Source organism: Acetanaerobacterium elongatum (assembly GCF_900103835.1).
Classification (GTDB): Bacteria; Bacillota; Clostridia; order Oscillospirales; family Ruminococcaceae; genus Acetanaerobacterium; species Acetanaerobacterium elongatum.
Map to the genome: position 1 here is coordinate 1 of NZ_FNID01000027.1, position 41335 is coordinate 41335.

41 protein-coding genes and 1 riboswitch are annotated in these 41335 nt (G+C 51.3%); of the genes, 26 read left to right on the plus strand and 15 right to left on the minus strand.

Annotated features, from left to right (window positions below; translation table 11 throughout):
* A partial coding sequence (locus BLR50_RS10035) for a transposase (RefSeq protein ID WP_205408687.1) occupies window positions 1–245 on the plus strand: 245 nt, incomplete at its 5' end.
* A gap of 144 nt (window positions 246–389) precedes the next feature.
* Here BLR50_RS10035 and BLR50_RS10040 read toward each other — a convergent pair.
* The gene (locus tag BLR50_RS10040; protein ID WP_092641500.1) at window positions 390–1100 is read right to left on the minus strand and encodes an ABC transporter ATP-binding protein; all 711 of its coding nucleotides are present in this window, start codon (window positions 1098–1100) and stop codon (window positions 390–392) included.
* Window positions 1101–1472: 372 nt separating this feature from the next.
* Here BLR50_RS10040 and BLR50_RS10045 point away from each other — a divergent pair, with 372 nt between their 5' ends.
* From BLR50_RS10045 to BLR50_RS10060, 4 genes are all read left to right on the plus strand, one after another.
* On the plus strand, window positions 1473–2201 hold the full coding sequence (locus BLR50_RS10045; protein WP_092641503.1) for an ABC transporter ATP-binding protein: 729 nt from the start codon (window positions 1473–1475) through the stop codon (window positions 2199–2201).
* Window positions 2198–3517, plus strand: a complete 1320-nt coding sequence (locus BLR50_RS10050; protein WP_092641506.1) for an ABC transporter permease — start codon at window positions 2198–2200, stop codon at window positions 3515–3517. Before BLR50_RS10045 ends, BLR50_RS10050 begins: the two co-directional genes overlap by 4 nt.
* Before the next feature lie 267 nt (window positions 3518–3784).
* A complete protein-coding gene (locus BLR50_RS10055; protein ID WP_092641509.1) occupies window positions 3785–4825 on the plus strand; it encodes an ABC transporter substrate-binding protein in 1041 nt (346 codons plus the stop codon).
* Window positions 4826–4857: 32 nt separating this feature from the next.
* On the plus strand, window positions 4858–5094 hold the full coding sequence (locus BLR50_RS10060) for a DUF2164 domain-containing protein (protein ID WP_092641512.1): 237 nt from the start codon (window positions 4858–4860) through the stop codon (window positions 5092–5094).
* A 61-nt stretch (window positions 5095–5155) separates the two neighbouring features.
* On the opposite strand, the gene BLR50_RS10065 is transcribed toward BLR50_RS10060, so the two are convergent.
* Entirely contained in the window at window positions 5156–5803 is a 648-nt protein-coding gene (locus tag BLR50_RS10065; protein WP_092641515.1) for an SdpI family protein, read from the minus strand.
* The gene (locus BLR50_RS10070; protein ID WP_092641517.1) at window positions 5787–6071 is read right to left on the minus strand and encodes an autorepressor SdpR family transcription factor; all 285 of its coding nucleotides are present in this window, start codon (window positions 6069–6071) and stop codon (window positions 5787–5789) included. The genes BLR50_RS10065 and BLR50_RS10070 overlap by 17 nt, the downstream gene beginning before the upstream one ends.
* A gap of 109 nt (window positions 6072–6180) precedes the next feature.
* On the opposite strand from BLR50_RS10070, the gene BLR50_RS10075 reads away from it, so the two are divergent.
* Window positions 6181–6372 carry a hypothetical protein gene (locus BLR50_RS10075; RefSeq protein WP_092641520.1) on the plus strand — a complete coding sequence of 64 codons (192 nt, stop codon included), beginning with the start codon at window positions 6181–6183 and terminating at the stop codon, window positions 6370–6372.
* 57 nt (window positions 6373–6429) lie between these two features.
* Here the strand turns inward: BLR50_RS10075 and BLR50_RS10080 are convergent, their stop codons facing one another.
* Window positions 6430–6861 (minus strand): C-GCAxxG-C-C family protein, encoded by a 432-nt coding sequence (locus tag BLR50_RS10080; RefSeq protein WP_162840399.1) that lies wholly within the window; start codon window positions 6859–6861, stop codon window positions 6430–6432.
* Window positions 6862–7011: 150 nt separating this feature from the next.
* Here BLR50_RS10080 and BLR50_RS10085 point away from each other — a divergent pair, with 150 nt between their 5' ends.
* The gene (locus BLR50_RS10085) at window positions 7012–7575 is read left to right on the plus strand and encodes a TetR/AcrR family transcriptional regulator (protein WP_143008093.1); all 564 of its coding nucleotides are present in this window, start codon (window positions 7012–7014) and stop codon (window positions 7573–7575) included.
* Between the two features lie 58 nt (window positions 7576–7633).
* Here BLR50_RS10085 and secA read toward each other — a convergent pair whose 3' ends face one another.
* Window positions 7634–10378: a preprotein translocase subunit SecA gene (secA, locus tag BLR50_RS10090; RefSeq protein WP_092641530.1), complete on the minus strand. Its 2745-nt coding sequence runs from the start codon at window positions 10376–10378 to the stop codon at window positions 7634–7636.
* A 421-nt stretch (window positions 10379–10799) separates the two neighbouring features.
* Between secA and BLR50_RS10095 the strand changes: the two genes are divergently transcribed.
* Complete coding sequence (locus BLR50_RS10095; protein WP_092641533.1) at window positions 10800–11492, plus strand: iron-sulfur cluster assembly scaffold protein; 693 nt, start codon at window positions 10800–10802, stop codon at window positions 11490–11492.
* A gap of 37 nt (window positions 11493–11529) precedes the next feature.
* Window positions 11530–12531: a GGGtGRT protein gene (locus tag BLR50_RS10100; protein ID WP_092641536.1), complete on the plus strand. Its 1002-nt coding sequence runs from the start codon at window positions 11530–11532 to the stop codon at window positions 12529–12531.
* Between the two features lie 82 nt (window positions 12532–12613).
* On the opposite strand, the gene BLR50_RS10105 is transcribed toward BLR50_RS10100, so the two are convergent.
* Together BLR50_RS10105 and crcB are read right to left on the minus strand one after the other, a co-directional pair.
* Window positions 12614–13024, minus strand: a complete 411-nt coding sequence (locus BLR50_RS10105; protein ID WP_092641539.1) for a universal stress protein — start codon at window positions 13022–13024, stop codon at window positions 12614–12616.
* A 16-nt stretch (window positions 13025–13040) separates the two neighbouring features.
* Window positions 13041–13415, minus strand: a complete 375-nt coding sequence (gene crcB, locus BLR50_RS10110; protein WP_092641542.1) for a fluoride efflux transporter CrcB — start codon at window positions 13413–13415, stop codon at window positions 13041–13043.
* Window positions 13416–13545: 130 nt separating this feature from the next.
* Window positions 13546–13618, minus strand: a riboswitch (Fluoride riboswitch).
* 170 nt (window positions 13619–13788) lie between these two features.
* Between crcB and BLR50_RS10115 the strand changes: the two genes are divergently transcribed.
* From BLR50_RS10115 to BLR50_RS10155, 9 genes are all read left to right on the plus strand, one after another.
* On the plus strand, window positions 13789–14871 hold the full coding sequence (locus BLR50_RS10115) for a GGDEF domain-containing protein (RefSeq protein WP_162840400.1): 1083 nt from the start codon (window positions 13789–13791) through the stop codon (window positions 14869–14871).
* 26 nt (window positions 14872–14897) lie between these two features.
* Window positions 14898–15395: a DNA-deoxyinosine glycosylase gene (locus tag BLR50_RS10120; protein ID WP_092641548.1), complete on the plus strand. Its 498-nt coding sequence runs from the start codon at window positions 14898–14900 to the stop codon at window positions 15393–15395.
* A gap of 45 nt (window positions 15396–15440) precedes the next feature.
* The gene (locus BLR50_RS10125) at window positions 15441–16736 is read left to right on the plus strand and encodes a glycoside hydrolase family 1 protein (protein ID WP_092641551.1); all 1296 of its coding nucleotides are present in this window, start codon (window positions 15441–15443) and stop codon (window positions 16734–16736) included.
* 17 nt (window positions 16737–16753) lie between these two features.
* Window positions 16754–17092 (plus strand): DsrE family protein, encoded by a 339-nt coding sequence (locus tag BLR50_RS10130; RefSeq protein ID WP_092641556.1) that lies wholly within the window; start codon window positions 16754–16756, stop codon window positions 17090–17092.
* Between the two features lie 56 nt (window positions 17093–17148).
* Window positions 17149–18120, plus strand: a complete 972-nt coding sequence (locus BLR50_RS10135) for a Gfo/Idh/MocA family protein (RefSeq protein ID WP_092641559.1) — start codon at window positions 17149–17151, stop codon at window positions 18118–18120.
* 125 nt (window positions 18121–18245) lie between these two features.
* Window positions 18246–18785: a PadR family transcriptional regulator gene (locus BLR50_RS10140; RefSeq protein ID WP_092641562.1), complete on the plus strand. Its 540-nt coding sequence runs from the start codon at window positions 18246–18248 to the stop codon at window positions 18783–18785.
* 81 nt (window positions 18786–18866) lie between these two features.
* Window positions 18867–19568 (plus strand): ABC transporter ATP-binding protein, encoded by a 702-nt coding sequence (locus BLR50_RS10145; protein ID WP_092641565.1) that lies wholly within the window; start codon window positions 18867–18869, stop codon window positions 19566–19568.
* Window positions 19569–19614: 46 nt separating this feature from the next.
* Complete coding sequence (locus BLR50_RS10150) at window positions 19615–20331, plus strand: ABC transporter permease (protein ID WP_092641568.1); 717 nt, start codon at window positions 19615–19617, stop codon at window positions 20329–20331.
* A 156-nt stretch (window positions 20332–20487) separates the two neighbouring features.
* A complete protein-coding gene (locus BLR50_RS10155) occupies window positions 20488–21699 on the plus strand; it encodes an amidase domain-containing protein (protein WP_092641571.1) in 1212 nt (403 codons plus the stop codon).
* Window positions 21700–21748: 49 nt separating this feature from the next.
* Here BLR50_RS10155 and BLR50_RS10160 read toward each other — a convergent pair whose 3' ends face one another.
* The 8 genes from BLR50_RS10160 to rfbF all read right to left on the minus strand — a co-directional run bounded on the left by BLR50_RS10160 (window position 21749) and on the right by rfbF (window position 31020).
* Window positions 21749–22987, minus strand: a complete 1239-nt coding sequence (locus BLR50_RS10160) for a glycosyltransferase family 2 protein (RefSeq protein WP_162840401.1) — start codon at window positions 22985–22987, stop codon at window positions 21749–21751.
* A 25-nt stretch (window positions 22988–23012) separates the two neighbouring features.
* Window positions 23013–24341 (minus strand): lipopolysaccharide biosynthesis protein RfbH, encoded by a 1329-nt coding sequence (gene rfbH, locus BLR50_RS10165; protein WP_242871743.1) that lies wholly within the window; start codon window positions 24339–24341, stop codon window positions 23013–23015.
* Window positions 24342–24382: 41 nt separating this feature from the next.
* Window positions 24383–25483: a DegT/DnrJ/EryC1/StrS family aminotransferase gene (locus tag BLR50_RS10170; RefSeq protein WP_205408688.1), complete on the minus strand. Its 1101-nt coding sequence runs from the start codon at window positions 25481–25483 to the stop codon at window positions 24383–24385.
* A gap of 25 nt (window positions 25484–25508) precedes the next feature.
* A complete protein-coding gene (locus tag BLR50_RS10175; RefSeq protein WP_092641580.1) occupies window positions 25509–26663 on the minus strand; it encodes a pyridoxal phosphate-dependent aminotransferase in 1155 nt (384 codons plus the stop codon).
* Between the two features lie 23 nt (window positions 26664–26686).
* Window positions 26687–27283 carry a GNAT family N-acetyltransferase gene (locus tag BLR50_RS10180; protein WP_162840402.1) on the minus strand — a complete coding sequence of 199 codons (597 nt, stop codon included), beginning with the start codon at window positions 27281–27283 and terminating at the stop codon, window positions 26687–26689.
* Between the two features lie 104 nt (window positions 27284–27387).
* The gene (locus tag BLR50_RS10185; RefSeq protein WP_092641586.1) at window positions 27388–29118 is read right to left on the minus strand and encodes a thiamine pyrophosphate-binding protein; all 1731 of its coding nucleotides are present in this window, start codon (window positions 29116–29118) and stop codon (window positions 27388–27390) included.
* A gap of 46 nt (window positions 29119–29164) precedes the next feature.
* Complete coding sequence (rfbG, locus tag BLR50_RS10190; protein WP_092641589.1) at window positions 29165–30268, minus strand: CDP-glucose 4,6-dehydratase; 1104 nt, start codon at window positions 30266–30268, stop codon at window positions 29165–29167.
* Window positions 30250–31020, minus strand: a complete 771-nt coding sequence (gene rfbF / locus BLR50_RS10195) for a glucose-1-phosphate cytidylyltransferase (protein ID WP_092641592.1) — start codon at window positions 31018–31020, stop codon at window positions 30250–30252. Before rfbF ends, rfbG begins: the two co-directional genes overlap by 19 nt.
* Window positions 31021–31399: 379 nt before the next feature.
* On the opposite strand from rfbF, the gene BLR50_RS10200 reads away from it, so the two are divergent.
* The 8 genes from BLR50_RS10200 to BLR50_RS10235 all read left to right on the plus strand — a co-directional run.
* On the plus strand, window positions 31400–32590 hold the full coding sequence (locus tag BLR50_RS10200) for a family 8 glycosyl hydrolase (RefSeq protein ID WP_092641595.1): 1191 nt from the start codon (window positions 31400–31402) through the stop codon (window positions 32588–32590).
* Window positions 32587–34143 carry a glycoside hydrolase family 43 protein gene (locus tag BLR50_RS10205; protein WP_092641598.1) on the plus strand — a complete coding sequence of 519 codons (1557 nt, stop codon included), beginning with the start codon at window positions 32587–32589 and terminating at the stop codon, window positions 34141–34143. Before BLR50_RS10200 ends, BLR50_RS10205 begins: the two co-directional genes overlap by 4 nt.
* Before the next feature lie 115 nt (window positions 34144–34258).
* Window positions 34259–35350 (plus strand): GntR family transcriptional regulator, encoded by a 1092-nt coding sequence (locus BLR50_RS10210; protein ID WP_092641602.1) that lies wholly within the window; start codon window positions 34259–34261, stop codon window positions 35348–35350.
* A 458-nt stretch (window positions 35351–35808) separates the two neighbouring features.
* Complete coding sequence (locus BLR50_RS10215) at window positions 35809–37407, plus strand: xylulokinase (protein WP_092641605.1); 1599 nt, start codon at window positions 35809–35811, stop codon at window positions 37405–37407.
* Window positions 37408–37440: 33 nt separating this feature from the next.
* On the plus strand, window positions 37441–38916 hold the full coding sequence (gene araA / locus BLR50_RS10220; RefSeq protein ID WP_092641608.1) for an L-arabinose isomerase: 1476 nt from the start codon (window positions 37441–37443) through the stop codon (window positions 38914–38916).
* A 37-nt stretch (window positions 38917–38953) separates the two neighbouring features.
* Entirely contained in the window at window positions 38954–39646 is a 693-nt protein-coding gene (araD, locus tag BLR50_RS10225; protein WP_092641611.1) for an L-ribulose-5-phosphate 4-epimerase, read from the plus strand.
* A gap of 125 nt (window positions 39647–39771) precedes the next feature.
* A complete protein-coding gene (locus BLR50_RS10230) occupies window positions 39772–40947 on the plus strand; it encodes an iron-containing alcohol dehydrogenase (protein ID WP_092641614.1) in 1176 nt (391 codons plus the stop codon).
* Window positions 40948–41065: 118 nt separating this feature from the next.
* On the plus strand, window positions 41066–41335 hold a 270-nt coding region (locus BLR50_RS10235; RefSeq protein ID WP_162840403.1), incomplete at its 3' end, for a helix-turn-helix domain-containing protein.

A 41335-nucleotide genomic window follows, 5' to 3' on the forward strand; every position in this document is an offset into this window, starting at 1 on the left:
AATTTGTGGGGTACTTGAAGGGAAAGAGTTCTTTAATGATATTTGATAGGCATGCAAATTTGAAGTATAAGTATGGGAACAGGCATTTCTGGTGCAGAGGATATTATGTTGATACAGTAGGAAGAAATGCAAAAGTAATTGAAGAATATATCAAAAACCAATTACAAGAAGACATAGCTTCAGATCAAATATCATTCAAAGAATACATAGACCCGTTCACGGGTAGCAAGGAAACAAAGGCATGAAAAACGAACAGCCGCTTTAGCGGCTGCCCGTAATAGTAATGCGGTTGGCGGAACCATTCAGTGCGTCTTGAGACGCTGTGCCAGTAATATGCCCTTTTAGGGCTGGTGCATACCACCAGTTTAACTGGTGGTTTTGATTTGCATTTAATTTTCGGTATAGGGAACATAAGCGGGGTTTTTATAATCCTCGCAGATCTTGCCGTCAGAGATGCGCACAATGCGTTCTGCGGTTTCGGCAATGTGGTTGTCATGTGTAATCAGGATTACCGTGCGCCCCTCGCTGTGCAGCTGCCGCAGGATGCGCATTACATCCGTGCCCGATTTGGAATCGAGGTTTCCGGTGGGCTCATCAGCCAGAATAATAGGTGGGCGGGCCGCAATAGCACGTGCAATCGCCACGCGCTGCTGCTGGCCGCCGGACATCTGCGAGGGCTTATGATGGGCGCGGTTATTCAGCCCCACCCGGTCTAGGGAATCCTTCGAGATTTTGTGGCGTTCATCCTTGCTTAAGCCGCGGTAGATGAGCGGAAGCTCTACATTCTCCATCGCGTCAAGGCTAGGGATGAGGTTGAAGCCCTGAAAGATAAATCCGATCTGCTCGTTGCGGATATCTGAAAGCTCGTCGTCGGTAAGCTTTGAAACATCCTGGCCGGCCAGGTGATAGTCGCCCGAGGTGGGTACATCCAGGCAGCCAAGCATGTTCATCAGGGTAGACTTGCCTGAGCCCGACTGCCCGATAATGGCAACAAACTCGCCCGTACAGATATCAAGGCTTACACCGTCGAGCGCGCGCACCTCGTTTTCACCGGGGGAATAGATTTTATAAACATCTTTAATCTCAATAAGCTTTTCCATCGCAGAACAATCCTTTCCATGCTGTTAATACGCTTTATTTAAGACAACCACAAGTTGTGAAGAATAGCTCTCAGGGCATTTCTAAAACCCTTGCAATTTCTGCCGATTGCATTTTGTATTATAGTATATCCTGCCCGGCGGGTAGTCAAGCGGCAAGTTGTAAATTTTATAAGCTCGGGTTGTCGTGGTTTAAGATGAATACTTCCGAACCTGCAAAAAGCTATTGAATAATTAACGGGATAGTGCTACTATGTATTTTGAAATTTATCTAAATAGAGTTCCTGTTGCAAAGCGAGTTGCTTATTCGGAGCAAAGGTTAAACAAATTCCAGGCATACCTTACAGATATGCGTTGAAAGGAAAGGTTAAGAATATGCCGAACACCTTGGTAGTAGACAACCTATGTAAAAATTACGGAAAAAAACAGGCTGTAAAGAACGTGAGCTTTACGGTTGGTGAGGGCGAGATCTTTGCACTCATCGGCCCAAACGGCGCCGGAAAAACCTCCACCATCCGGGTGGTATCCACCCTGCTTACCCCAAGCTCGGGCGATGCACTGGTAGACGGGGTGAGTGTTGTAAAAAATCCCGCCGGAGTGCGCAAGCTGATTACCTACCTGCCCGATGAGGCGGGTGCCTACAAAAACATGACCGGTATCGGTTATTTAAACTTTATGGCATCACTGTTCGCAAAAAACAACGCCGAGAAGAATGAGATGGTTAAGCGGGCTAGCGATACCTGCGCTTTGGGTGACCGCCTGCAGGATAAGATATCTACCTACAGCCGCGGTATGATACGCAAGCTGCTGCTCTCTCGTGCGGTGATGTCGTCGCCAAAGCTTGCGATTCTGGACGAGCCCACCAGCGGATTGGATATTATCAACGCGCTGGAGATCAGGCGCATGATCAAGCAGTTGGCCGAGGGCGGCATGTCGTTTTTGGTTTCGTCGCACAATATGCTGGAGATTGAGTTTATCTCCAGCCGCGTAGGAATCATCAACAACGGTGTACTGCTTGAGTGCGGCATGCCGGAGGAGCTTAAGGCTAAGTATTCCGCTCAGAACCTTGAGGAAGTATTTGAAAGGGCGGTGAAGGGCGCATGAACCACTTTTTTGTTTTACTAAAAAAAGAGCTAAAGGATATGATTACTCCGCAGAATATACTGCCCATTATTATTATTGTAGTAATCTTTGCACTGCTCGGGCAGTTTATCGGCAGTGCCACCGAATCGGCTGCAAAGAACAGCCAGAAGGTTGCGGTGCAGGATAACGACCAGACCCCCGCCTCGCAGGAGATGCTCGCTAAGCTGAAGGCCGAGGGCTTTGAGCTCGTAACCATTCAGCCCGGCGCACAAAACACGGTGGAAGACGCCGCCAAAGAGGGCTTAAACAGCCTGCTTGCCATCGAAAAGGGCTTTGAGCAGGATATTAACAGCGGCAAGGCACCCAAGCTGTCGCTGCATTCCAGGCTCACCTCGTTTTCCGTGCTTGCGATGATGGGTGCATCCGCAACCCAAAATGCGGCGGAGGAGATCGGCAAAATCCTTACGGCGAAGCTGCTGGCAGAGAAGGGCATCACCGATACCAAGCAGATTGAAAACCCCATTACATTGGCCGAATATACCCATGTAAACGATAAAACCGCACAGGTAAGCTCGGGTGCCGTTCAGGCAATCGCCATGTCGCAAACCATCTTTGTGCCGATCATCATCTTTATGATTGTAATTCTGGCCTCCCAGATGACAGCCACCGCTATTGCCAACGAGAAGGGTGACAAAACGCTTGAGACCCTGCTTACCACACCGGTTTCACGGCTTTCGGTGCTGTTTGCCAAGATGACGGCAGCAGGCATTGGGTCGCTTGTGATGTCGCTGGTGTTTTTAATCGGGTTCTCATCCTATATGGGCAGCCTTACAGGCAGCACGGTATCTGGCATGCCGGCGAATACGCCGCAGGTTACGGGTGGGGATATTTCCGCAGCGTTTACCACCCTTGGGCTTTCGCTCAACCCGCTGCAGTTTGTAATTATCGGTATAGAGCTGTTCACCACAATCTTAATTGCGCTCGCGGTTTCCACCATGCTGGGTGCGATGGCGGAGGATATCAAGGGCGTGCAGACGGCGGTAACCCCCATCATGTTCTGTGTTATGATACCCTACCTCATCTCGCTGTTCACCGATATCTCAGCGTTGCCAATGCCCGCACGCGTTTTTCTGTACGTCATTCCGTTCACCCATACCTTTACGGCAACCGCCGAGATGGTCTTCAGGCAGTACGGGCTCATCACGTTTGGGGTAATCTACCAGCTGCTCTGCCTTGCGGTTTCGCTTTATCTTGCGGTTAGGCTGTTTTCTTCCGACAAGCTGTTTACCGTAAAGCTTAAAAAGCGTAAGAATGCCAAAGCAAATGCCGCCGAATAGCTTCTAAAAGTTTAACCCCATGCAATAAAACTGCATATTTTTAGCACAAAGGCTTTAGCGGGTATTCCGTTTGAAGCCTTTCTGTTTTACAATACGAAGCAGCCTGATTAAAATCTTCAACCGTTTTGCTTGATTGGAATACTGTAAAATTATCCAATATTAAGCAGCTATTTGACAACCCATAGTAAAAGAGAGTAGAATATCTGCAGCGGGTATTGTAAAACCTGCAAGAACCAGATTGCAAACGCTTATTTTCGGAGGACTGTTATGATTAAAAAGATTGCTGCAGCTGTATTAGGCTGTGTTGTGCTTGTTTCATTTGCTTCCTGTTCCATATTTGAAGGAAATGGCGGCAATGCCTCTAATCCGGGAGGCTCAGAGGTATCGTCCGCACCGATAGATGTGAACTACCCGTTGGATATGGACGGTATATATATTGAAAAGATGCCCCAGCGTGTGGTTTCGCTTTCGCCCGCGCTTACTGAAATGGTTAGCATACTGGGCTATGAGAATCGGCTGGTTGGCCGCACCGATTATTGCGATTACCCTTCCTCGGTATCTAATCTGCCCACGGTAGGAAGCCCGATCATGCTGGATACCGCGAAGATTAAGGAACTAAAGCCCGATCTTATCCTGATGCAGGTGCCTACAACTAACGAGGCGCTTACGCAGATGCAGCAAACAGGTGCCGCCATTGTCACCCTGCCGAAGGCGTTGGATATCAACTCCACCGCCGAGCTTTACTCTAAGATCTTTAAGATTATGGAGGGTGCTGAAGCGGGTGCCGCAAAGGGTGAGGAGTATAAGGCCCGGTTTTTAAACCGGGTGACTGCCCTTACGCAGGCAACTCAAAGTGCCGCAGCTGCGAATACCGAGGTGGAATATACCGCCGCTTATATCATCGATACGGTTTCAATCGCCGCAACGACAGATACCTATGAGGGTAAGCTGTTTTCAATACTGGGGCTTACGAATGTTGCGGGGGAGAGCGTAAACTGGAACTATCCGCTTGAGAACCTCGCAAAGGCCAAGCCCTATGTGCTGCTCTGCGGCAGCGGCATAGACATCGAAAGCCTTTCCTCCCTGAAGAAGTTCAAAGGCCTTTCCGCGGTGAAAAAGGGCAGAGCGTATAAGGTTGAAACCGCGGCAATCGAACGCCAGAGCCCGCGTATGCTTGACGAGCTGGAGCGACTTGCGAAAGAGATCTATCCCGATATTCAGCTAAGCGGTTCTTCCGCAGCCCCGGGCGCCTCGGATGCTGCTTCGGAGGCATCGTCGGGTAAGGCGTCCTCGGCTACTGCCGCTTAAGTTGTGGAGCAGCTTATTCCTGGAGGTGCAGTATGAAGAACAAACCGGATGAGATTAAGCTGCTGGAGGATGAACGGCGCGCGGCGGTGTTTCACCTGCAGGAGTACTTCGAAAGGGAGCTTGAATACGAGCTTGGCGGCCTACCCGCCGAGATGCTGCTGGATTTTATCCTGCTCAAGATTGGCCCGAGCATCTATAATCAGGGCATCATCGACGCGCAGCAGTATATCACCGACCGTGCGGAGGAGATGTACGGGTTATTAAAATAGCATCATAGTAAAAAGCCGGCAGAATCTTAATGATCCTGTCGGCTATTATTATGGATGAGATTTACTGTGGCTTCTCGCGGCTGCTTTTTCGGTATAAAGCATAGGAGTAAACCGAAGGTACCACAGCCAGCAGTATTAAAACAATGATGAATAGCGGCCAGAAGGAAATAAAGGCGCTTACAATCATCAGCAGCCCGCCCAGAATCCAAAGGTAGCCCGCCAGACGGTGCGTTTTGTTCCAGTTGGTTTCGTCATTGAGCGTCCACGGCAGCTTAATGCCCACGGTATAGTTCTGTCGGCTCTTCGGCAGGTAGTTGCCGCATATGATGATAATTACCCCTACAAAGGCGGGTATGATAACCTGAACGGGCACGGCAATCCCCATGGAGATAAAGGCGGTGACAGACATCACCACAACAGACATGGCAGGAACCAGCCACTTGGCAAACAGCTTGAAGGTTGCGGAGGCATTTGCCTTTTTGGGGTCAGTATTCATACTAATATGAACAATCAGGTTCATGAGGGCAAAAAATAGCGGCAGGCCAAAGGCTGCAACCGCCTTAGGAGCATAGTTATCTGCTGCGCCGCTTGCATTCCAGTGGATAGGAACCTGCTCCGGCAGCCGGTTATATAAAACAGCCATCAGCAGCATAGGCAAAAAGCAAACCAGTGTGCTGCTGATCAGTACAATATCAATCTTTTTTTTCATTGTGCATTCCTTCCTTAAACTCGGTAACCCAGAGCATGATTTCTTCAAAAACCGAGGCATTCAGCTCGTAGTAGATATAGTTTTTATATTTGGTTTCAAAAATCAGGTTAGCCTTTTTCAGCTGCGAGAGGTGATACGAGATGGTGGCACCGGTCATATCAAAATGCTGCCCTATTTCACCTGCAGAAAGCTTGCCGCTTTTGAGCAGCTGCAGGATATCCCTTCTCACCGGGTCGCTTAACGCCTTAAAGGTTTCGGTAAAGCCCATATGGTAACCTTCCTAAAAACTATTTAGATAATATTCTAAATACATTGTAGCACTTTACAATACAGGATGCAATATTTATTTAATAACAAAACAAGCAAGGTTTTTAGCCTTGCTTGAGCGTGTCGAGAAACTCGACACGCTCCATAAGGGGGACTTCGTTCGTCACCAAACCAAGTGGTTTGGTGACTCAGCCGTCCCCCTCATGAACACCCCCAAGCAAAAATGTCTGCTCACCGCAGACATTTTTAGCGGTATTGCTCCGGCGGCGCATGTCCGCCTGCGCAATGTTATTTCAATTTAACCTTTTTCAACAGCCTAAAGCAAGGTTTTTAGCCTTGCTTGTTTACTCTATACTATGCTAGATAATATCTTCAGCCGTCTCTATTGCATCCGTTATAGCCTTAGCGCAGACTGAAATATGCAGGCCTTTTTCCAGTACTTTAGCCATCTCTGCTGGATTACTGGTATCGTAACCAAGCAGGTCTTTACAAAGGATGCTGCCGTGCTGCTGCTTGAATTGTTTAATAAACTGAATCCCTTTTATGTAGGCCTGCTGATGTTTTTCATAGTCATCAGGGGTAACACTGCCATACTTCATACCGATTGCCATAAGCACACCCGTTACCGCCCCACAAACCTCACCGCACTTCATGCCCCCACCAAAGCAGGATGCTACCTTGAGTGCGGTGCCCTGATCAATTCCAACCTCCTCGGCAAAGGCTGAAAAGGTTGATTGGGCACAATTGAATTTTTGTTTAACACAGCCCAGTGCAATTTGTTTTTTGTCCAAGATGATGATCCTTTCTGATTATTAGTAGACACTGTCTACTATGCAGTATATCCTTTTTGGTTTACACTGTCAACCTATTATGCTATAATCCTGAAAGAATCAATGCACCGGGAGGAATGAATATTGAAGAGAGCGGAAAGCACGCCGCAAATGAGAAAAACACTTATTGATAACGGGCTCCAACTGTTAAACAAGGTGGGATATCACGACTTTTCAATGCGTCAGGTTGCTGCAATGAGCGGTGTTAGCCATGCAGCACCTTATAAGCATTTTAAAAACAAGGAAGATTTTCTGGTGGCCATTAAAACAACCGTTTTGCAGAGCTTTATGGCGTCATTAAAAGAAGCAGTGCTGCAGTGTGATGACAACCCGAGAACCCGTCTTGCGGAGATGGGGAAAAGCTATATCAAGTTTATGGTGGAAAACCCTGAGCATATGAAGTTTATGTCGCTTACCGCCCAGAAGAATAATATTAGGGTGGTTGATAATCACTTTGAGTATCAGAGTGATAGTCCGTTTGCGGCCTTCCTGAAAATAGCAAACGAATACCTTCAATCCGTAAGCGCAAACCCTGAAAGCTATGTAACCGATATACTCTCAATATTCAGCGTGGTTCATGGAATGTCGTTACTGATTGTTGAACAGAGTATCGTCTTTGAGGGGGATTATATGCCCTATGTATCTGAGATGATTTATAATAGGATGAGAGGCTAATAAAAGAAAGCCCCTCGTGAGAAAGCTCTCACGGGGGGCTATTGTATCGGTTACCAAATTATTGTTCGTTTAAGCCGCAGCACTTTTTGTACTTTTTACCGCTGCCGCAGGGGCAGGGGTCGTTGCGGCCAACCTTCTGCGCAGCCTTGCGCACGGGCTGCTTTTTTACAGAGTCGTCGCTGCCGTAGGAGGCCTTGGATACATCGGCTACCTGCTCGCGCTTGGGCTCCTCCTGCTTCTTGGGCCTTACCATGAACATGGTGCGCACGGTGTTCTCGCGGATGGAGTTAATCATCTGGTCGAACATCTCAAAGCCCTCGATACGGTATTCCACGGCGGGGTCGTGCTGACCGTACGCGCGCAAGTTAATACCCTTTTTAAGCTCTTCCATGGCGTCGATGTGGTCCATCCACAGGGTGTCTACATGCTTGAGCAGTACAATACGCTCAATTTCGCGCATCAGCTCGCTGCCGAACTCATTCTCGCGTAATCTGTAGATTTCATGCGCCTTCTCCTTCATAGCGGCCTTGATATCATCCTTCTGCGCCTCGGCAAGCTCATCGGTGGTAAACCGCAGGCTCTCCTTGGTGGTAAGCCAGCCCATGAAGTAATCACGCAGGCCCTCAAGGTTCCAGTCGTCGTGCACCTCACCGTCGGCCAGGTAGAGGTCGACAATCGCATCAATGTTATCGTCAATCATCTTGGAAACATATTCGCCAAGGTCTTCGCCGTTTAATACCTTATCGCGCTGCGCGTAGATAATCTCGCGCTGGCGGTTCATAACGTCGTCAAACTGCAGCACGTTTTTACGGATGGAGAAGTTGCGTCCTTCCACCTTGCGCTGTGCCGACTCTATGGAGTTGGAGAGGATGCGCGTTTCAATCGGCATATCCTCTTCCACGCCGAGGGTGTTCATCAGCGACTGTATACGCTCGCCGCCGAACAGGCGCATGAGGTCATCCTCCAGCGAGATGAAGAACTGGCTTTGGCCGGGGTCGCCCTGACGTCCCGAACGGCCGCGCAGCTGGTTATCGATACGGCGGGATTCATGGCGCTCGGTGCCAAGGATGAACAGGCCGCCGGCCTGCTTTACCTGCTCTGCCTCATCCTTGATGGCTTCCTTATACTTATCGGTGAGCTCGCGGAACACCTTGCGGGCTGCTAAGATTTCTTCGTCATCCGTTTCGGAGAAGCCTACGGCCTCGATAATCAGTTCTTCATAATAGCCTTTCTTGCGCATCTCGGCCTTGGCTAAAAACTCGGGGTTACCGCCCAGCATAATATCGGTACCACGGCCCGCCATGTTGGTGGCGATGGTAACCGCCCCAAGCTTACCGGCCTGTGCTACGATCTCGGCTTCCTTCTCGTGATACTTGGCGTTTAACACCTCGTGTTTAATGCCGCGGCGCTTGAGCATGCTGCTTAACAGCTCCGATTTTTCAATCGAGATGGTACCTACCAGAATCGGCTGGCCCTTTTCATGGCACTCGCAGATTTTATCAATAATCGCGTTGTATTTGGCGTTTTCGGTTTTATACACCACGTCGGGATGATCGATACGAATCATCGGGCGGTTGGTGGGAATCTCAATGGAATCCAGCCGGTAGATCTCGCGGAACTCTTCCTCTTCGGTAAGAGCGGTACCGGTCATACCAGCCAGCTTCTTGTACATTCTGAAGTAGTTCTGGAAGGTGATGGTGGCGTAGGTTTTCGATTCGCGAGCCACCGTTACGTGTTCCTTGGCTTCAATAGCCTGATGCAGCCCCTCGTTAAAGCGGCGGCCCAGCATCAAACGCCCGGTAAACTCGTCAACGATGATAACCTCGTCGTCCTTTACCACATAGTCGATATCGCGTGTCATAATGCCGTGCGCCTTTACAGCCTGGTTTATGTGGTGCAGCAGCGTGCTGTTGTCGGGGTCCATCAGGTTATCAACCTTAAAGTGCGCCTCGGCCTTCTTCGTGCCGCGGGGGGTGAGGGTGGCGGTGCGGGCCTTTTCATCCACGATATAGTCGGCGTCAATGTCGTCGTGCTCTTCCTTATCATCAAGCTCGGCAACCTTTATCATGCTTAAGGTGCTTACAAAGCGGTTTACGGTATCATATAAATCAGTGGACTTATCGCCCGGGCCGGAGATGATAAGCGGGGTTCTCGCCTCATCGATTAAGATGGAGTCCACCTCATCCACGATGGCGTAGCTGTGCCCGCGCTGAACCTTACGCTCTTTATAGATTACCATGTTATCGCGAAGGTAATCAAATCCGAACTCATTATTGGTTCCGTAGGTAATATCGGCATTGTAGGCTGCGCGGCGTTCATCATCATTTATCCCGTGCACGATCAGTCCAACAGTAAGGCCTAAGTAGTTATACACCTTACCAATCAGCTCGGCGGCGTATTTGGCAAGGTAATCATTCACCGTTACAATGTGTACACCGTTACCCTCCAGCGCATTCAGGTAAGCGGGCAGCGAGGCCACCAGCGTTTTACCTTCACCGGTTTTCATCTCGGCGATACGGCCCTGATGCAGGATAATACCGCCCAGCACCTGCACGGGGAAGGCACGAAGCCCGAGCACACGATCGCCCGCCTCACGGCATACGGCAAAGGCATCGGGCAGGATATCGTTTAAGGTTTCGCCGTTTGCAAGGCGTTCCTTGAGTATTGCGGTCTGCTTCTTTAAATCGGCTTCGCTCATCTCGCGGTATTTCTGTTCAAGAGCAAGAACAGCCAGCTTTTGCTGCTCTACCCGTTTTAACTCACGATCACTGTAGCTGCCAAAAATTGTTTTGAATATCCCCATCAGTATAACCATTCCTTTCATAGCGCCGCCCTAAGGCACCGCTTGGAATTCGTGCAGTTTCGGTCTTAAGACGAAAAACACAAACCATTAGCCGGCGAATGCCGGAACGCATCAATCATGCTTAATTGTACTATCGGCACAATTCTTTGTCAAACAAATAATGGTGGCAAATGTAAACGCCGTTTTAAGGTTTTGTAACATTTGCGGTAATGGATAAAAAAGCACAGAGATTGTGAAAGAAATAACCATGCTTCCCCTTGTAAAAACGCTTTTCAGACAGTATAATATCATTTAGGGCTATTTTGCCGAAATAAGTGCTTATTTCAGATTGTACTTGTTTTCGTTTAAAGAAATGTAAGGCAGAGCTTGTTTTCATTTCTAACGAAAATGAGTATTGCTGACCGAAAGGAGTTCCGACTATATGAACTATTCCCATGAAGTTGAGAGAATGTGCGTTGTTCAAAAAGGTCCAAAGCATGGACCGGCCCCCATCCCCGAGGAGGGAAGATGGGTTAAGGCTTACGAGATTAAAGACATCTCCGGCCTTTCGCACGGCGTGGGCTGGTGTGCTCCGCAGCAGGGCGCCTGCAAGCTGACGCTCAATGTTAAAAACGGCATCATCGAAGAAGCAATGGTAGAGACTTTAGGCTGCTCGGGTATGACCCATTCTGCGGCTATGGCCGGCGAGATTCTTACCGGTAAAACCATACTGGAAGCACTCAATACCGACCTTGTTTGCGACGCGATTAACGTAGCGATGCGCGAAATCTTCAAACAGCTGGTTTACGGCAGAACTCAGACCGCGTTTTCCGAGGGCGGCCTGCCCATCGGTGCAGCACTTGAAGACCTTGGAAAGGGTTTGCGTTCGCAGATCGGCACCATCTTTGCCACTAACGCAAAGGGCGTGCGCTACCTAGAGATGGCCGAGGGCTATATCCTTTCCCTTGCGCTGGATGATGAGGGTGAGGTTATCGGCTATAAATTTGTAAGAGTGGGTAAGATGCTTGAAGATATCCGTCATGGCATGAACCCCGACGAGGCCTTCAAAAAGAATGTAAGCACCTACGGGCGTTATGAAAACGCACCGAAATATATAGATCCCCGCGAGGAATAACCATTATAAGAATATAACGTTCAGGAGGTCAGCATAAATGGCAAAGTTTGAAGGTCAAGAAAGAAGAATGGCAAAAATCAACAAGTGCCTTGCCGAATACGGCTTTAAAACACTTGACGAAGCCAGAGATTTTTGCCTTGCAAAGGGTATAGATGTAGAAAAGATTGTTAAGGGCGTGCAGAACATCTGCTTTGAAAACGCCGTATGGGCTTATACACTCGGCGTGGCACTTGCACTCAAGAAAGGCACCAAGAAGGCAGCCGACGCAGCCGAGGATATCGGCATCGGCCTAGAGGCATTTTGCGTTCCCGGTTCGGTTGCCGAGCAGAGGAATGTGGGCCTTGGCCACGGCCGCTTAGGCGCCATGCTGCTGCGTGACGAAACCAAGTGCTTCTGCTTCCTCGCGGGCCATGAGTCGTTCGCTGCCGCCGAGGGTGCTATCGGTATTGCCAGAAGCGCCAACAAGGCCAGAAAAGAGCCGCTCCGCATTATCTTAAACGGCCTTGGCAAGGATGCGGCGTTCATTATCTCTAGAATCAACGGCTTCACCTATGTTCAGACCGATTATGATTTTGAAACCGGTGAGCTCAAGATTATCAAGAAAAAGGCTTACTCCGACGGCGATAAGGCCAAGGTGCTTTGCTACGGCGCCAACGACGTGCTTGAGGGTGTTGCCATCATGAAGCACGAGAAGGTAGACGTATCCATCACCGGTAACTCCACCAACCCCACCCGTTTCCAGCATCTTGTTGCGGGTACCTATAAGAAGTGGGCTTACGAGAACAACTTCAAATACTTCAGCGTAGCTTCGGGCGGCGGCACCGGGCGCACCCTGCATCCCGATAACATGGGCGCAGGCCCCGCTTCCTATGGCTTGACCGACTCGATGGGACGTATGCACGGCGACGCTCAGTTTGCCGGTTCTTCCTCTGTTCCCGCGCATGTAGAGATGATGGGCCTGATCGGTATGGGCAACAACCCTATGGTAGGCGCCACCGTTGCTTGTGCAGTTGCGGTTGAAGAGGCTCTGAAAGGCTAAAAAAGCGTTTTAAATGTAGGAATCCTCCGCTTTTGCGTAAAAGCGGAGGATTCTTTTTTCTTAAGGACATATTAAACGAGCGTTATAATTCATAATGGTTTTCTGGCAGAACAATCACAGGACAATGCCCGTATTTTACAAGATGAACCGCAACTGAACCTAAAAACACCGATAATGCGGAATGTGTTCGTTTTGTGATTATAATGATATCTATATTATGCTGCTTTGCGTATCGCAGTATGGTATTTCCCGCAATACCGAAATCCACAACTTTGTTTACGTTGTATTCCAAAAGCAAACTGGCAGCCTTGTCAAGCACAGGCATGGTGTCTTTGATCATCTGATTCAGAATAACGGTACTATTGCTGTCAACATCCTCGCGTACGGTTAACAGCGTGACATCCGCATGAGAAGGAGGAAAAATCTGTTTGATTGCCGTCACTGCCTGTATACTGCATTCGCTGCCGTCGATTGGAATCAACAGGTGTTTCATATGAAGACCCCCTTATTTATTTAATAAGCATTTGTGCCCCTACAACAGCAGAGATACATAGGATTATGCTGAGAAACATATATAGAATAGCGATAAAATAACTCCCGTTTTGCAGCAGCCCCACCGCTTCCAGCGAAAAGGTAGAGAAGGTAGTAAAACCACCGCAAAACCCCACCTTTAACAATAGCAATATATACGGATTTATATTCGGGTTCTTGCTGGCCAATGCCATTATTAAACCAATACAAAACGCTCCTACAACATTAATGCCTAATGTAATCAAAGGAAATCCGTTTTGCGGCTTGACTGGAAGCAAGCCAAGCAGATAGCGGCAGATTGAGCCAACTGCGCCGCCAAACCCCACAATCAAACAACTCCATAGTAGCTCCATAATCTTTTACCTCAATCAGTTTAATTAATCCAAATACGTTAACTAGTGCATAAGCAAGTGGCTTAATGCTTACTTAAATAAAAATGTCATCCACAAAAAAAGTATAAAAAAAGCCAATGCTCTCTGCAGCAAACTCGCAGAAGTCATTAGCCCGAATCAGCGGTTCCGGTTGCCCGTGGGAGAACTTCATTCCCTTTTGATACATTATATAATTTTATAGTAAGTTTTTCAACCAACAAAATATTTATACGCGTAATCTTATTAATTACTGACATTGGCATCATAAATTAACCTAAAAAGCTTGATAATTTTTACAAAAAATGATACGCTTATTGTAAGTGTAGCTATAAAATGGACAGGTGAGATGAAGCAGATGATAAAATCAGAACCGATGCGGGATCGGAAGAAGAAAAAAGCACACACTTCTCTTAAAACAATCTATATGTTGACGATGTGCCTGTGCTCTTTGGTTCATGGCGTTTACCTTGCCATCTTCTGCCTCATGGGCATCTGGACACTGGTAGCGGCAAATGCCGTTAGTGTAATCATCTATCTTCTGCTGGCCGCTGCCATGCAAAACGAGCATTTTGCGCTGGCGCTTAGTGTAACGCACCTCGAGATTATGGCTCAGGCGATGCTTACAATCATATTTGTTGGCTGGGGCGTGGGTTTTGAGTATGTGGTTTTAAGCCTGCTGGCGATGGAGCCGCACTTTATATACCGGCACCGCAGAACTCCCTACCTGCTTTGCGTGGCGGGGCTTTTGCTGATAATGACCCTGAAGGTTCATTCGCTTATGATTCAACCGATTGTTCATACCGCCGATCGCGGAGTGCTTATCTATATTCTGTTTTTTATCAACATGGTCATCTTCTTTTTCGGTGTTATTTTTTCTGCTGTGCTGCTTGACCGCAGAAACAGGATCTCACGCCATGTATTGGAGGAAAACAACCGATATCTTCAAAAGCTTGCGGAAACCGACCCGCTTACCGGCCTTTTAAATCGCCGCAGTATGACAAAGCGGCTGGAAGGTGCCATTAAGCATCAGCACGAAACCGGTGAGGAGTTCTGTCTGGTGATGTGTGACATCGATGATTTTAAGCTCATCAACGATTCCTACGGTCATGCCTGCGGGGATTATGTGCTTAAGATGCTATGTGCCACCATTTGCGAATACCTTGACGAGCAGGATGTTGTCTGCCGCTGGGGCGGCGAGGAGATATTGCTGCTATTAAGTGATACCCGCCTTGAAACCGCGCTGCAGATTACCGAGGGGCTGCGCCGCGCAATTGAGACCACGCCGTTTATCTATGACGGAGCCATCGTCTCTATTACCGTTACGATGGGGGTAAGCGCCTGCGGTAACGAGCAAAATGTATTGGATTTGGTTGACGCCGCCGACCGTTCTATGTATAACGGCAAACGGCGCGGTAAGAACTGCGTAACCGTTTCTTGATTTGCCCTGAAGAAGGATGAGACTTTATGCCACAGGAGATAACCCACACGTTTGACCCGGTTTACGACCAAGCCTCGAAGATTTTAATACTAGGAACCATGCCGTCGCCGAAGTCTCGCAAGAACGGCTTTTACTACGGCAACCCGCAGAACCGTTTCTGGCCGGTGCTGGCAGAGGTGCTTAGCGACGAACTACCGGTGAACAACGAGGAAAAGCAGAAATTTCTTCATAAGCACCACATAGCGTTGTGGGATGTTGTGCATTCCTGCAGCATCGAGGGTGCCTCCGACGGCAGCATCCGCAACCCTGTACCGAATGATATCACGCGGGTTTTAAAGGCTGCCCCTATTGGGGCGGTTTTTACCACAGGCAAAAAGGCCGAAGAACTTTATAAGCGATACTGCCTGCCCCAAACCGGGGTACAGGCAATATACCTGCCCTCCACCAGCCCCGCCAATACCGGCCGGTTTCCTTTTGCCGAGCTGGTAAGTGCTTATCGATGTATATTGTTGTATCTGAATTGATTGTATAACAATTTAGCCAAATTACTATTAAAGGAGTGCAAGCTGATGGAACCCTTTAAACTGAAAACCGATTTTCTAATGGGCTGTGCCACTGCCGCAACACAGATTGAGGGCGGTGACCAAAACAACAGCTGGTACGATTGGAGCGTAAAGCGCCTGATAAAAGACGGCAGCTCTTGTGTGCGTGCCGACGATCACTACCGCCTTTACCGCGAGGATGCCGAGCTGATGCAGAGCATGGGCTTGGAAGTTTACCGCATGGGGCTGGAGTTTTCGCGCATTGAACCGCAGCGCGGCGTTTTCAATGAAGAAGCCATTGAGCACTATAAGGATGAGCTGCGCCTGCTGAAGGAAAAGGGCATCCGCGTGCTGGTTACGCTGCATCACTTTACAAACCCCATGTGGTTTGAAGAGATGGGTGCTTTTGAAAACATGGAAAGTGTTCAGATATTTACCGAGTATACCGAGTACGTGGTAAGGCAGTTTGGAGACCTGTGCTGTGAGTATGTTACCATTAACGAGCCGAACGTATACGCCGTAAACGGGTTTACCTTCGGGGAATGGCCGCCCGCGAAAAAGTCGGTTGCAGCCACCTTTAGGGTAATGAAGAACATGGCGAGGGCACATATTGCCGCCTATGAGCTCATCCACCGTATCCGCAGTCAGCAGGGCTATGCCGGCAAAACCATGGTGGGCTTTGCCAACCACTACCGTGTATTTGTGCCCTATCGCAGCAATAATATTATTGATAAGGCGGTAGCGGGCCTCTTTGACCGCGCGTTTCAGGGTGCGGTTACCGACGCGATGGCGTGGGGTAAATTTTCGTTCCCTCTGGGGCTTTTCAGCCGCAAAAAGGGCGATTACTGCGATTATTTCGGCGTAAACTACTATACCCGCAGCGCGATGCGCGGGTTTGAGAACACCTTTCTGCCGGGTAAGCCTGTTAACGACCTTGGCTGGGAGCTTTACCCCGAGGGGATAAGGCTGCTGAGCGAGCGGTTTTATAAGCGTTATAACAAGCCCATCTGGATTACCGAAAACGGCACCTGCGACCATAAAGATGCCTTCCGTGCACAGTATGTGTATGATCATCTCAAGGCCCTTTCACAGACCAACGCGCCCGTGGAGCGTTACTATCACTGGACGCTGATGGATAACTTCGAGTGGCTGGAGGGCGAGAGCGCCCGCTTTGGGCTGGTTGAGGTGGATTACGAAACCCAGAAACGCACCATCCGCAGAAGCGGCGCATTCTTTAGCGAGATTATCAAAAACAAGGGCGTAACCGAAGAGATGTGCAAAAGGTATCTGGACAGCACCGAGGCTGCAGCAATAAAAAAATAGGAAGGAGAGATGCCGGCATGGCAGATAAACTAACGATTTTATGGACAAACGCGGATAAAATCACCGCCGAAAAGATGGTTTTCATGTACGCCATCAACAGCAAGACGCACGGCTGGTGGGAAGAGGTTACGGTGCTCATCTGGGGCGCAACGGCGAAGCTTACCGCCGAAGACCTGCTCATCCAGCAAAATATCGAGCTTGCGCAGCATGTAGGCGTGCGTTTTATCGCCTGCAAGGCCTGTGCCGACCAGCTTAGCGTAAGCGAAGCACTTACTGACTTAGGCGTGGAGGTTACCTACACCGGAGAACTTCTGACAGAGATTATTAAAGAAGGCGAAAAGCTCATTACCATATAATTTTTTGTGGTATTTGCGCCTGCTCGGTGCAACGCCGGAAAGGTATACTCATAAAGATGAAGAAGGTTCGCTTCGGTATTATTGGTACAGGCGGTATAGCCGAAAAGTTTGCAGTTTCGGCTGCTTACGTGCCAGAGGCCGAGATGGTTGGTGCGGCTTCACGTTCACTGGAAAAAGCACAGCAGTTTGCACAGAAATTCGTTATTCCAAAGGCATACGGCAGCTATGAAGCGCTGTTGCGTGATGACGAGATTGATGCCGTTTATATTGCCACCCCGCACAGCCACCACAAGGAAAACTGCCTTGCGGCGATAGCGCACGGTAAGCATATTCTCTGCGAAAAGCCACTCGTGCTCACAAAGGCTAACGCAGAACAGGTATTCGCGGCAGCTGCCGAAAAGGGCCTGTTTATCATGGAGGCGATGTGGACGCGCTTTATCCCAACCTTTGTAAAGGCGAAAGAATGGGTAAATGCGGGCCGGATTGGTGATATTAGGCTCATACAAGCAAGCTTAGGCTTTCACGCGCCGGAGGATCCGAACAGCAGGCTGTTGAGCAAAGACTTAGCGGGCGGTGCGCTGTATGATCTTGGCGTCTACCTGTTTGAGCTGACGCAGGAGTTTACGCGCGGAAAACGCCTTGCGGAGGTGCAGTCGTTCTCAATACCGGCCGCAACGGGGGTGGATGGCAGCGACTCCATCGTATTCCGGCATGAGGATGGCACCATTGCACAGCTGTTCTGTTCGTTACTATGTGATGTGGAAAACACAGCCATTCTATACGGCGAAAAGGGCTATATCAAGCTGTTGCCCGATTTTCACCACCCGCGCCGGGCGGAGCTATACCAAAATTACCGCCTTGTGGAGACATTTGAACCGGAATATCATCTGGGTTATGAGTTTGAAATCAGGCATGCCGCAAGGTGTATTGCCGAGGGCAGGCTGATAAGTGACATTATTCCCCCAGGCGATACCATTGAGTGTGAGGCAATGTTCGAAGATTTGCTTTTTAGATGGGGATATACCTGACTTACAACCGCAGTGGGAACGCTGCGGTTTTTCATGTTTTCTACTTATATTTAGTCTAGGTACTTGACAACCGGAAATATTCATTGTAGAATACTCAACGTAGAGTATTTGAGCGGGGTGTAAAAATGACAAGGCTTTTGGTGCTGGGGATATTGGATATGCAACCCATGTCTGGCTACGATATTAAGCGCATGCTGCAGCTCAATAATGCCGAGCGCTGGGGCGGGGTGCTCATCGGATCCATCTACCATGCAATCAATAAGCTGGAGGAGGAAGGGCTGATTGAGATTTCAAACATTGAGCAGACAGGCCATCGGCAAAAAGCCACCTACCGGATTACACCCTCAGGGCAGGAGCATTTAAAGCAGCTGGTTTTCAGCTCTTTGCGGGAGCCTTCGGTGTGTTACCCTTCAACGCTTTATTCGGGGCTTTCGTTCTCGAACAAGCTACCCAAAGACGAAAACCGCCGTGCTGTTACCGAGCAGCTGCAGCTGCTGGGCAACGAGGAACAGAGCCTGAAGCGTGGGTGGGAGGCCAAGGAGAAGGCCATGCAAAACCATGTACCGCCCATGACCAAGCTGATATTCGACCACATGTTTTCGGTTATCCGCTTGCAGCAGGAGCTGCTGCAAAATATACTGGCATTGCTGGATACACAAGAGTAAACTCTCCCTCCTTTGTGAGGGAGAAAAAAATCCGCAATTAGTCAACGTTGAATAAACAATACTGAGCAAAGGGGCATAGTAATGAGTACACTTATTGAGGCAAAGAAGCTTATCAAGCGGTTTAAGAATCGTGAGGTCGTAAAGGGGCTGAGCATGGAGGTGCGCGAAAACGAGGTGTTGGCGCTGATTGGCGAAAACGGCACCGGGAAATCTACGACACTATCCATGCTGCTGGGGATTTTGCAGCCGGACGGCGGCACTGTTCGGCGCTGGCGCGAGGATTATAAAGCGCATGTGGGGGTTCAACTGCAGGCAACACCGTTTTTTGAAGGCTATTCCGCCGAAGAGAACCTAACCCTGTTCGCGGCGCTTTATCATGTGAAGCTCACCAAGCAGGAGATTGCCGAGCGACTGGAACAATGTGGCCTTGCGGACGCAAAGAAAACGCCCGCAGCAAGGCTCTCACTCGGGCAGCAGAAACGCTTGGCGATTGCCGTAACCACCGTTCAACGCCCAAAGCTGATTGTGCTTGATGAGCCAACCGCGGGCTTAGACCCGCGCGCCCGGCATGAGGTGCGGCAGATGATAGGAAACCTTGCTCAAAACGGGGTAACCGTGCTTTTCTCCTCGCACGACATGGAGGAGGTATCCCGCACTGCAAACCGCGTTATCCTGATGCACGGCGGACGTATTGCGGCCGAGGGTACACCCGAAGAGCTGCTGTTGGCACACGGCGGAGAGAACCTTGAAGAGGTGTACATGAAGCTGACTGCCGTCACCTGACGGTATCTGGCTTATATTTATCAACTGTTGAGAAAGGATATTCTTTATGAAGAAAATATTCGGCTTAACCATTAAATCCGCGTTCCGCGACCCTTACCTGTTATTCTGGTCTATCCTGCTGCCGGTGGGCGGCTGCATCCTGCTGGGGCTCTTCATCAAGGTGCCACAATATCCCGCAAGGATACTAACGGGGATGATGGCGGTAAGCGTTTTATTGTTTGCGCTGGTTACCGTAGCGTTTTACACCCTTGCACAACGCCGGCGCGGCGTTTTCAACCTGCTGCGGGTTACCCCCTCGCCGTTGTGGCAGTATATCAGTGCGGTGTCGGGGGCATGGACGGTGGTATCGGTGGTGTGCAGTATGCTGGTACTTGTTATCGGCGGCTTGGTGTTCGGCATACCGGTATCGGCAGTATCGGTGCTTTTGCTGCTGCCGATCCTGCTTGCCGCAACCATCGGCTATGTGTTTTTAAGCTTTCCGGTCTCCTCTATTAGCAAAACCGAGGGGCATATCAACATCATCTCCAACCTGATTATCCTGCCGCTGATGTTCTGCAGCGACGCCTTTTATTCACTGGAGCACGCACCCGGTGTTCTTAAAGTCGTCAGCCGCTTCAATCCTTTTCAATGGTTTATAAATGGCCTGCGGAGTTCGCTTGATGTTGATATTACGGGATGGCTGGTTTATCTCAGCCTGTTAGCAGCTCTGCTGCTGGTTGCGCTTGGGCTTGCCGTACGCACCTTCCGCTTTTCAGATAAGTAATAGCTACTATCCATCACCCCGCCCAACCGGTTTAAAAACGGATGGGCGGCTTTTTATATTCTCCATGGTCTTTACAGAGGTATAGCCTGCATTTCAGTGTGTAGAATATGAAGTACAACGATCCAAAAAGCTTTCAATTCTGAAAGGATTTCTTTTATGCTAAAAAAGCTTGTACCTTTGTTGTGCCTGTTTGTGCTGCTTTCGAGCTTTATTTATATAAACAGCCTGCCCGGCAAACAACCGACAAAACCGTATGAACCCGAAGCCGGGGAAACGGCTGTATTTATTCCCGACCATGCGCTTACACCCAAGGAGACAGTAGAGGCGTTTTTTAAGCAGCAGTACGACGCTTATACAACCATGAAATACATCGACCTGAGTGAGATAATGGATGTAAGCGAGCAGCGCAACCGCAATGCTTTGGTGTGGCTGCAAACCCTTATTAAGCGCAGGCGGCTGATTGCCCAGTATAACCTCTGCTACGTTGAAATCGAGCAGTACCCCTATACCATTCATTTTCAGGAGAAGCCGGAGGATAACCGGATTAAGCTTTGGAAAGAGCAGGGCTTGGGTGCGGGTAAAGGTGAAATCACCCTGCATTTTACCATCACCGGGCAAAAGGGCAAGGCGTACCCGCCCATGATGGCGATGAACGCCCAGCATACCATGCGCTTAAAACAGATTGACGGGGTGTGGAAGATTACCTTCCACTACTTTCCGGGATCGGAGCGCAGGTTCTTGCAGAGCGGGGCACTTAAAACTCCTTCCACGAAAGAGATGCTCAGCGGGCTTTATGAAGAATTTGTTTTGGAGGATACGTTAACCGGAAAAGTTCAGCCGAAACTGCCCTCGGGTGCCGCGGTGTTTGACGGAGCGCGTGCCGCCCAATATGCCACGGCCTTCACCGAAACCCCGAATGAGGCATTTTACGATATTGGCGACTGGATGGGCAACTGCGCAAACTTTATCTCGCAATGCGTGTGGTTCGGCTTTGAGAGCTGCAGCATAGACCATATCCGGCTGAACACCAATATGACCGGTAAGTGGTTTGCGGGCAGAGGCGGCGGTTCCCCCGCGTGGGAGAACGTGGGCCACTTTTGGGATTATGCCACCGCGAAACGAAAGGCGGGCGCTCGGGGGCTGCATGGCGAGGTGGTACGGGGGATTCTGCAGCTAAAGCCGGGCGGAGTAGTTCAGGTGCGAACAGGACCTGTTCCTCAAAGTGGAGAGAGCTTTAACCACAGTTTAATTCTTGTGGATACCGAAACGCTGATGCTCGCACAGAATTCCCCCGATTGCTTTTTGTATTACAGTGATTTGGTAAACGCAGATGCCCGATTCTTTAACCCGCAGTATTTCATAGACTAAAGCAGAAGGAAAGCAGGCCGGTATACAGCCTGCTTTTGTTGTTGAGCAACTATTGCCTTTCAAATGCAAAGTAGTACCCGCTGGTTTGCTGTACTGCACTCAACCCGTTTTGTGAAAGGGTATTCATGATTATGGGCAGTACTCCGGCGGTAGCAGTAGTAATCAGCCGCCCGCCATCCGCAAGCAATTCACATAGGCTGCCGTAAAAGGCTTTTGCATGAGTGAGATATTCGGTGGCGCTTTCCACCACAATCAGGTCATACCGCCTCGCCCCAAACAGTTCCTTCACCTGGTGCGGAGCTCCGTAAATGCACTGCTCGCAGATGGTGAAGAGCTCTGGCAGGGTACTTTCCTGTTCGCTGAGATAATAGATAGAGGCGATCTGCACCCCATTCCTGCGCAGGCGGTTCTTAATCTGCAGCAGGGTAGCGCCGCAAGAGCTGCCGATGCCAAGGATATTGATATTCTCGCGGTAGGGGCGTTCAGCGAGATCAACCACATAAAAATCAATCAGCGAGGCCGTCCACGATTGTACCCCGAACTTCTGGTAGAACAGCTCACGATTGCGCCAGCCGAGGTTGTTTTTGGCGTATTCGGCGTTAAAGGTAACCGAGCCGAAGTGGTGCACATAGGTGTCTGTGGCCAAAATCAACCGGTAACCCATGCGGCGGATACGGAAGCTTATGGCGTCGTCATCGTAGGCGCCGGGGTTGAAGTCCTCGTCAAAGCCGCCGATTGCTTTCTGCACGGCGGTTCTGAACAGGCAGGTGTAGGTGACAAGCCGTATTCGCTCCTCCCACAGCAGGGGGTTACTTTGGTTGTATTCTTCCGCCAGCACCTGCATCTCGTCAAGCGTTTTGTAGCCGAGGTTTACCTGCTGGTAGTTGGAGGAGAACCCGCACACCGGCACCACCATGCCGATATCGCCGCTTGATTCGGCACAGGCAACCAGATTTTTCAGCCACCGCGGGGTAACAACAATGTCGTTGCTCAGGTTGAGGGTATACTTCCCTTCGGCCAGTGCAAATCCCTGATTGATAGCCTTATCCACCCCGATATTCTCGGCAAAGCTCAGCTTCTTTTGGTGGGGCAGGCTGTTAAAGTATTTCTCGGTGCCATCGGTAGAGCCGTTATTGACAGTAATCAGCTCATACGGAACATCAGTGGTGTATTTGAACAGGCTTTCGATACATTGGCGCGTATAGTCCAGATGGTTGTAGGCCAGCACCACAACGCTCACCAGCGGCGATTCGCCCGCGGAGGTTGGGTTCATTGCATCTTCACTCATTTTATTCTCCGTTTCTGTCGAAAGCTTAAAACCCAGCCATATAAGTATGGATGGTTTCGGCAACGTAATCGAGCATTTCATCGGTCAGGCCGGGGTATACGCCGATAAAGAAGCTGCCGCGCAGCACCTGCTCGGTGTTTGGCAGCCCGCCGCAAACACGGTGGGGGATATCCTTATACCCGGGGTGCTTAAGGATGTTGCCCGCAAAGAGGGTGCGTGTTTCTATCAGGTGTTCCTCCAGATAGGTGACAATGTCGCGGCGGGAAAACGGAGCATCCTCACGCACCGTAAGCGGCAGGCAGAACCAGCAAGGTGCAGCCTTGGGCAGGGAACGCGGCAGGATGAAGGTTGCCTCATATTCCCGCAGTTCGTTGTAAAGGCGGGTGAAATTGTATCTGCGCTGCTCGGCAAACTCCGGCAGCTTTTTCAGCTGCTCCAAACCGATGGCGCATTGCAGGTCAAGAGGCTTCAGGTTATAGCCAATGTTGCTGTATACATACTTGTGGTCGTAGCCGTCCGGCAAGCCGTCGTAAATGTGGTCAAACCGGTGCCTGCACGCCCCCAGCGGGTTTTCCTCGCCCGGCTCGCAGTAGCAGGCGCGCCCCCAGTCGCGAATAGACAGCGCCTGACGGTATAGGTTGAGGTTATTGGTGAGTACAGCCCCGCCCTCGCCCATGGTGATATGATGCGCGGCATAGAAGCTGTAGGTGGAAAGATTGCCGAAGGTGCCGCACCGCTTGCCGTCATAGCGGGAATCAAGTGCGTCGCAGGTATCCTCGATTACATACAGGTCGTTAGCCTGCGCAAAGCGCATAATCTCATCCATCGCAGCGGGGTTGCCCAGGGTATGGGCGAGCATTATAGCGCGCGTTTTGGGCGAGAGCGCCCGCGAAAGCTGCTCGGTATCAAGGTTGTAGGTATCCTCCTCCACATCTACAAAAACAGGTACCAGCCCGTTTTGCAGGATCGGGTTGAGGGTGGTGGGAAAGGTGAGCGCGGTGGTAATAACCTCGTCGCCCCTTTGTAGCGGGTGCTCAATATTGGGCGAGCACAGCGCGCTTACCGCAATCAGGTTTGCAGAGGAGCCGGAGTTTACTGCAAGGCCGTACCGCATGCCCATCATGCCGCAGAAGGCCGAGATGAACTCGCTGCCCTTTTTGCCAAGGGTGAGGCGAAAGTCAAGCAGGCTGTCGGTTGCCGACTGCATCTCCTTTTCATCAAACACCCTGCCCGCATAGTGTACGCGGCTTACGCCAGGGGTAAAGGCCTTTTGCTTTTCACGCAGCAGGTAAAGCTGCCGAACCCTCTCCAGAATCTCTTCCCGAAGCGTTTTCTCCTCGTTTATAGTTAACACCCCCACAAAGATGCACGTTGACAGCTTCAATTAGATTAGAATTATAAGAGCCTAAGCAGGCTGTCGCATACAAAGTCGATGTCGTCCTCCGTCAGATTAGCCGCAGAGGGCAGCGAAATCCCCTTGGCCTCTACCTCGGCGGCTACCGGGTTTTCAAACCGCCGCTCTAAAACCGGGAAGCCGCTCATGCGCGGGAAGGCGGGGCGCGCGTGGATGTTGCGCTCCCTAAGCCCGGCCAGTATTGCATCGCGCTGCTCACGGGTATGGTGTTTCAGCAGGATGGAGGGGTAGCAATAGTTGCTTTTACAATACTCCTTCTCGGTAATCAGATAAATTCCAGCCGTATTTTTAAGGTTGAGGGCATAACGGCTGAACAGTGCGCGCTTCTTTTCCATCAGCACATCGGCGCGTTCCAGCTGCGCCAGTGCCAGCGAGGCGGCAAGGTTACCCATGGTATATTGATAGCCTAGGACATCGCTCCAGAATACCGCCCTACTGTCGGTTCGCCCCATCGAGGCCAGCAGGCAGGCGCGTCGGTAGTATTCTTCGCTATTGGTAACCAATATGCCGCCCTCGCCGCTGACAGCCATTTTTGCCCCCTGAAAGCTGAAGCACGCGATATCGCCGAAGGTGCCGACGCGTTTTCCCTTATACTCCGAGCCCAGCGCGGGAGCGGCATCTTCTATTATCGCAAGATGGTATTTCTGTGCAAGCGCCAGAATCTCGTCCATCTCGGCAGGCTGCCCGAAGGTGTGCACCAGCATGATGGCCCTGGTGCGGGGAGTAATCGCATTCTCTATGCAGGTGGGGTCAATCGTCCAGGTATCGGGCGTAATGTCGGTGAAAACGCAGGTTGCCCCGGTGTAAGCAATCGCATAGGCTGTGGCCACCCAGCTGAAATCGGTGACGATTACCTCGTCCCCCTGCTTTAAGCCGAGTGCGGCAGCGGCAAGGTGCAGCGCCAGGGTGCAGCAGTGGGTTGCGAGCGCATATTTTACACCCAGATAGTCAGCAAAGGTCTGCTCCAGACGCTTGACATAGCCGTCGTAGTTTTCGTACCACCCGTTTTGTACTGCATCCAGTACATAAGAGACCTCTTTTTCGGTAATCGACGGCCCCGCAAAGCTGATTCTTTTAGTCAAATCCCCATTCCCCCAATAATATAGTTCAACGCAGCTTCTGCAAACGCTCGCAGGCTTCGTATAGTATATCATCTGACTTTGCATAACACAGCCGCACCAGATTATCACCCCCGCCGTTGTGGTAAAATGCCTCGCCGGGCACGGTAGCCACCCCGGTTCTTTGAAGGATAGCCATCGCCTTCTCCTTGGAGTTTTGCCCGGGAATGCGGCTTACATCGGCCAGCACATAATACGCCCCCTGCGGAGTGCAGGGGGTAAGCCCTACTTCGGCAAGGGCTTTGCAGACCAGGTTTCTCCTGCGTTCATAACCGGCGCGCAGGTTTTCATAGTAACTGTCGGGCAGTGCAAGAATCGCCTTGCTTACCCCCTCCTGCAGAGGAGAGGGCGCGCAGACATAAACAAGGTCGCTCGCACAGCCGATGGGTGCGGCCAGCTCTTCGCTGCAGGCGCAGTAACCGATTCGCCAGCCGGTGATACTGAAGGTTTTGGAATAGCCCGAAACAATAACCGTCCTGCTCTCCATACCGTCGACTGCCGCAGGGCTAAGATGAACACGGCCATCGTAAACAATGTATTCATAGATTTCGTCGGTAAACATCAGCAGGTTATGCCGCGTGCAGATGTCCGAAAGCTGCCGCAGTTCGTAAAGTGTGAACACCTTACCCGAGGGGTTTGCAGGGGTGTTTACCAGTATGCCGCGGGTACGCGGAGTAATCAGGTGTTCCACCGCCTCGGGGTCAAAATACCAGCCGGGCGGCGAGAGCCGAGCATAGAGCGGTACAACACCCAGCGCCAGCAGGGTATACTCATGGTAGCCGTAAAACGGCTCAAAAAGAATAACCTCATCGCCGGGGTTTAAAAGGGCAAGGCAGGCGCTGTAAAACGCGCCGGTAGCACCCGCGGTGACAACCACCCCGGTTTCGGGGTTAACGGTTATCTGATTGTAATGTGCAAGCTTTCCGGCAATTGCGCGGCGCAATTCTTCGGTGCCGTCAAAACGGGTATAGTGGTTCTGCCCGTTGTCAATACCGGCCTTGGCTTCTTGTGCCAACACAGGGGGAAGAGGCAGGTCGCACACACCCTGCGAAAGATTAATGCCGCCAGCCTTTTCACATTCCACCGACATAATGCGTATCTCGGAGCGCGTCAGCGCTTTGATACGGTCACTTGTGTAGCCCATAAAACATCCCTCCTGTTACTTTGCTACTGATAGACTCCCTGCCGCCAGGATGGAATATCGAGCTGCATCAATGTATAGGCCTTTTCGCTGCCTTCTCCGGCCGGAAGGTTCTCGGCCTTTACAACAAAGCCGTTGCGCTTGTAGAACTCAATGGCATGGGTGTTATCGGCAAATACGCGCAAACGTATGATATTCAGCTTTAAGGTATCAAGCCCCCAGCGGATGAGTGCATGTAGGGCAAAGGTCATGGTTCCGGGCGGGGCGCTTTTCTCTCCGCGCAGCACCGCATCCACTTCACACATCCGCCTTGCATAGTCAAAGTTTGAGTAGCCGATATGCCCCACCGCGGTGCCGTCGTTTAGCAGGATGAGAAAGAGCAGACGGTCGCTTCGGGCAAGAATCTGGTTTTCCAGCCAGCTTATCGTTCCCTGCTCGGTGGCGGTGAACGCCTGCGCCGAGAGGGTGGGGTTTTCGTTGCGCCAGCGGGCGATGAGCCGAGCACAGCCGGGAACGGAAACGAGAAAATCACGGGTAATGGGGCGCAGCTGCCCTACAACCGATCCGCAATTGTCTGTAATGGGAACGGTGGAAAGGGTATCGCCTTGCCCCCCTGATTTCATGTGATTAAAGAGGACTGTAATATAGGATTGATATACATCAATATATTCCGTGCCGGTTCCTCCTCTGCATAAGCGGTTTTCATTGTTGCGCATTAATTCTATGTTCAATTAGCTGTATAGGGCGGGATAATCATGGCATTGAGAAACTCCTCACGGGGCAGCGGTGGCTCCTGCTCCTCAATCGGGCGGTTTACCGAAAGCTTTGGGAATACGTAGGTCTCCTGTGGCAGCACAAGCTCCAGCAGCGCAGGCCGTTTTGCGGTGAGCATGGCGCGCGACTTATACAAGTTTTCCATGTCAGTAATGCGCGTGCTTTCAAGCCCATAAGCATTTGCCAGTGCGCAGAAATCGGGTGGGGAATAGTCCTTCACCGTAGCGCAGTAGCGGGCATCAAAGTACATCTCCTGAAAGTGGCGTATCATGCCAAGGCTGCGGTTGTTGAGCACAATCACCTTAACGGGCAGCTTCTCCCGTACCAGCAGCTGCAGCTCTTGGCTGTTCATCTGCGCGCCGCCGTCCCCCATTAAGGCGATGACATTGCTTTCGGGTGCGGCAAAGGCAGCCCCGATGGCGCAGGGCAGTGAGAAGCCCATTGCCCCCATGCCGCCGCAGGTAAGCAGCCGCTGCCCCCTGGCAAGCGTGAGCGACTGCGCGCCCCACATCTGGTTCTGCCCCACATCAAGGCAGATGATATCGCTGGGCTGAAGGAGCTTACTAAGCTCGCAGATAATATAATTTGGATCGCTAAACTCCGGTTTTGCGTAGGAGGGATACCTTGCCTGCCAGCCCTGCACCGTCTTCATCCAGTCGCTGTAGTTGAAGGTGATGCTGTCTAGCCGTTGTTCCAGCTGCACTAAAAAGTCCTTGACATCCGCCTGTATGGAAAGCTCATCGGGCTTGATTTTATGATCAAGCTCGTTTGCGTCGATATCCACACGAATCAGCTTCGCTTCACGGGTAAAGCTGCCGGGCAGGGTGCCGGTTTGGCGGGTATCCAGCCGGGAACCGAGGCAGAGCAGCAGGTCACAGTTGGCTGCGGCAAGGTTTGCACTGCGAAGGCCATAGGCACCCAGCATTCCGCAGAAGCCGGGCAGGGTGTTATCCACCGCGTCACGCCCCATCAGCGAGCAGATAACCGGAGCCGAAAGCCGCTTTGCAACCCGGTTAAACACCTCGGCTGCCCCCGCAAGGCGCACACCACCTCCGGCCAGCAGTACAGGCCGCCGGCTGTTGCCTAGCAGATGAAGGATGGTATCTGTCTCAACAGTTCGTTTCGCTGGTTTTGGGATATTGTAGCCCGTAAGCTGTTCCTCGTCTATCTCCGCGCGCTGGATATTCATGGGCAGGTCAAGCAGTACCGGCCCGTGCCTGCCCAAAAGCGCAATGGCTGCGGCCTTCTCCAGCTCGTAGCGGATATCCTGCGCACAGGTAACCCTTGCCGCGTATTTCACAATCGGCTTAACAATGCTTACAATATCGGTTTCCTGAAAGCCGAGCTGGCGCACGCGAAGGCTATCCTTATACTCATAGGTATTCACCTGCCCCGTAAGGTAGAGGCAGGGGATGGAATCGAAATAGGCGCTGCCGATGCCGGTAATCAGGTTGGTTGCTCCCGGGCCGCTGGTGGCAATCGCCACATCAAGGCTGTTGTTTACCCGCGCCCAGCCCTCGGCGGCAAATGAGGCCCCCTGCTCGTGGCAGCAGCCGACAAACCGCAGGCCGGGGCAGCGGTAGAAGGAGTCGATGAGATGGGTTACCGCGCCGCCCTGATAGCCAAACACATGGGTACAACCGTTTTGTAACAGGAAGCGGGCAACATAATCCGAAACCTTCATTACGGCGTACCTCCCTTGCCCGATTCTGGCAGCACCTTAATAATGACTAAGCTGGTTCCATACACCGCAGGCAGTAGGCGGCAATCTGTGCTTCACAAAGCATCCGTTTCTCCTCGTCTGTTTCGGCGCGATACCATGCCAGCGTTTGCGCCAAGGCTTCGTTTAGTGTCAGCCTTGATTGCCAGCCTAATAGGTTCCGCGCCTTCGAACAGTCAAGGCTAAGCAGGCTTGCTTCGTGCGGGGCAGTGTCGTTTTCTAAAAGATCCTCCCATCCGCCGCTTCCCCAAAGACGCACCACCTCGTTAACCACCTCGCCCACCGGTACCACCGAGTGGTAGTCCGGGCCGAAGTTCCACGCGCCGATATGTTTTGCGGGATTTTCAAGAAGCCCCGCCGCAAGTGTAAGGTAACCGTAGAGCGGCTCGAGCACAAACTGCCACGGACGAACCGCTTTGGGGTTTCGCACCCCGATAGGCCTGCCGCTTTGCAGGGCGCGTACACAGTCGGGGAGAATCCGGTCGGGCGACCAGTCTCCTCCGCCGATGACATTCCCTGCACGGGCAGTACATATATGCTTATCTATATTATCCTTGGAAAAGAAGGAACGTGCATAGGCGGCACATACCAGCTCGGCGCAGCCCTTGCTGGCACTGTAGGGGTCGTACCCGCCCATGGAGTCGCATTCGCGGTAGCCCCAGAGCTGCTCCTTATTTTCGTAGCATTTGTCGGAGGTAATCATCACCGCCGCTCGCACGCTTTCACAGGTGCGAACATTTTCGAGCACGTTCACCGTACCCATGATATTGGTGTCAAGGGTTTCGGCGGGAAGGGCATACGAAAGCCGAACCAACGGCTGTGCGGCCAGATGAAACACCACCTCGGGGCGGTATTCTTCAAATACCGCCTTCAGGTGCCCGTAGTCGCGTACATCTCCGCGAATATCAGTGATATCCTTACCTAGCCTGCAAGCCGCGAAGTTATCCCCTTCGGTGCGCGGCGGCAGCGCATAACCTATCACATCGGCGTTCATCAATGTAAGCCACAGTGTGAGCCACGAGCCTTTAAAACCGGTGTGCCCGGTTATGAGCACCCGGCGGTTATTAAAAGCACCGTTAAAAAGGTGCGGAAAGTCTATGCCCACAGTCGCCATGGTGCATCCCCCGCATTCCACAGGCTGCTGACCTGTTCGATATCCTTGGTGGTGTCGATTGCCGCCCAGAAACCGTGATGGCGGTAAACACTCAGCTGCCCCTCCTGCGCCAGACGATGCAGCGGCTGCTGCTCAAACGCGCAGTTTTCGTCCGGGATATAGTCAAACACGCGGCGGTTGAGCACCATAAAGCCGCCGTTAATGGTGTCGTCCAGCACCGGTTTCTCCTTAAACGCTGTTGCCAGGCCGTCCTGAACCTGTATTACGCCAAACGGAGAATTGGGGTTGACGCCCGTCAGGGTGGCGATGCGGCCCGACTTTCGGTGGGTGTCAATCAGCGCCGGAAGGTTTACATTGCTTAGCCCGTCGCCATAGGTAAGCATAAATTCATTATCATCTATATAATCCTTAATCAGCTTAATCCGTCGGCCGGTTTGCGATTCCGCCCCGGTATCAATGATAGTGACCTTCCAGTCTTCGTTGTTTTGGGTGAGGTAGCGTACCGAGGCATTTGCACCTGTTGTAACGGTGAAGTCGTTGTTCAGCCAGCACATCTCCATAAAGTAGCGCTTGATCATCTCGCCCTTGTACCCCACGCAGAGAATGAAGTCCTTAAAGCCGTAAAACGAGTAGATCTTCATAATGTGCCACAGAATGGGCCGCCCGCCGATGGGCACCAAAGGCTTTGGGCGAAACTCGGTTTCCTCGCGCATCCGCGTGCCCTTGCCGCCGCAGAGGATTACTGTTTTCATCAAAACACCCGCCTTCCATATATATGCCGCCGAGGTGTTGTCCTAGTCGTGATACTTATTTCAAATCCGCTAAAACAAGTACACCTAAAAAAGCGCAGCAGGATGCGCCTTATTCACTATATGCGGCGGCAGCGGCGGGTGCGACAACAATTGCTTAGGGTGGGCATGTTGAATTGGGGTTAACAGGTTGTGTGTCTATTATTCTAAATTTGAAAACATAAGTTTACCTATTCAGATTAAAAAATACAAATATTATTGAATTTCTGCCTTGCCAGAAATAGTAACAAAGTTTAATATAGTTGTTATAAGCAGGAAAGGTTTTACTCCTGTAATGTGAACGCTTAAAACAATGTATTCTTTAGCTAAGAAGGGAAGTTTTATGGGCAACGCATTTTATACAGGCGAATATACCAATCTCTTTGCACAGCTGGGGTATTCCTCGCAGGAGATACAAAACAGGGTAGAGGAGTGCTTTAATACCATCTTCTTCGGCTCGGAGGAGGAGCGCATCTTCCACGAGGCCGGCGACGACATGGGGTACCTTATGGATACGGGAAACCTTGATGTGCGCACCGAGGGCCAGTCCTACGGGATGATGATGGCACTTCAGATGAACCGGAAGGATATCTTTGACCGCATCTGGAAGTGGACGCGAACCCATATGTATATCAAAAGCGGCCCGAACAAGGGGTATTTCGGGTGGTCCGCACAGCTTGACGGCACACTAAATTCCAACGGCTCCGCGCCGGACGGTGAGGAGTATTTCGCCATGGCGCTGCTGTTTGCCGCAAACCGCTGGGGCGACGGAGAAGGGATTTTCGAATACTCCCGCGAGGCCAAGGCGTTGCTGCACGAGATGGTACATAAAGGGGAGGACGGCAGCGGGCAGCCGATGTTTGACCCTAAGTATCACTATATCCGCTTTACCACCGATACCAATTTCACTGATCCTTCCTACCATCTGCCGCATTTTTACGAGCTGTTTGCGCGTTGGGGAAACCCGCAGGACGCAGATTTTTTCAGCACGCTTGCCGCTAAAAGCCGAGATTACTTAAAAGCTGCCTGCCATCCGGTGACGGGCCTGGCGGCAGAATATGCGGAATATGACGGAACCCCCTGCAAACATGGCAACCACCACCATTTTTACAGTGACTCCTACCGCGTGGCGGCAAACCTCGCATTGGATTATGAGTGGTTCGGGGCGGATGAGTGGGAGACAATATGTGCCGATAATATTCAGCGCTTTTTTGCACAGACGGCGAAAGGCAAAGAAGAGCTCATTTACAACATTGACGGAACACCGGTGGTTAATCCGGAAGAGCTTGTTCATGAAATAGACGGAACGCCCGTGGGTGTGCTGCATCCGGTAGGGCTGCTGGCAACCAACGCTCAGGCATCCCTTGCCGCAAAGGCGGCGTACCGCATGGAGTTTGTGCGCAAGCTGTGGGATACACCGCTTCGTACAGGAAACCGACGTTACTACGATAACTGCCTCTATCTCTTCGCCATGCTGGCTTTAAGCGGTAATTACCGCATTTGGCTGCCGAAAACGAAAGGAGCTTCTGAATGAGTAGTATTGTAAACCCTATTCTGCCCGGCTTTTACCCCGACCCGTCCATCTGCGCGGTGGGTAAGGATTTTTACATTGTCAACTCCACCTTTGCTTACTTCCCCGGTGTGCCCATCTTTCATACCAGGGATTTTGAGCACATCGAGCAGATCGGAAATGTTCTTACAAGGGATTCACAGCTGCCGCTGGAGGGTGCAAAGCATTCCGGAGGTATCTATGCGCCCACCCTGCGCTATCATGACGGAACATTCTACATGATAACCACCAACGTCTTAGGGGGCGGAAACTTTATTGTTACAGCTAAAAACCCGGCAGGCCCGTGGTCGGAGCCGTACTGGCTGAAAGGGGCGGAGGGTATCGACCCAAGCCTGTTCTTTGATGATGACGGCACCTGCTACTACGTCGGTACCCGTGCCGACCACGAATTAGAGCGCTATTACGGCGACAATGAGATCTACATCTCGCGGCTTGACCTTGATACAATGCAGTTGACGGGCGACTGTAAAAAGCTGTGGAAGGGTGCCATGCAAAATTCCGTATGGGCGGAAGGGCCGCACCTTTACAAGATTAACGGCTATTACTACCTGTTGATTGCCGAGGGCGGAACCGCAGCAGAGCACAGCATCTGCGTTGCGCGAAGCCAATCGGTGTTCGGCCCCTACGAGGGCTGCCTCAATAATCCTATCTTTACCCATCGGCATTTAGGTTCGGCTTATCCTGTTAAAAACGTTGGCCACGGAGACCTGGTGCAGGCGGAAGATGGCAGCTGGTATATCCTTATGCTGGCCTCACGCCCCTGCGAGGGGTATTCTAATCTGGGCAGAGAAACCTTTTTGGCCCGCGTGGAATGGGAGAACGGCTGGCCGGTGGTTAACCCCGGAGAGGGCAGGCTTTTGCCAAAGATGCAGCTGCCGTTTGAGGAGTACCCGCTCAACCCCCAAACCGGCTGTTTGCGGTTTGATGAGATGAGCCCGGACCGGCTTGACCCAAGACTGTTGTTTCTGCGCAACCCTAATAGGGAGCATTATCTATTTGGTGAGTGGGGGCTGCGCATGAAGTGTTCGCCGATAACGCTGTGTGAGCTTTCCAGCCCCACATGGGTGGGTATTCGCCAAACCTCATTCCGCTTTGTGGCGGAAACCAAGCTCAGTTTCCGGCCGCGGCGGCAGGGAGAGTTTGCAGGGATTACCATTGTACAGAACAATCAGTTTCACATTCGCATGGAATATGGCCTTGCTGCCGAAGGAAACTGCATACGCGCGGTAATATGTGAAGACGGGCAGGAAAGCGTTGCTGCAGCACAGACGGTAAATGCGGATACCATACAGCTGAAGATGATGCAGTATGGGCAGAAGCTGTATCTCTATTACAAGGCAAACGATATGGACGAGTATCTGTTGCTTGCGGGTGGCCTTTACACCGGTAATCTTTCAACCGAAAGAACGTGGGGCTTTGTGGGCTGCACCATCGGCCTGTATGTAACCTCCAATGGGAATGAAAGCTCAAACAGTGCCGATTTCCGCTTCCTTGTTTACGAGAACCTGCCGGTCTGAGCGATTAAGAATATCCACAGGATGTAAGACAGAGTGTCTGCTTATTCAGGTTGTCTTTACAACGTTATGAATATGTTGTAAGATAAATGAAAACATCTTTGTGAGGAATGATAGGATGGCACCGCAAGGCACATCTAAGTACAACAGGCTTATCGACTGGGTGAAGGAACGCATCGACAGCGGTGATTTTAAACCGGGTGAAAAGCTATATTCCGAAAACGAGCTGGCGCGCATGTTTAATATCAGTCGGCAGACGGTGCGTCAGGCCATCGGCATTCTTGAAAATGAGCGGCTGGTGGAGCGCAGACGCGGCAGCGGAACCTATATTCGCGCCCTGCCCGCCCCGGCACACCAGCCAACAAAAACTATCGGGGTAATCACCACCTATCTTGACGATTATATATTCCCCAGTATTATCAGGGGCATTGAGGGTGTGCTTTCAAAAAACGGTTACACCATGCGCCTTTCCATAACCAACAACAAGGTGGAAAACGAAACCACGGCACTTACTCATATGCTGCGTGATCAGGTGGATGGTCTGATTGTAGAGCCTACCAAAAGCGCCTTGCCTAACTTTAACCGTGACCTTTACACCCAGCTGTCACAGATGAATATCCCCTGCCTGATGATTAACGGAAGCTACCCGGGAATGGATATCGCCTGTGTCGCCCCGGATGATCTGGGCGGTGGGCTTGAGGCTGCAAGGTACCTGCTTTTACGCGGGCATAAAAAGATTGGCGGCATCTTTAAATCGGATGATATTCAGGGGCACCTTCGCTATGCGGGCTTTGCACGCGCGCTGAAGGAATATGGCGTGCCGCTTAACGACGATGCGGTGCTTTGGTATGTTACAGAGGACATCGAGCGCCTGTTCGGCGGCGAAAGTGATGCTTATATCCTTTCGCGTATACAGGCCTGCACAGCCCTGCTGTGCTATAACGACCAGATTGCTGTCAAGCTGTTAAATATCCTGCGCCGTGCGGGAATATCGGTGCCGGAACAGCTTTCACTGGTCAGCTTTGATAACTCTAATCTTGCGGTTTCATCGGATGTAGGTCTTACCTCAGTTGCACATCCGAAGGAACAGCTCGGCGAGGCCGCCGCACAGGGAATCCTCGGCTTGCTGAGCAATCGGCGCTTTAAGGCGGAAAAACGGTTTAAGCCGCTGATTGCAGAACGCCAATCAGTTTGTGAACTTCGGGAATAGAATAGTACTTTTTTAACCGCATCCTCTTACGAGGGTGCGGTTTCTGATATAATGATTGAACCGATACGATAAATATTTTTGAATCTGGTTAGTTTTTTTATTAACTTTTGCAAAATCCATTGCTTTTTTAGTGCTACTATATTATGATAATTGCATATAGATGTACGTACAACTTTGCGCGGAGCGGTGTTCTTACAATCAAACCAGTGATTGACGTGAATTCCACTGTTGTAAATACAAACGCGGTATGGGTAGGTGCAACAGCAGCAGGTAAGTTGAAAGTACAACTTGTGCGGATTCCTAAGAGCAGTGGTTTTAGTACTGCCTGACGGCAGAAAGGAAAGCGTGATCAGCTTGAAAGGCAAATTCTTAAAACCCGGATTGCGTGCTTTTCGGTTAGTGGCTGAAATTCGGCCATAGGTTAAAAGAACAATTCCCTGAAAGGAATAGTGATTAGTATGGATAATAGTAAACGTCAGGCGATTGAGGGAGGACGGGTTTCCCTCGGCATTGAGCTTGGCTCCACGCGTATTAAGGCGGTACTGATAGGTGAGGATCATGTTCCCATTGCATCGGGCAGCTACGCATGGGAAAACCGCTATGAAAACTCGGTATGGACCTACCATCTGGAGGACGTATGGGCGGGTATTCAAGCAGCATACCAAAAGCTTGCCCAAGAGGTGCAAGCTAGCTATGGTACAGCTATCACCAAGCTTTCGGCCATCGGCTTTTCCGCTATGATGCATGGGTATCTGGTTTTCGATAAAGAGGGAAACCAGCTCGTGCCGTTCCGCACCTGGCGCAACACAATGACCGAGCAGGCCGCAGGTTTACTAACCGAGCTGTTTTCTTTCAATATCCCGCAGCGGTGGAGTATTGCGCATCTGTATCAGGCGCTTTTAAATGGTGAAGAGCATATACACGACATCGCCTTTCTCACAACCTTGGCAGGCTATGTGCATTGGAGGCTGACAGGCCAAAAGGTGCTGGGGGTAGGCGAGGCCTCGGGCGTATTCCCCATAGACAGCAGCACAAACAACTACAATATGCGCATGATACATAAATTTTACAAGCTGATAGCCGATTACAATCTTCCTTGGACATTGCAGGATATTCTGCCCGCTGTGCTTACGGCAGGTGAGGAGGCCGGTGTGCTCACCGAGGAGGGTGCAAGGCTGCTCGACCCTTGCGGCCGGCTGAAAGCAGGTATTCCCCTTTGCCCACCGGAGGGCGATGCGGGTACCGGTATGGTAGCCACAAACAGTGTAGCAGCTCGTACGGGGAATGTTTCGGCAGGAACCTCGGTTTTTGCTATGGTGGTGCTGGAAAAGGAGCTGTCTAAGGTTTATACCGAGATTGACATGGTTACGACTCCCACAGGTAAACCTGTGGCAATGGTGCACTGCAACAACTGCAGCTCGGATCTCGACGCATGGGCCGGTTTGTTCGGCGAACTGACAGAAACCTTGGGTGCAAAGGTTGATAAGCCTGCACTGTATGATGCGCTGTATTTCAAAGCCTTGGAGGGCGACGCGGACTGCGGCGGCTTGGTTACCTGCAACTATCTTTCCGGCGAACCCATTACCGGTATGGAGGAGGGGCGCCCGCTGTTTGCGCGTATGCCGGGTAGCCGGTTAACGCTTGCCAATTTTATGCGCACAATCCTGTTTTCGACGATGGCCACACTGAAAATCGGCATGGATATCCTTCTGCAAAAGGAACATGTTTGTGTAGAGCAGCTGCTCGGGCACGGCGGCCTGTTTAAAACAAAGGGCGTTGGTCAAAGGCTGATGGCGGCCGCGTTAAACACGCCGGTATCGGTAATGGAGACTGCCGGAGAGGGTGGCGCCTGGGGTATTGCTGTGCTGGCCGACTATATGAAAAACAAAGAACAGAATGAACCGCTTGAGCATTATCTTTCTGAGAAGGTTTTCGCAGGCAGGATGGGAGAATGTGTTTCACCTAACCCAGAGGATGTACGCGGATTCGAAGGATATATGCAGCGATATCTGCAGGGCTTGGCAGTAGAGCGTGCCGCAGTGGAAGCATTGAAGTAGAACCAAAAATAATTATAAAGGAGAAATAGTATTATGCTGAAGAATTATGAATTTTGGTTTGTGGTAGGCAGCCAGTTTTTATACGGGCCGGAGGTGCTAGAAACCGTAGACAAGCGTGCCGCAGAGATGGCAGCGAAGATGAATGCGTCGGGGAATCTGCCGTGTAAAATGGTTTATAAATTAACCGCTAAAACGCCAGAGGAGATCTCTCAGGTAGTTAAGGAAGCCAATTACGATGACAAATGTGCGGGTATTATTACCTGGTGCCATACCTTCAGCCCCTCTAAAATGTGGATTGACGGCCTTAAGAATTTGCAGAAGCCATACTGTCATTTTGCCACTCAGTATAACCGCGAGATTCCGAACGATACCATTGATATGGACTTTATGAACCTGAATCAGGCCGCGCACGGCGACCGTGAGCATGGCTTTATCGGGGCACGTCTGCGCATGGCCAGAAAGGTGATTGCGGGCTATTGGATGGACGCCGATGTACAGCAGAAGCTGGGCAGCTGGATGCGTGTAGCGGTAGGTGCGGCGTTCAGCAGGCAGCTTAAAGTAATGCGGTTTGGCGACAATATGCGCAATGTAGCTGTTACCGAGGGCGACAAGGTTGAGGTACAGACAAAGCTGGGCTGGCAGGTGAACACCTGGCCGGTGGGTACGCTTGTAGAGTATATCGCGGCGGTTACCGAAGCGGAAGTAGACGCATTGATGGCGGAATACAAGCAAAAGTACGAGTTTAACACCGATAATCTTGCCGCGGTGCGGTATCAGGCCAAAGAGGAGATTGCTATCCAGAGAATGCTGGATAAAGAGGGCTGCAAGGCATTTTCCAATACGTTTGAAGACCTGTATGGTATGGAGCAGCTGCCCGGGCTTGCGAGCCAGCGCCTGATGGAGAAGGGCTACGGCTACGGCGGCGAGGGCGACTGGAAGGTGTCGGCAATGACCGCCATCATGAAGGCGATGAGTGAAGGGCAGACCGGCGGTACTGCCTTTATGGAGGATTACACCTACGACCTTACCAAGGGAAACGAGTACTCTTTGGGTGCCCATATGCTGGAGGTTTGCCCGTCGGTTGCGGCAGCCAAGCCAAAGATTGAAGTGCACCCCTTGGGCATAGGTGGAAAAGCAGACCCCGCACGGCTGGTATTTGAGGGCCACGCGGGCAAGGCCATAGTGGTATCGCTGATTGACATGGGCGGCCGTTTACGCCTAATCTGCCAGGATATCGAGTGCGTAAAGCCGATTTATGAAATGCCGAAGCTGCCGGTGGCGCGTGTGATGTGGCGTGCGATGCCAGACCTGCTTACCGGCGCAGAGATGTGGATTACCGCGGGCGGTGCGCATCATACCGTTTTAAGCTATGACGTAACCGCCGAACAGATGCGCGACTGGGCTGAAATCATGGATATTGAATTTGTACATATCGGCAAGGAAACAGATATGAACACCCTCAAACAGCAGCTGCTGCTCTCCGACCTGGTGTGGAAGCTGAGGGTATAAGCCACAAAGCAATACACCGGAAAGGAAGAACTGCACGATGCTGGAAGAACTGAAACAACAGGTTTGGCAGGCCAATCTGCTGCTGCCGAAATATAATCTTGTCACCTTCACATGGGGGAATGTGTCTGCACTGGATAGAGCAAGCGGCCTTGTGGTAATTAAGCCTTCGGGCGTGGAATATGACCGGCTGCGGCCAGAGGATATGGTTGTGGTAAGCCTTGAGGGCGAGGTGGTGGAGGGGCGCTTAAAACCCTCGTCCGATACCCCTACCCATCTGGTGCTCTACCGTGCGTTCCCCGAGATGGGCGGTATTGTACATACCCATTCCCGCTGGGCTACCATCTGGGCACAGGCGGGAATGAGCATTCCCGCGCTCGGCACTACCCATGCCGATTACTTTTACAGCGATATCCCCTGCACCCGCCGCATGACGGCTGCGGAGATTAAGGGCAGCTATGAAAAGGAAACGGGCAACGTCATTGTAGAAACTATTCAGGGAACACCCGTGATGGATACCCCTGCGGCAATCGTCAACAGCCATGGCCCGTTTGTGTGGGGCAAAGACGCCGATGACGCGGTATACCATGCGGTGGTACTGGAGGAGATTGCCATGATGGCTTGGCATACCCGTATGCTGAACTACGAAAACGTTCGTATGCAGCAGGAGCTTTTGGATAAACACTACCTGCGCAAGCATGGTAAAAACGCTTATTACGGGCAGGCAAAATAAGTGCCCCCTTGATTATTGCAGGCTATTTCTGGTATAATAGGTCTATAAGGCGGCAGATGGTACAATGATAGCCAAACTGCCGGTAAGCGGGTACCAAGAAAACCCTATAACAAGGAGAAAAGGCAATGCAGAACTTTACATTCTATGCTCCTACCTACTTTATTTTTGGTAAAGACGAGGAGAAACAGGCCGGTAAATGTGTAAAACGATTTGGAGGTACAAAGGTTTTATTACATTACGGCTCAGGCTCGGTTGTTCGCTCCGGCCTGCTGGATAGGGTAAAAACCTCGCTGAATGAGGAGAACATCGCCTGTGTGGAACTTGGCGGCGTAAAGCCAAACCCAAGGAGCGGGCTGGTTTACGAGGGCATAGAGCTGTGCCGCAGCCAGAACGTTGACTTCATTCTTGCGGTTGGCGGCGGAAGTGCCATTGACTCTGCCAAGGCCATTGCCGCTGGTGCAGTTTACAGCGGCGATTTCTGGGACTTTTACCAGGGCAAGCCCGTAACCAAGGCCTTGCCAATCGGAACGATTCTTACCATTGCCGCTGCGGGCAGCGAGGGCTCCCCCGACTCGGTTATCACCAACGAGAACGGTATGTTTAAGCGCGGCGCCTCGGGTGAAGCGCTGCGGCCGGCATTTTCAATCTTAAACCCCGCCCTTACACAGACCTTGCCCGCGTTTCAAACCGCATGTGGTATTACCGACATCATGGCACATCTGTTTGAACGCTACTTCACCAACACCACAGAGGTTGAGGTGACCGACCGGATGATCGAGGGCTTATTGCTCGCCATGATTCACGAGGCACCCCGCGTGATCGCAGACCCCGATAACTATCAGGCGCGGGCGAATATTATGTGGGCCGGTATGATGGCGCACAATAACTCCTGCGGCGTGGGCCGGGGGCAGGATTGGGCAAGCCACGATATCGAGCACGAGCTTTCGGCCAAATATGACTGTGCGCATGGCGCCGGGCTTGCGGTTGTATTCCCCGCGTGGATGACGTACAACCTTAAGCATGATGTAAACCGGTTTGCGCAGCTTGCAGTGCGCGCTTGGGGCTGTCAGATGGATTTCTCCAACCCCAAGGTTACCGCGGCAGCAGGAATCAGCGCACTGAAGCAGTTCTTAAAATCTATCGGAATGCCCCTGACCTTTGCGGAGCTTGGTGCAAAAGCGGAGGATATTGAGGAGATGGCGCACACCGCCTGTTACGGAAACGGCCGTACAGGTACCATAGGCGGGTTTGTGCCGCTTGGCGAGAAGAATGTGGTAAACATCTACCGCCTGATGCTCTGAGTACGTTTACCTGTTCTGTACCAGTCAATGTAAAGAGCGCCCCTGCGTAATGTGATATGCTCCCTTTATGAGAGACAGTGAAATAACAAACACTGTTCATCATGAAGGGAGTATTTTTATGCCACAAAAATCTAAAATAGAGGTTACTGAAAAAGTTAAAATCACTCGAGAGTATGTATCTGGGAAAATTTCAAGAGAGGAAGCCGCCAGACGAGCCAAGGTTGCACCTGCATCAATAGCCAGATGGGCTCGGATATATCGACAGGAGGGTGCTTTGGGTCTTGCCCCGACAAAAAAGAACCGCGTTTACAGCTCCGAATTAAAGAAGAAAGCTGTCTTGGAATATCTTGCTGGCGGATGTGGTCTGCACACTATCTGCGAAAAAAAT

What these genes read in the sequence shown, in the direction of transcription:
- BLR50_RS10040 (WP_092641500.1), bottom strand. Translation starts at nt 1,100, where the DNA reads ATGGAAAAGCTTATTGAGATTAAAGATGTTTATAAAATCTATTCCCCC.
- BLR50_RS10045 (WP_092641503.1), top strand. Translation starts at nt 1,473, where the DNA reads ATGCCGAACACCTTGGTAGTAGACAACCTATGTAAAAATTACGGAAAA.
- BLR50_RS10050 (WP_092641506.1), top strand. Translation starts at nt 2,198, where the DNA reads ATGAACCACTTTTTTGTTTTACTAAAAAAAGAGCTAAAGGATATGATT.
- BLR50_RS10055 (WP_092641509.1), top strand. Translation starts at nt 3,785, where the DNA reads ATGATTAAAAAGATTGCTGCAGCTGTATTAGGCTGTGTTGTGCTTGTT.
- BLR50_RS10060 (WP_092641512.1), top strand. Translation starts at nt 4,858, where the DNA reads ATGAAGAACAAACCGGATGAGATTAAGCTGCTGGAGGATGAACGGCGC.
- BLR50_RS10065 (WP_092641515.1), bottom strand. Translation starts at nt 5,803, where the DNA reads ATGAAAAAAAAGATTGATATTGTACTGATCAGCAGCACACTGGTTTGC.
- BLR50_RS10070 (WP_092641517.1), bottom strand. Translation starts at nt 6,071, where the DNA reads ATGGGCTTTACCGAAACCTTTAAGGCGTTAAGCGACCCGGTGAGAAGG.
- BLR50_RS10085 (WP_143008093.1), top strand. Translation starts at nt 7,012, where the DNA reads ATGAGAAAAACACTTATTGATAACGGGCTCCAACTGTTAAACAAGGTG.
- secA (WP_092641530.1), bottom strand. Translation starts at nt 10,378, where the DNA reads ATGGGGATATTCAAAACAATTTTTGGCAGCTACAGTGATCGTGAGTTA.
- BLR50_RS10095 (WP_092641533.1), top strand. Translation starts at nt 10,800, where the DNA reads ATGAACTATTCCCATGAAGTTGAGAGAATGTGCGTTGTTCAAAAAGGT.
- BLR50_RS10100 (WP_092641536.1), top strand. Translation starts at nt 11,530, where the DNA reads ATGGCAAAGTTTGAAGGTCAAGAAAGAAGAATGGCAAAAATCAACAAG.
- BLR50_RS10105 (WP_092641539.1), bottom strand. Translation starts at nt 13,024, where the DNA reads ATGAAACACCTGTTGATTCCAATCGACGGCAGCGAATGCAGTATACAG.
- crcB (WP_092641542.1), bottom strand. Translation starts at nt 13,415, where the DNA reads ATGGAGCTACTATGGAGTTGTTTGATTGTGGGGTTTGGCGGCGCAGTT.
- BLR50_RS10115 (WP_162840400.1), top strand. Translation starts at nt 13,789, where the DNA reads ATGATAAAATCAGAACCGATGCGGGATCGGAAGAAGAAAAAAGCACAC.
- BLR50_RS10120 (WP_092641548.1), top strand. Translation starts at nt 14,898, where the DNA reads ATGCCACAGGAGATAACCCACACGTTTGACCCGGTTTACGACCAAGCC.
- BLR50_RS10125 (WP_092641551.1), top strand. Translation starts at nt 15,441, where the DNA reads ATGGAACCCTTTAAACTGAAAACCGATTTTCTAATGGGCTGTGCCACT.
- BLR50_RS10130 (WP_092641556.1), top strand. Translation starts at nt 16,754, where the DNA reads ATGGCAGATAAACTAACGATTTTATGGACAAACGCGGATAAAATCACC.
- BLR50_RS10135 (WP_092641559.1), top strand. Translation starts at nt 17,149, where the DNA reads ATGAAGAAGGTTCGCTTCGGTATTATTGGTACAGGCGGTATAGCCGAA.
- BLR50_RS10140 (WP_092641562.1), top strand. Translation starts at nt 18,246, where the DNA reads ATGACAAGGCTTTTGGTGCTGGGGATATTGGATATGCAACCCATGTCT.
- BLR50_RS10145 (WP_092641565.1), top strand. Translation starts at nt 18,867, where the DNA reads ATGAGTACACTTATTGAGGCAAAGAAGCTTATCAAGCGGTTTAAGAAT.
- BLR50_RS10150 (WP_092641568.1), top strand. Translation starts at nt 19,615, where the DNA reads ATGAAGAAAATATTCGGCTTAACCATTAAATCCGCGTTCCGCGACCCT.
- BLR50_RS10155 (WP_092641571.1), top strand. Translation starts at nt 20,488, where the DNA reads ATGCTAAAAAAGCTTGTACCTTTGTTGTGCCTGTTTGTGCTGCTTTCG.
- BLR50_RS10160 (WP_162840401.1), bottom strand. Translation starts at nt 22,987, where the DNA reads ATGAGTGAAGATGCAATGAACCCAACCTCCGCGGGCGAATCGCCGCTG.
- BLR50_RS10175 (WP_092641580.1), bottom strand. Translation starts at nt 26,663, where the DNA reads ATGGGCTACACAAGTGACCGTATCAAAGCGCTGACGCGCTCCGAGATA.
- BLR50_RS10180 (WP_162840402.1), bottom strand. Translation starts at nt 27,283, where the DNA reads ATGAAATCAGGGGGGCAAGGCGATACCCTTTCCACCGTTCCCATTACA.
- BLR50_RS10185 (WP_092641586.1), bottom strand. Translation starts at nt 29,118, where the DNA reads ATGAAGGTTTCGGATTATGTTGCCCGCTTCCTGTTACAAAACGGTTGT.
- rfbG (WP_092641589.1), bottom strand. Translation starts at nt 30,268, where the DNA reads ATGGCGACTGTGGGCATAGACTTTCCGCACCTTTTTAACGGTGCTTTT.
- rfbF (WP_092641592.1), bottom strand. Translation starts at nt 31,020, where the DNA reads ATGAAAACAGTAATCCTCTGCGGCGGCAAGGGCACGCGGATGCGCGAG.
- BLR50_RS10200 (WP_092641595.1), top strand. Translation starts at nt 31,400, where the DNA reads ATGGGCAACGCATTTTATACAGGCGAATATACCAATCTCTTTGCACAG.
- BLR50_RS10205 (WP_092641598.1), top strand. Translation starts at nt 32,587, where the DNA reads ATGAGTAGTATTGTAAACCCTATTCTGCCCGGCTTTTACCCCGACCCG.
- BLR50_RS10210 (WP_092641602.1), top strand. Translation starts at nt 34,259, where the DNA reads ATGGCACCGCAAGGCACATCTAAGTACAACAGGCTTATCGACTGGGTG.
- BLR50_RS10215 (WP_092641605.1), top strand. Translation starts at nt 35,809, where the DNA reads ATGGATAATAGTAAACGTCAGGCGATTGAGGGAGGACGGGTTTCCCTC.
- araA (WP_092641608.1), top strand. Translation starts at nt 37,441, where the DNA reads ATGCTGAAGAATTATGAATTTTGGTTTGTGGTAGGCAGCCAGTTTTTA.
- araD (WP_092641611.1), top strand. Translation starts at nt 38,954, where the DNA reads ATGCTGGAAGAACTGAAACAACAGGTTTGGCAGGCCAATCTGCTGCTG.
- BLR50_RS10230 (WP_092641614.1), top strand. Translation starts at nt 39,772, where the DNA reads ATGCAGAACTTTACATTCTATGCTCCTACCTACTTTATTTTTGGTAAA.